Raw genomic sequence first — 56,765 nt, 5'->3', positions numbered from 1 at the left:
TGGATCACGCCGGGAGCCGTGGTTGCCTGTGTCCTCTGGCTGGTCGCCTCCATCGGATTTTCGGTCTATGTGGCGAATTTCGGCAGCTACAATCAGACCTTCGGGAGCCTCGCCGGCGTCATCATCCTTCTCATGTGGCTCTGGCTGTCGGCCTATATCGTCCTGCTCGGTGCGGAACTAAACGGTGAGATGGAAGCGCAGACACGCAAGGACAGCACGACCGGGCCCGAACAGCCGATGGGCCTGCGCGGGGCGGTCAAGGCCGACGTTCTCGGAAAATCCGTTGCCGCGTCAGACTAGGGTGTGGACCCATAAATGAGGATGAAATGGTTTGAGGCGGATTGCGCGTCCTCAAGAAGCGGAAGCGCAGGAAATGTGGTTCATTTTCAAGCCTTCCGCGACGTAGAGGAGGCGCAATCCGGTCAAATCCGAAGGACATGAAAATGGCTTCACCGCTTCGTCAGCGCGCTTGACCGGGCACACAGCCCGCTCTGCGCACCCTTCCTAACGGCGTTTCGCCATTTCTCATGCCATTTCGTCCTCATTTAGGGATCCGCACCCTAGGCCGAAAAAACCGCAGGTTCGCCTTCAGGCCGAAACCGCATCGGCTCCCTTGGGCCTGCCGATCGACTCCGGCAGTTCCTGCTTCAGCCAGTCGCTGAATGCCTGTTTGGCCCTTGTCCGGGGCGCATTCCGGCCGCCGATCAGCCAGTAGGCCATCCCCGTTGCGGGCCGTTGCGGGAAGGGAGCGACGACCTGGCCGGAATTGACCGCATAGACGGCAAGCGTTTCCCAGGCGAGGAAGACACCCTGACCGGCGATCGCCGCATCAAGGCAGAGCGAGCCGTCGGAAAAGGTCGGGCCGTCCTGCAGGATGGTTTCGTCGAGCCCGAAAAGATCCAGCCAGGTCTTCCAGGAAAACATCTGACCGGGATCGCGGATGATAGGCAGCTTGCCGATGTCCTCCGGCTTTATGATCTGCCCGGCCAGCGCCGGGCTGCAGACCGGAAACACCCGCTGGCGGAGCAGCATTTCCGCATTGACCCCCGGATAGGGGCCGCGTCCGACGCGGATGCACAGATCCACATCGCTGGTGTCCGGATCGACCAGCTCGACGGTCGCCTCGACCCGCACCCGGATGCCGGGATGGGCCTTGTTGAAGTGCTTCAGGTGCCAGACCAGCCACTTGCCGGCGAAGACGGGCGCGACCGAGATCGTCAGGGAATCCTCCCGGCCGCGCTGCGTGGTGGCAATTGCCGTTGACAGCGAGGACATGGCCGACGTCAGGTGCGGCTGCATGGCCAGCACATGCGCCGTCGGCAGCAGCATCCGGTTCCGCCGCTCGAACAGCTGAACGCCGAGTTGGGCTTCGGTTTTCTGCACCTGCTGACTGACGGCGCCGACCGTTACGCCGAGCTCTTCGGCAGCCGCCTTGATCGACCCGAGCCGGGCGACGGATTCAACGGCCCTCAGGCCGGACAGATGAATGCGGTTCAGATTTTTCATTATAGGAAAGCTAAATCGAATAGCAGAAGAAGTCGATTTTTATATTGAGAACGGCCGGTTATATGTGAAGCCAAGCTAAATTCAAAAGAGGGATTTGGCCATGGATAAAGCAATAAAAAGGAAAATGAAAATCATGTTGAAACTGTTTGTACGCCGCCAACTCAGAGCAAGGCCGGCCCCCGGCTCCGACCGGACCGACCCGCTGTCCCACCCGGCCATCATGCGCATGAGCCAAAGGGAACTGGCCGATCTGCCGTTCAACCGGCGCTGATCGGACCCGGCGGTTGAAGGACCGGTCCCGAGACCTGCTGATCGATCGTCCGAAGCGATCCGGCCGATCGGACCCAAGACACAATCAGAAAACGGCGCCAGGGCGGCAAGCCCGGCGCCGTTTCTGTTTGGCTCGCGTTTCCGTCGTTGGGGCGTGTGCCGTCGTCAGACCGCCGCCGGTTGCCTTTCGGCATATTGCGCAATGCCGTTGCCGAATGACCAGTTCTCCGCCTTGGTCTCGACCAGGTTGATGAAGACATCCTCCGGTCGGACACCGGCTTTCTGCACCAGCTTCTCCGCTATCCGCGCAAACAGAGCCTTTTTCTTCTCTGTCGTTCGCGTATCGCTGACGGTCAGCTGAATGATGATGAGATCGTCGGACCGCCTGATTCCCATGTAGTGGCGGCCAAAAACCAGGTCTTCCGGAGCGTGTTCCGTGATCCTCATGAATTTGTCGTCTTCAGGCACGTCGAATGTCTCCCGCATGGCACGATAGATCTCGTCCAGAATGACGGACTTCTGCGCTGCGGTTTTGGAGCCCTTGATGAGCGATACGTGTGTCAACGGCATGTCTTCCTCCCGATTGAAAGCGATGGTGGTGAAAGCACGGTAGCCGGCAAGCGAAGATTAGAAAAACAAATCTTTGATATTTCAAAAATTTGAAATCATAATAGATAAATGAGTAACCTCGACATGGATCTCCTGCGTGCCTTCGTCCACGTTGCCGAGACCAGCAGCTTCACCAGGGCCGGACAGATGCTCGGCGCGAGCCAGTCGGCCATCAGCCTGAAGATCAGGAAACTGGAAGACCGGCTCGGCGGAGCCTTGCTGAGCCGTTCGCCGCGCTCCGTGCGACTGACAAATCTGGGCGCGCGCTTTCTGACCGATGCCCGCAATCTGATCGACCTTCACGACCGGGTGGCAATGAGGGCCACCGGGGCGGACGCCCGCCAGCGCCTGCATCTGGGCATCAGCGATCATGCCGCCGGCATCAAGCTTCCCGAGATCATCGCCGAGCTTACACGAAGGCTCCCGGAGCACCGGCTGCATGTGTCTGTCGGTCTTTCCGACGAACTTTACCGCGATTTCAAGGCCGGTCTCTTCGGGGCCGTTATGGTTCGCGGGGAAGATGTCGACGTGCCCGGGCAGACCGCATTCGAGGATACGCTTGTCTGGGCGGCTTCCAGAAGCTTTGCCTGGGCGACAGGCAGATCGCTTCCCCTGGTCGCACTGGCCCACAGTTGCGCTTTGAGACGACTTGCGACCGGCGCGCTGAAGGACGCCGGGATCGAATACGAGGACGCGTTCACCGGTACGGGCGTCAGCGCCGTCCAGGCCGCTGTGTCCGCCGGGCTCGGGATCGCCTGCCTTGACAGGCGCAACATGCCGCAGGACTGTCGGGATGTCGGCAGTCTCTACCAGCTGCCCGGCCTGCCCAAGACCCGAATGGTGTTATTTACCCGGGAAAGGAGCGCTGTCGGATCGGCGATACTGGAAGCGTTCCAGCGGAATTGCTGACACGCTGCACCGCGATCATCTCAAGCTTGATCCAATGAAACGCGGATGAGTGCCGTAGCCGTGTCACGCTTGTCTCGATAGGCGTCCTGCCAACGCGGCCAACGGCTCGGCTACCCCGTCCGACCGGTCAGGACTTCTTGACGAACTCCGTCAGGATCACGATCCGCTGGTCGTTCACGCGGCCCTCGATCTGCGCCGGGTTGTCGGCGACAAGGCTGATATTGCGCACGGCCGTTCCGCGCTTGGCGGTGAAACTGGCCCCTTTGACCTTCAGGTCCTTGATCAGCGTAACCGTGTCGCCGGACTTGAGAATTGCGCCATGGGTGTCCTTGTGGAGCGCACTGGCATCCTCGCCCGTTTCGGAATTGTCGACACCCGCCTTCGCCCAGGCGAGAACCTCGTCTTCCAGATAGAGCATGTCCAGAAGTTCGCGCGCCCAGCTTTCGTCCGGCATCCTTGCCAGCAGGCGGTAGGCGGTGACCTGAACGGCCGGGACCTGGCTCCAGGCGGCGTCGTTGAGGCAGTGCCAGTGGTTCGGATCCATCTCCGCCGCGCCGGTAATCTGGTCCGCGCATACGGAGCAGGCGAGGATTTTCGCGTCGGCCGTGCCGTCTGCCGCCGGGCCGACATCGAGCACGGCAAGCGACTGGGTGGAACCGCAGCATTCGCAAGCATTTCCCGCGCGGCCGCGCACGTCCTGTTCAACGCTCATATACGTTACCTTCCTTGCAGGCGCCCCGAAGCGCTGGAGAATCAACGAAAGTTGCTGCCTGCCCCTTCGACGGTGCTTTGCACCTTACTCTCATGGGCGTTCGCTCCTTCAATTGATCCACCGGATCAATTGATCACGCCGAGTGTGACCGCCGGGGCGGGGCCCGCTGCTGAAGCAGCTCCCGCCCGTTCGAAACCTGCCAAAGATCTCGCCGGATCTTTGGCTTGGCGCTCTGCGCCAACCGGTTTCTCACTCATCCATTTTCAGGGCCTGAATGAAGGCTTCCTGCGGGATTTCGACCTTGCCGAACTGGCGCATCTTCTTCTTGCCGGCCTTCTGCTTTTCCAGAAGCTTGCGCTTGCGGGTGGCGTCGCCGCCGTAGCATTTCGCGGTCACGTCCTTGCGCAGCGCCGAGATGGTCTCGCGGGCGATCACCCGGGCGCCGATGGCCGCCTGGATCGGGATCTTGAACATGTGCCGCGGGATCAGCTCTTTCAGCTTCTCGCACATGGCGCGGCCGCGCCGTTCCGCCTGGCTGCGGTGAACCAGGACCGAGAGGGCATCCACCGGCTCTTCGTTCACCAGGATCGACATCTTGACGAGGTCGCCCGCCCGGTAGTCGGACAGCTGGTAGTCGAAGGAGGCATAGCCCCTGGAGATGGATTTCAGCCGGTCGTAGAAGTCGAAGACCACTTCGTTGAGCGGCAGGTCATAGGCAAGCATGGCGCGCGAGCCGACATAGGAAAGATCGACCTGAATGCCGCGCCGTTCCTGGCACAGCTTCAGGATACCGCCGAGATACTCGTCCGGCGTCATGATGGTTGCCCGGATCCACGGCTCGCGGATTTCGGAGATCTTGACCACGTCCGGCAGGTCGGCCGGATTGTGGAGCTCCGCTTCCGACCCGTCGGTCAGGCTCAACTGGTAGACCACGGACGGCGCGGTTGCGATCAGGTCCAGATCGAATTCGCGCGACAGGCGCTCCTGGACGATTTCCAGGTGCAGGAGCCCCAGGAAACCGCAGCGGAAGCCGAAACCGAGCGCCGCGGAAGTCTCCATCTCGTAGGAGAAGCTGGCGTCGTTCAGGCGCAGCTTGCCCATGGCCGTGCGCAGGTCTTCAAAATCATTGGCATCGACGGGGAACAGGCCGCAGAACACCACCGGCTGGGCGGGCTTGAAGCCCGGCAGCGCCTTGGCACAGGGCTTTTTCTCCAGCGTGATGGTATCGCCGACGCGTGTGTCGGCAACCTCCTTGATCGAGCCGGTGAACACGCCGATTTCGCCGGCCTTCAGTTCGTCCACCAGAAGGAACTTCGGGGTCATGACGCCGACCCTGTCGACATCGTAGACCGCGCCGGTACCCATCATCTTGATCCGCTGGCCCTTCTTCAGCGAGCCGTCGATGATGCGCACCAGAACCATGACGCCGAGATAGGTGTCGTACCAGCTGTCGACGAGCATCGCCTTCAGCGTGGCATCCGGGTCGCCTTCAGGGGCAGGCAGCTTGCGGACGATCGCTTCCAGCACGTCTTCGATGCCGAGGCCGGTCTTTGCCGAAATCAGGCAGGCGTCGGAGGCGTCGATGCCGATGACGTCTTCGATCTGTTCCCTGATGCGGTCCGGTTCAGCCGCGGGCAGGTCGATCTTGTTGAGGACCGTGACGATCTCATGGTCGTTGTCGATGGCCTGATAGACATTGGCAAGCGTCTGGGCTTCCACCCCTTGCGAGGCATCGACCACCAGCAGCGAGCCTTCACAGGCCGCCAGCGAGCGGGAGACCTCATAGGCAAAGTCGACATGGCCCGGCGTGTCGATCAGGTTCAGCCTGTACTGGTTGCCATCCTTGGCATTGTAGATCAGCCGCACGGTCTGCGCCTTGATCGTGATGCCCCGCTCGCGCTCGATATCCATGCTATCGAGAACCTGCTCGGTCATCTCACGATCGGTCAGCGTGCCGGTCATCTGGATCAGCCGGTCAGCCAGGGTCGACTTGCCGTGATCGATATGGGCAACAATGGAAAAATTTCGGATGTTGGAAAGCGTCTTCGTCGTCATGGCGCCCGTTTACCACCGCATTTCGATTTCGCCTAGACCATTGCGCGCGCACGCGGCGGAATTCAGGTGGTTTTTTCGCGTGGAAGTGACGCCGGACCGGAAAAAGCCGGTTGGTTGAAACGGCTTAAAACTCTCGAAGCGTGCCGGCGCCTGTGCTAGCGATAGGTCGCACCACACCGACACGCCGCTGCCAAGAGACGAGTTATGAAGATCCGCGACGCAGAACCCCGCGACATTCCGGCCATACTGGCGCTTTATAACCTGGCCGTGCGCGAGACGACCGCCGCCTGGACGACCAGGGAAGAAACCCTTGATGACCGGCTCACCTGGTTCGAGAGCCGGAAGAAGCAGGGGCTGCCGGTCCTGGTTGCGTGCGATGGCGAAGACGAGGTTGTCGGCTTTGCAAGTTATGGCCCGTTCCGTGCAAAGGAAGGTTACCGGCTGACCGCCGAGCACTCGGTCTATGTCGATCCGAACATGCAGCGGCAGGGCATCGGCAACGGACTGCTGAAGCGGCTGGTGGAAGCCGCCGCCGCCAACGGCGTCCACGTTCTTGTCAGCGTCATCGACGGCGAAAATGCCGCTTCGATTGCCCTGCATGAAAAGCACGGCTTCGAGGTGATCGGCCGGATGCCGGAAATAGGCACGAAATTCGGCCGTTGGCTGGATCTGGTCCTGATGACGAAGGTCCTCCAGTCCGCGCCGGCACCCGAGCGGTAGGGCCCGTCAGGTCTTCTGCCGGACGTCGGCAAAAGACCTGAAGGGATCGCGGCAACGGGCGCCGTCAGGCGGCAGCTTCGTGACCGCAGCAGGCGGTGGAGATCGCCGAAATGTGCCTGTGATCCGTGCCGCAGCAGCCGCCCACGACGCGAACCCAGGGCATATGGTCGAGGATTGCGCTGTAGCGCCTCGCCAGGTCCTGCGGATCGCCGATGTCCAGTTCCTCGGCCGCATCCAGTTCCGCGTGGCTCAATTGCGAAGCGTTCGCGCGGATGCCGCAGATACGCTTGACCCATTCTCCGCCCTGCTCGAGGACTTCGGCAAAATGGGCCGGGTGGGCGCAATTGATCATGTAATAGGCGACGGAGCCTGCGCTTGCGCCATCCACGGCCTTGATCGCGTCACCAAGTGTGTCGCCGGACGGAAGACGGCCGTCGGTCTCGACCGTGAAGGAAATGACGCACGGTATCCCGATTGCTTTCGCAGCACGTGCAATGCCCGCCGCTTCGGGAATGTTGGTCATCGTGATTGCCGAAACGCAATCGGCGCCGCTTTCGGAAAAGACCTCGATCTGGCGCCGATGATAGTCGCAGGCGTCTTCGGTGCTCATGAGGTCGCTGACGGCATAACCGTCACCGCACGGACCGATGCAGCCGCTGATGACAAACGGACTTGCCGGCGTCTGATAGTCGCGGGCCAGTTCCTGCAGAATCTCGATCGCAGTCCTGTTGGCGGCGTCCAGCGCGATGGCGGAATAGCCGAGCCTTTCGGCCCAATCCGGGTTGGCCCGCCATGTCGGGCTTTCGAGAATGAAACCCGATCTGCTTGCAACCGCGGTCTCGGCGTAGGGCCGGTAGTAGTCCTTGATCCGGTCCCGGCCGTACTGCGAACGCAAAAGCGTGAAGGAGGCAAAATGCGGCAGGTCGAGGCCCTCCAGGAAAATCAGGCTGGTTTCCATGCCGCCATCGGTCAGGAACATTCGGTCCGACTGGTGGGGGAGTGTTTTTCGTGACGTGGTCATCGGTGTATCCAGTTCGCTCAATTGAATGGGAGCCCCCACGAACCGCCGTGAGGGGCCTGGACATCCTGATCGTCGCCCCCCGGCTCGATCCAATCAGGAAGTCCGGAGCGGAATTTGAGCGAAATGACACGATTGCAGAAGTGATCACAGTCACAGCGAAAACGCCGGCCACGCAGGGACGCCATGCCGCGTCCAGTCAGTTGGCGGTCAGAACCGTCCTGCAGTCTTGCGGTAGAGCTGCCAACGCCATCGGGCGTTTCTTGACGACCTTGGGCTTTTCGCCCGGCTTGCGCGGCTCCTTGGGCACCCAGGGTTCGTCGGAAAGCCAATAGGTTAGGTGCGCCCCGCAGCCGTCCCCCGGCGGGGGCGGGTTCTGGTCCTTGCAGCCGGTGCTGCCGGGCGGACAGGAAAGCCGGACATGGAAATGGTAGTGGTGGCCCCACCAGGGACGGACCTTGCGCAGCCACTCCCTGTCCCGGCCGGTTTCGAATTCGCACAGGGCCTTCTTGATCGTCGGACTGACGAAGATCCGCGCAACGCGGTTGTCCGACGCCGCATGGCGGATCAGCCGTGCGTGGGTGTCCGTCCACTTGGCCGGATCGACCCGCCGGTCGGCACCTTTCACGTCCAGGGGGCCCTTCAGCATGGAGATCGCCGAAATCTCCTCGCGCTCTTCTGGTGTCAGCCGCCGGTTGGGCATTTCGGTCAGCCAGATATCGGCATCGAGACCGATCTGGTGACTGGCATGTCCGGAGGTCATCGGGCCGCCGCGCGGTTGCGCCAGGTCGCCGACAAGCAGCCCGTTCCAGCCCGCCTTTGGGGCGTCGGCGGCAAGATCCTTCAGATAGTCGATCAGGGCCGGGTGGCCCCAGTTGCGATTCCGGGAAAGACGCATTGCCTGCCAGGTCGGCCCGTCCGGCGGCAGGACCGACCCCCCGGCGAGGCATCCCTTGGCATAGGAGCCGATCGCGCGGGCCTTGAGCGGCGCGGGGCCGTCTGCGGCGCCGAAATAATCCTTGGCAGGACGGTCCGAGCGAAGCACCAGATTGGCCTGGGGGGCGTCATAGCCTTCCGGGACGGCACGTTTTTTCACCGGAACGGGAATGCCGGCCGCCAATTCGGCGCCCGGTCGGGCACCATCGCTGGAAGTCGCCTCCACCGTTTCCGGCTTGGTGTCGGGAATGGGGGTGACCGCTCCGGCGTCCACGGTCATCACGATGGCCGCGAACAGTCCGGCCAGTCCGGCAAAGGCGTGTTTCCGGTCTCTCGGCGCGGCGGCATGCACCGCTTGTCTGCGCTTGGTCACCTTGGAACCTCGTGCGTCGCTAGGGCCGGGGCGGTGTGAGCGTATCCTGGCTCTCAACACACCCCGATGCTAGGCAGCATGCACCAGATTCGGCTCCGGCGCATCCGTTTCCCGCGTTTCCACATTGGCTTTCAACATGTCGGCAAGCGCGTCCAGCAGCGTGGTGTTGTCGCGGATCACCCGGTCGGCGGCACCGTTGAGAGCGATGATGTTGCCGGGCCGGGCATTGTCGATGGCCTCGGCTTCCGGCGGGAGTTCCGCCTGAAGGCGGTGGAAGGTAACGCCGGGCAGCTCGTCGAACAGGTGCCGGGCCTGGTAGGACGCGGTCTGGGATTGCCCGTCGGAGAAGATCGACAGGATGGGCACGTCCTTGGAAGGCTGCATCCAGCCCAGAGCGCCCCAGCCGGCAGCTTCCTTGTAGGGGAAGGCCCGCCCCGGTGCTTGACCGGTGCCGAGCGACAGGATGACGATTTCGTCCTCGCCCCAGCCAAGCTTGCCGGCCTCCAGATAGGCCGCGATTGCCGGATCGTTCATGAAGACACCGCCGTCGACCAGCGCTTCTTCACGCTTGCGGCTGAGGTTTTCCACCCGGGCTGGCTCGAAATAGGACGGCGCGGCCGTGGTCGCGCGAACCGCCTGCCAGAAATAATAATCGTCCGGCCGGCTGCCGTTTCCCTCAAGGCCGTTGGTCATGAAGACCGCGCGCCGCTGCTCGATGTCGTAAGCGGTGAGCACAAGCTTGCTCAGGCCGCTCGCCATGGAGGTCCAGCCGAAACGTTCCTTGAGCAGCTTTTCCAGCGGGCGGGCGTCATAGGTCTCGTCAAAGAGCCCGAGCGGGTTGGTCAGCGTGCGGCCGATCCGCGCGCTCAGCGAGTGGCTGAAGATGTTGCGGGCCTCGCGCTCATAGAAGGCACGCAGCTCGGAAATCGTCGCCGCGGCCTCGCCGGAAGAGCCGCCGGGGCGCGGTGCGCACAGGCCCGCGGCAATCAGTCCGCCGGTGGAGGTGCCGGCCATCAGGTCAAAGATCCGGTGCATCGGCGCGTCCACGCCCCGATGGATCAGCCGGCTCTCCAGAGCTTCGAGAATGCGTAAAGGAATGAGGCCGCGGACACCGCCGCCATCTATGGAAAGTATAAATCGTTTTTTGGTCATCATTCGTCCCCGGAAAACACAGGAAGGGAGTGTGTCGACTTGCAGGTTGCGTCGGACACTTATTGCTTTTCTGTTCCTAAATGTTTGTCACTAAATGCGTCACCGCAATGGCAAAGCGAAAAAAGCGCGCCCGTATTGCAAAAATAGCGACCAAGCGGTTAATTCCGGTTGTAAAGGCGCGCCGTTTCATGTGCCTTTACCGGCACACTCCATCTGCGGCTGCCCGCGTTCCTGATCGCCAGACGGTATTCAGGACAGGATCGGCCCGACTTTCATACCCTCTACAGGATGCTCCATGAACATCGATCTCCTCCGCCGACTTTGCGAAACCCCCGGCGTGCCGGGTCACGAACACCGGGTGCGCGACTTGATCCAGGCCGAAATCAAGGACCTGTTCGACGAGATCACGGTCGACGCGATGGGGTCGCTCCTGTGCCGCCGGGACAGCCGCAAGGCAGCGAAAAAGGGTTCGCCGAAAAAGGTCATGCTGCTCTGCCACATGGATGAAATCGGCTTTCTGGTTTCGCACATCACCGACAAGGGCTTCATTCACGTGCAGCCGGTGGGTGGGTTCGATCCGCGCAACCTGTTTTCCCGCCGGGTGCTGGTCTCCACCGACGAGGGCGATTTCAAGGGCGTGATGAATCCCGGCGGCAAGCCCATCCATATCTCCTCCGCGGAAGAGCGCAAGAAAGTGCCGGAGCCGAAGGACTTCGTGATCGATCTGGGAATGGGGGAGAATACCCGGGATGTGGTCAAGGTCGGCGACATGGTCACCATGGACGAACCGCTGATCGAGATCGGCGACAAGATCGTTTCCAAGGCGCTCGACAACCGCATCGCCTGCTGGCTGGGGATCGAGGCCATCAGGGGCCTGGGCAAGACGAAACACGCATGTGAAATCCACGTCGTCTTCACCTGCCAGGAGGAAGTCGGCATGCGCGGCGCGCGCACGGCCGCCTTTGCCGTCAATCCGGATGTCGGCCTTGGCATCGACACGACCCTGTCCTGCGACACGCCGGGCGTTCCGGAACAGGACCGCACCACGGTTCAGGGCGAGGGTTTCGGCCTGCATGTCAAGGATTCCAGCTTCATCGCCGACCGGGACCTGGTCAAGGAATTCGAAGCGTTGGCCGAAAAGGCAAAGATCCCGTTCCAGCGCACCATGCTGGCCGCCGGCGGCCAGGACGGCGCCGCCGCGCAGCAGGCCGCGGCCGGGGCAAAGGCGGTCGGGATCGTCGTCGGCACCAGGTACATTCACACGGTCACCGAGATGATCCACAAGACCGACCTTCAGGCGGCCCAGGATATCCTGGTGGCCTATCTGAAACAGGCCTGAGGCTCAGAACGCAGCCTTTGACGGTGCGGTCATTCTGCGTTCGCAGGATCGGGGAGGGCCCTTGGCCCTCCTCGGCATGAGGGAACTGAAGAGCGCAGAATGCTCTAGGCGGTCAGCCCGAAGAGATTGGAGACCTGCTCTTTGCTGCCGGCATAAAGCTCGCTCACGGCAGCGCTCTGGTAGCTGAAGGAGCCACCGTCGAAATTGCCTTCGATCGTCGACGCGTTGGCGGTGCGGACGGAGAGGCCGGTTTCGTCGTTGAAGGAAACCCGCTCGAAAGAAACGAACTGGGCGGAAAGCGTCTCACCGTCGATTTCGGCTTCGATGGTGGTGGTGGAAATCGACGCGCTTTCATAGGCGACGGAGGAGGTCGCGCCGCTCTCTTCTTCCTCGCCGAGCGCCGCCTTCAGCTGGCTGGCGGTTTTCTGGTAGTCCTCGACGGTCGCCAGGCCACCGTCTTTTTCCTTCTTGCCGTTCTTTTCGGACTTGCCCTTGTCAACCGCATCCTGAAGCTGGGCGATTATCACCGCGTCTTCTTCGGCTTTCTTGCTGGCCGATTCCAGAAGGCTGACCGCGGGCGCCTTGTTGTGCCCGTTGCGCTGGCCGATCTCGTGCCCGTAGGCGTTCCCCCTGGGGTCGTTCTTGGGACCCTGGGAACCTCCGCTCGAAAAGGATGCCGAAAAGAGGCTTGAGCTTTGAGTGGTGGTTTCGATCGAAATCTGCATGGCGCTTGCTTCCTGGCGGCCGCGGACCCTCCTGGTCCGGCTCCCTCTCAGGATTGCGCAAAACACTTAACAGGCTATTAACCAAGCCCAGGCTGTAACTGCCGTGTATGCTACCGGCAGGCGCCGGGCCTGTCGGTGCTCAGTCTGTCTCCGGCGAAAACGCTCTTTCCAGAAAGCGCCCGCCAAGCACCATGCCGCGTTCATCGATCGTGTGACCCAGACCGGTGAGTTGATGGACCGTGACAGCCACACCGACCCGCTGCAGCGCCGTTGCGGCAGCGTCTGAGTGATAGCAGGGCACCACGTCATCCTCGTTGCCGTGAACAATCAGGACCGGGGCCTGCGTGGAGATGCCCTCCAGTCGGTCGGGGCCGGGCAGAAGCCCGCTGTAGCCGATAAGAGCCGCCGGCGGGGTCCTGCGCCGCAGGCCGCACTGGAACGCCATCATCGCGCCCTGGCTGAATCCGACAAGCGCCAGCGACCGCCCGTCCAGGGACAGCCTCTCCAATTCGGCATCCAGAAACCGGTCCAGGACCGGCTGCGCGGCTTCCGCGCCGTACCGGTATTCCATGGGCGAGCGTTCATCGAGGGCGAACCACTGGCAGCCGCCAACCGCTTCAAACGGCAATTTCTCCGGCGCATCGGGGGCGACGAAGGCGGCATCCGGCAGTCGTCCCTGCCAGGCCCGGCCGAGATCAATCAGGTCTTCACCGTCCGCACCATAGCCGTGCAGGATCGCGACAAGCTGCCTCGCCGGCCTGCCGGAAGCCGGCGCCAGACGCGGACCGGCAAGCTGCGAATGAGAGGAGGTCTGCATCAAGTCACTCTGCCGGGGTTTTCCGTTCCTGCGGTCCGGAAGCCGGATCCGGTGTCTCCCGGAGGCGGATGAAGGGAAGCGCAATCAGCATGGAAGCCAGGATCAGCAGGCCCGCCAACGCAAACGGCGCGCCGGGAAAGACGATCGCCGCATCCGGCCCCGAGAAATAGGCGAAGGTCTGCGTCATCACGAAAGGGCTGACTACCATGGAAAGCCCCGCAGCGCTGGAAATCAGGCCTTGGAGCTCGCCTTGCGCATTGTCCGGGATGCGGTTGGACATCAGCCCGGTAAAGGCCGGTGTCGCCAGGGCGCCAATCGCCGCAAAGGAAATCAGCGCATAGGCCATCCAGCCGGCATCTGCCAACGCCAGGCCGGCAAAGGCCACAAGGTTCGCACCAAGGCCGATGACAAGCGTGCGGCCGGAGCCGACTTTTGGCTCAAGCACCCGGATCAGATAACCCTGAACAAAAACGAAGCCGAGACCGACGAAGGCGAGTGACAGGCCGATATCACCCGGGCTCCAGGCAAAAACCTCTTCCGCGTAGTAGCTCCACACGGCTGGGTAGACATAGTGGGCAATGTCGAACAGGAAGACGGCGAGGAGGAGAGTGCGAACCTCCGGATAGGCGCCGATCTGCTTCAGAGCGCCGAACGGATTGGCCCTCTTCCACGCAAAGCCGCGCCTGTTTTCATCCTTGAGTGTTTCCGGAAGCATGAAATAGCCGAACAGGAAATTGATGAAGGAGAGAGCGGCCGCGGCACAGAAAGGGGCTCGTGGGCCGAACTCGCCCAGAAAGCCGCCGATCATCGGGCCGAGTACGAAGCCGAAGCCGAAGCCCGCACCCACCAGCCCGAAATTCTTGGCACGATCCGCCTTGGAGGAGACGTCGGCGATATAGGCAGAGGCGGCTGAAAAGGTTGCCCCGGCCACGCCCGACAGGATCCGCCCGACAAACAGCACCGCAAGATGCCAGGACAGGGCCATGATCAGATAGTCCACCGCCAGCGTGAACATGGAAACCAACAGCACGGGACGGCGGCCGAACCGGTCGGAGAGATTGCCGAGCGTCGGACCGAAGGCGAATTGCATAAGGGCATAGACGACGCTCAAGGCACCACCCCAGCGGGCGGCATCGCTCACGGGCAGGGACGTCAGTTCTGTCAGGAGCGACGGCATGACCGGCATCATCAGCCCGATGCCCATGGAATTGATGATGAGCGTGACAAGGATGAATCCGAGCGCGCTGCGTTTGGACAGACCGGACTGCAAGATTGCTCTACTTCCCGCAGAAATGAAATGTCAGAGACGGGTTCTCTCAAGTCTTTAAACGAACTATCCGGCCGCAGCCAGTCGCGGTCGGTATTATTCCCGCGGCTTGTGCAGGTGGAAGATGAGGCCGTGAACTTCCGTGCCGAGTTCCTTACGCAGCACCACCTGTTTTTCCCGGGCATAGGCAAGGCCCGCGGCCTCCGCGCTTCGTCTCAGATAGGCCGGCATGTGGGCGTAGCGGCCCGTCGGGTCGACCCGGTAGTCCGGGCCTGAGGGGTCGGAGAGATGTTCGACGCTGGCGATCAGCAGGCCGCCCGGTTTGAGGGCTGAGAAAAGGGCGTCCATGAAGGGCTGCAGATCGCCGAGATAGCACAGCGTGTCGACGCAGACCGCCAGATCGAACCGTATGGGCAGGTCGGAATTCAGAAAGCCGACCAGTTCCCCTTCCACCAGGAAATCATAGACCTCGAGCGCTGCCGCCTTGCGCAGCATTCCCGGGGAGAGGTCGATCCCCGTCAGCTTGCCGCAGTGGCGGCGGATCAGCGGTCCGCAAAGGCCCGTTCCGCAGCCAAGGTCCACCACGTCCGCAAAGGGGGCGGATCTTTCGCCGGCAAGAGCATCGACTTCGGCGGCCACCAGTTCGGGGGCCCGGTATCCGAGATTTTTCAGAACATTGTCGAAACTGTCGGAAAAACTGTCGAAATGCGCTTTGACATAGTCTTTCGGCGCCTGGTCCAGCTTGTCGCCGCGCACGGCCGCCAGCTGGTAACGGGCCACCGTGCTGTCCGGATCGGCGGCAACAACCGCTTCCAGATGCCTGATCGCGCGCTCCTGGCGCCCCAGTGAGCACAGCACCCTTGCGTGCCAGACGGGGTCGTTCCACACGTCTGCTCCGAATTCCAGGCATCTCTCCAGTGCATCGGCTGCCTCGTCCCTTCGTCCGGCGAGCATCAGCGACAGGCCGTAATTGTGCCAGGCATTGGGATTGTCCGGATCGAGGCGCACGACCTCCGTCAGGATCGGCAGAAGGTCGTCGACATTCGTCGCCCCTTCCATCATCACGGTGATGTTGGACCATGCCTCGCCATGGCGCGGCTCGATCTCGACCGCCCGCACATAGGCCTCGAGCGCCTCATCGGACCGATCGGACAGTTTCAGGATGTTGCCGAGATTGTTATAGGCCGCGGCGTTGGCAGGGTTCTGCTCAAGCGACTTGCGGATCAGGATGATCGCATTGTCCGGCTTGCCGGCGTCGAAATGCAGCAGTCCGAGAAAATGCAGCCCGTCCGCATGGTCCGGATCTGCCGTCAGAACGTCCTTGTAGGCCGCCAGTGCGGCTTCCAGATCGCCGCTTCTGTGTGCGGTGATCCCTTCCTGCAACCTCGCATCGGCCTGCATCGCGCACTCCAAAATAAAAAAGGGCGGTCGAACCGCCCTCGTTACCGGAAAGACCTGCAGATAAGCTTACAGGACTTTCAGATCTTCAGCCACCATCCGGCCGCGGCGCCACTCCAGATCATAGGCCACAAGCTGGCCTTCTCTCAGAGTGTTGATGCCTGACCGGCGCAGGGCTGCAAGGTCGACGAGGATATCGTCGCCATCCACGGGCTCGATGGAGCCGATCCCTCGGCCGTTGTCGAACCATTTAACGTTTCCATGGTGCATGGAGGTTACTTTCCAAATAATCGCATCAAGGCATACAAGCGGCATGTCTAGCCGTCTTTTCCAACGTCTTGATGACAGTGTTGCTGATAATACTAAAAAACTTGCCTGACCCCGTCGGGAACGATTTCCGGCTGCGCAGTCTAATCTGACCGCGCCAAGTCGAAATTCAGCTCCGAGTGAATTGGGATCTGACAGCCCGGAATTCAAGTCCGGGATTTTCTATAGCTTGCTTTAGTATGGTGACTAAAAAGTTAATGTCAAGAAAGGCTCAGCGTACCAGCTTTCCGGAAATAACATATTTGAGGATATCGACCACTTGCTCCGATGTCTGAGCGACTGCAAGTGCAGCTGCGTCAACTTCCTTGAGCGGATGCGTCAGCGACGGATCATGGATCACGATCAGGGATTTGCCGAGGGCGGAGGCATAGCCGGCGTCGAACGCCGCGTTCCACTGCTTGTATTTGTCGCCGAAGCGGACAACGACGATATCGGCCGTCTCGATCAACGTCCGGGTGCGGATCGCGTTCACCTTTGCGCCTTTGTGGTCGTACCAGAACTTGCTGCTTTCATCGCCGAGAATAACGGCACCGCAATCGTCGCTTGCCTCATGATCCGTCACCGGAGCGGAAAACGTCACCGGCAGGTTCAGCTCTTCTGTCCGGCTGATGATCGTCTCGCGCCAGTCGGTGTGAATTTCGCCGGATAGATAAACGTGCCAGTTATGCATCTGCTCACTTTCGCTCGTCTGAACTCTTGCCTGTGAAGCTGGTGCCGGAAACGTGTGCCGTCAACCCCTGCGTCTCGATCGCGCACTGGACAAACCGCGGCAAAAGCGGAAGTCTGTGTCGCTTTTCAGTGCCCGGACCGGGCAAGCATATCGAAGGAGGCATCCATGTCCGCATTGTTGATCGGCGACCAGGTACCTGATTTTGAAGCCGAAAGCACCGAAGGCCCTATCCGCTTCCACGAAGCGATCGAAGGCTCCTGGGCCGTGCTTTTCTCACACCCAAAGGACTTTACACCCGTCTGCACGACGGAACTCGGCGTCACGGCAAGATTGAAGGACAGGTTCGAAGCGCGCGGCGTCAAGGTTTTCGGCGTCTCGGTCGACCCGATCGAAGATCACCGGGCCTGGGTCGGAGATATCAAGGATACCCAGGGCACGGCGTTGAATTTCCCGCTGATTGCCGATCCGGACCGCAAGATCGCGACCGCCTACGGCATGATCCATCCGAATGCCGACGATACCTTGACCGTCCGTTCGCTGTTCGTGATCGGCCCGGACAAGAAGGTGAAGCTGAAGATCGAATACCCGGCTTCCACCGGCCGCAATTTCGATGAAGTTATCCGCGTGATCGATTCATTGCAGCTGACCGCAAAGCACCAGGTGGCAACGCCGGCCAACTGGACGTCCGGCAAAGACGTGATCATTGTGCCGTCCGTGAGCGATGAGGACGCGAAGAAGAAGTTTCCCGAAGGCTGGAAAACGCTCAAGCCCTATCTGCGCATCGTTCCGCAGCCCAAGTAGCGCTTCGCGGGGAGCGTCCCTTTGGAGCGGGGCGGGCCGTCCTCACCCGGTCGCCGCCGGGAACGGCCATCTTCGCTCTAAAGCGTGGCCAGCAGGTCCCGCAACGCGGTCCGGTAGTTCGGATAGCGGAACGTGTAGCCGAGCTCGTCCTTGATCCGTTGATTGGAGACCCGCTTGTTCTCGCCGTAGAACGAGCGGGCCATCGGCGTCAGCTCCGCCGTTTCGAACGGCGTTTCGGGCGGCGGCTCCATGCCCAGAAGCTCGGCCGCATAGGCGACCACATCCTGGGGCGGAGACGGCTCGTCATCGGTGACGTTGAAGATGCGTGTCGAGGGTTTTTCGAGCGCCGTCTTCAGCGCGCCGGCTATATCGGCAACGTGAATGCGGTTGAACACCTGGCCGGGCTTGACCAGCCGTCGGGCTGTGCCTTTCTTTAGATTTTCCAAGGCGTTGCGGCCTGGGCCGTAAATGCCCGACAGACGGAAGATCTGCACGGGCAGTTCATGATCGCCGGCAAGGCCGAGCCAGGCCTGTTCCGCGGCCACCCGTTGGACCGAGCGCTTGGAGACCGGCTTGCAGGGCGTGTCCTCGTCCACCCAGGCGCCGTCGTGGTTTCCGTAGACCCCGACCGTCGACAGATAGCCGGTCCAGACGGGCCGGCCTGTGGCAATGTCTTCCCCGTGGTGCACCAGGACCGGATCGCCAGTCTCGTCCGGCGCAATCGAAATCAGCACATGCGTTGCGGTCCGAAGGGCGTCCGCAATGCCGTCGCCCTTGCTCTTGCCGTCAAAGAGGAATGGTTCGATGCCTGCGTCCCGCAGCTCTTCGGCTTTCTCCGGTGATCGCGTCGTGCCGCCGATCCAGTCGAACCGGCCTCGGACTTCCTCGATGAAGGCGCGAGAAGAGAAGCCGACGCCAAAGACGAACAAACGCATGTCTCAAAGCTCCAGATGCTTGCGGCGGATTTCGTAAAGCGCGACGCCGGTGGCAACGGCAAGATTGAGGCTGTCGGCCTGCCCGGCCTGGGGAATGCGGATCAGCGTGGAGCAGGCCTCAGCCATGTCGTCCTCCAGCCCCTTTTGTTCGTTGCCCATGACCAGCAGCACCGGTTCTTGGTAGTCCGGTGCGCGATAGTCGACCGAGCCTTTCAGATGCGTGGCGGTCACGGTGCCGGGCCATCTGCGGGCAAGTGCCTTGAATTCGTCCTTGCTCATCCTGGCCAGCGGCACATGAAAGAGCGATCCCATGGTGGCGCGCACGGCCTCGACCGCAAACGGATCGGTACAGTCGCCGACCAACATGACGCCCGTGCCGCCGACCGCATCCACGGTGCGGATGATCGTGCCGAGATTGCCCGGATCGCGCACCCGGTCGAGCGCCACCCACAATGTTGCAATCTCGGGATCGATATCCTGCGCGCCAAGCAGGTTCTGCTCATAGACGCCCACCACCGTTTGCGGATTGTCCTTGCGCGTCATCGCGGACATGACGGCGGTGGAGGCCTCCAGGATCAGCGCGCCCCTGGCCTTTGCCGTTGCCGCAGCCTTCTGCGCGGCCGGATTGTCCCGCGCCTCCGGGCCAAGCGCCAGATAGCGCACGCCCCACCCGGCGGCGAGCGCATCGTTCGCCAGCTTCAGGCCTTCGGCGACGAACAGGCCCGACTGGCTGCGGTGCTTTCGCTGGGCGACGAGCCCCTTGATTTCCTTGACGATCGGATTGGAATGGCTGGTGATCTGCTTCACCGCACCGATGCGTTGAGGTCGGCCGGACTGGGTCATGTCTTGTTCCGGATGCTCGGCTGGGGAGCGAGAGGTTGTTATCGCGTAGGCTGGCTTATGCGCTGGCTGTTGCCGGGTCAAGGTTTTTGAAGCTGCTCCGTCGCCGGCAGAAGGCGTTCGGCAACGGTCCGTATCGTCTCGTCGATGTCGATCGGAAAATCCGATGATTCCAGCTTGCTGTCGATGACGAGAAAGGACAGGCCGAGAACGTGCGGCCACAGAAGGAAGGTGGCCCGGACCACCTTCTCGTTGACTTCCTTTTCACCCAGATAGAGAGCGATTTCGCGCAAGTGGACACCATAGGATTCCTTGCCGATCTTCTGCAATTCCCGGAACCGGCCGGAATGCGTCATCGTGCTGTACATGAGCCGGAATATGTGGGGCTCGCTGCCGGCAAAATCGACAAAGGCCCGCATGACGGCCGCAATCGAGCTCAAGGTTCCGCGTGGATGGTTGGACGCCTGCTTTTCCAATGCTTCTCCGAGCCGCTGCAGCCCGTTCTCCGCCACCGCGGCCAGAAGATCCTGCCTTGACGAGAAATGGCGGTAGGGCGCTGCGGTGCTTACGCCGGCAAGACGGGCGGCATCGGCCATGGAAAAGCCGTCCGGCCCATGCTCGCCGATAAGCCCCCTGGCGGCGGCCAGCAGCTGACCGCGCAGGTCGCCGTGATGATAGGCGGTCTTCTTCCTGATTTCTGTCTTGGCCATCCGGCACGTTTCCAAGCTTGCCTGTGCATGAACAGCCGCAAGGCTAGTCTCCCCGGCATTCGCAGGCAATCATTGCGAGGCGGGATGTGGCGGACGGTTGGGGAGGCAAGGCGTGTCCGCGGTGTCCTACCGGCCGCTCCAGCGTGAAAAAAGTGACGTGGAGAGCGCCCTTGTGCCGTCTTCCTCGCGAATGACAAGCTCGCCGGATTCCAGCAAACCGCCCTGGGTGGCGAGGGTTTCGGCCATCAGCTCGTGAATGGCGACGAAGCTGGAGCGGATCGCGTAGGCGGTCAGGATCATGAACAGCGCATCGTCGGCCAGCAGTTGCCGCAGGTCTGCAAGCATGCCCGGCAGGCTGGTGTAGAGATCCCAGACCTCACCCTTGGGACCGCGGCCGTATTTCGGCGGGTCGAGGATGATGCCGTCATACCTGTTGCCGCGGCGGACTTCCCGGGCGACGAATTTGGAGGCATCCTCGCAGATCCAGCGGATCGGCAGGTCTTCCAGGCCGGAAAGCGCCTGGTTCTCGCGCGCATATCCGATGGCTTTCTTGGAGGCGTCCACATGGGTCACCTGAGCGCCTTCGGTGGCCGGCAGCAGAGAGGCGAGGCCGGTGTAGCCGAACAGGTTCAGGATCTTCAGCGGCTTGTCGGGCGCGCGCGTGCGCTCGGCGCGGATCTTGCCGTTGACCCAGTCCCAGTGGGCGGCCTGTTCGGGGAAGACGCCGACATGGCGGAAGGACATGAAGCGGCCGTTGTAGCGTACCGGACCGTAGGACATCGGCCAGGTCTCCGGCACGTTGCCGGAGAACTTCCAGCGGCCGGGCCCTTCCTCCTCGGTATCGCCGGAAAAGCCGCATCCGCGCGGCTCCAGGCGCTTTCCTGCAGCCGGCGGGATCCCATGGCCTGCGGCTCGGGCCGGATGATCGTGAACCGGCCGTAGCGCTCCAGCTTCTCGCCGTCGCCCATGTCCAGGAGCCGGTAATCCTTCCAGCCTCTGGTTTCCAGAATAACCGGCCAGGACTGAATGGGGGTATTGCCGGAAGGGGCGAAGGAGGAGGCTTGGTCCGCCACGATGGTCTCTCGCGTTTCTTGAAGTCATGAGCGTTGCCACGCCTTAGGGTGCGGACCCCTAAAATTGAACGCACTGGCGTCAAAACGGCAAGGAGCGGGGAGGAAAAGTCCACAGGTCGATGCTTGTGCATCGGCCAAGGGTTTTGACGCTGCCGCTCGCAGCCGTTTTGGCGTCCTTCGGATCGTTCTGAAGCGGACCGTCTCCTGCGTTGCAAAGACTTGAAAACCGGCCGGGTTTCCTGCGCCTTCGCGCCTTGGAGACGGTCCGCTTCAGAACGACCAGTGCATTCAATTTTAGGGGTCCGCACCCTAGTCCTCTCGTGCGGTCAGGTCAATGTCCCGGAAGCAGCGGGCCGGTTTTCCGCTTCTCACAGGTCCGTGCCGTCCGCGCATGGCCGGCGCATACAAGAAAGGCGGGAGTGCCGGACACTCCCGCCTTTCGGTTTTCCCTGAAAGTCCGATCAGGCTGCGGCGACCTGTGCCAGGAATTCCTCGACCTCGTGCTTCAACTCGTCGGTCTTCTTGGTCAGTTCGCCGGAAGCCGAAAGCACCATGTCGGCAGAGGAGGAGGTCTGGTCGACCGCCTGGGACAGCTGGGTCATGGAGGAGGAGACCGCACCGGTGCCTTCCGCCGCGCGCTGCACGTTCTGCGAAATCTCCGCGGTGGCGGCGCCCTGCTGTTCGACCGCCGACGCAATCGCGGCGGTGTAGGAATTCACCTCGTTCATCGTCTCGGCGATTTCGCCGATAGCGACGACGGACTCCTTGGTCGCGTTCTGGATCTCGGTGATCTGCGAGCTGATTTCCTCGGTCGCCTTGGACGTCTGGGTGGCCAGTTCTTTCACTTCCGCGGCAACCACCGCGAAGCCCTTGCCGGCTTCCCCGGCGCGGGCGGCTTCGATGGTCGCGTTGAGAGCCAGGAGGTTGGTCTGTTCGGCAATCGCCTGGATGAGCGTGACCACTTCGCCGATCTTGGTTGCGGCTGCCGCAAGGCCCTCGACCTTCTGGTTGGTCATGCGCGTGCCGGTGGTCGCCCGGTCGACGATCTCGGTGGTCTGGGCAACCTGGCGCGAGATCTCTCCGATCGAGGCCGACAGTTCCTCCGCGGCGCTTGCCACGGTCTGGACGTTGTTGGTGGTTTCGTTGGAGGACTCCTGCGTTTCGCTGGCATAACCGGCGCTGTCGCGGGCAATCTCGGTAAGCGCCCGTGCCGTGTTGTCGAGGCCGTCCGCGGTCAGTTCGACCGATCCGAGAGCTTCTTCCGCTTTCGCACGGAAGGACTGGATGAGGTTGTCGATGCGCTGCTGACGCTCCTGCCTTGCGGCTTCCTCGTGGGCATTCTGCGCCTGCAGCTCCGCCCGTTCGATGGCGTTGTCGCGGAACACCTGCACGGTGCGGCTCATCTCGCCGATTTCGTCGCCCCGCTCGATGCCGGGAATGTCGACTTCGTTGTCACCATTGGCCAGCCGGTCCATGACGTTGGTAATGGTCCGGATCGGGCGGGTGATCGCCAGGTTGAGCACGAACGCCAGTCCCACGCCGCCCAGAATGGCGAGCAGAATGGTGATGATGATCTGTACTTCAGCCGAATTGGCCGCAGTGGAGGCTGCCTTCGACTGGGCCTCGGAGATCGCGGCAATATCCGCACTGACCTTGCGTGTAAGGCTGTCGAGCTGCTGCTGTTTGGCCTTCAGCTCTGCCTTTGCGGTCAGCATCTCCTGGTAGGACTTGTCCAGCGTGGCAATGGACGGCGGGATGGCGTTGATGGAGTCGGCAACCGTCGGCAGGAAACTCCCGAACTTGACGATCTCGTGTTCCAGATCCGCCAGCCTGACGATCTCCTTTTCAACCTCGGACTGGTCGCTGGAGCCGAAAGCGCCGAACAGGTAAAGCGTTTCCGCCCGTACCGACAGAGCCAGTTCATTGAGCTGGGTGGCCTTGTCCGCGATCGTGCGCACGGTTGCCAGCCGGGTCGAGGCCGTAAGGGCGTCGGTTTTCGCCGCCGTGACGACCGGATCAACCTGACCCAGGATCTCGTGGTTCAGCTTGGTCATGTCTTCGATGGCCTTGCCGACGGCGATACGGGCCTCATAGGCCTCAGAGAAGCCGAGGTCCTTGGTGAGGTTTTGCAGGGCTTCGTTCAGGTTCTTGGCAAGCGACCCCAGTTCCACGATCGTCTCGGACTTGATGCCCTCGATCTTCTTGTACTGCATCTGCTTGGTTTCCGAGACGAGCTTGCGCCCGATATCGATTGCGGCCTCCAAATCCTTGCCCTGGAGATTGCCGCTGCCCTTCAGGTAAAGGAAATGGACCTTGACGACGTCGTCCTTGAGTTCATAGACGCTGCGTTGCAGCTGATTGGTATCGTCCAGCCGGCTGTTCGCGGACATGGCTTCCGAGCTGTTGCGTCTTTCTTCCGCGAGGACCGCATCGCTGATGGTGCCCGCAACCGCTTCCAGGTCGGCGGTGCTTTTCTGAAGCGTGCCGAGCCGGTCGGCCTGCTGACTGGTCTGCCCGACCACTTCATTGAAGGTTGCCGCGAATTGAGCAACCGCATCCTGGGCTCCGGCCACCTGCTGTTCGGAGGCCGGATTGCCGGCGACTTCATTTGCCAGTGTCTCGAGGGAGGCGTCGAGATCGGCAATTGCCTGGCGCACCGCTTCGCTCTGCTCCGGCGTCGGATTGTTCAGGTAGTCCTCGCGCATCAGGGACGCGGCCTGAACCTGACCGGCGATCTTCGCGGCCTGATCGGCAACGATGAAGCTCGATGAGAGATTGTGAATTGCAAGGAAGCCGACCCCGCCGACCACTGCAGTCAGCAGCAATACCGCGAGGAACCCTCCTCCGACCTTGAAGCCGAACTTGAGGTCGACGAGTATCTTCAGAAAACGTTTCATATTGCCCCACACAGCCGGAAGAACCTGATTGTCTTCTCGCCAGTATCGTGGTGAGCGATAAATTTTGGGTAAACTACCTAGAGATCCTAAATATTATCTAGCATTCTTGGGTATTTCCAAGTGTGCGGCGCACAATTACGTGCCCGGGACTGTTGCGGAGAACGGCTGATCGGATTCGGGCGGCACAATCGAGACGAAATCACTTCTGCCAGCCCTGACCGGAATCTCAGCGAAGATCTGAAATAGATGTAAGTTGTTGAATTCAATGTAATATTCATGAACTAGCAACGTATGGGCGCTCGACCTCTGTCCGGTCGCCGACGCATCGCAGCAGCCTGGAAAGCCGGGCGGCGCCCTGGCGTGTTGTCGAGGCCAAGGGCGACCGTCCTCAGTATATTATACAATTCAAACTGCATTCCAGCGTTAAATCCTGCCGCGGGGAAGTTGTATCGTCGACTTATACATGTTGCCCGCCATTGATGTGAATTTCCGCGCCGCTGACATATGACGACTGTGCCGAACACAGATAGAAGATCGTCTCGGCAACCTCCGACGTCTGTCCCAGACGGCGCAGGGGAATGTCGTCGATCATTTTCTCCGTCCCCGGAGACAGGATCGATGTATCGATTTCGCCGGGAGCAATGGCGTTGACCCGGATGCCGTGCGGACCGAAGTCGGCGGCCATTTCCCGCGTCAGGGAGGCAAGCGCGGCCTTGGACGTGGCGTAGGCCGTGCCGGCAAAGGGGTGGACGCGCATGCCTGCGATCGACGTCACGTTGACGACAGATCCGGCTGCGTTCTTCAACTCCTTGAAGAGGCCTCGGGCCAGCAGGATGGGGGCGAAGAAATTGACCTGGAAAACGGTCCGCCATTCATGCATGGGGGTGGTGAGCGAATTCAGCCGCTCCCCCTCGGGGCCTTTCGGACTGATGCCCGCATTGTTGACCAGGGCATTCAGCCTGGACCCGTTCGCCTCCAGCCGCTTGCGGATTTCCTGAGTGGCAAAGCCGAGATTCTCCGGGTCCGACAAGTCCACCTGAATGTGGTCCTCCGGCCCCATGGGCCAGGGGCACTTGTCGGAAAACGCATGCCGTGAACAGGTTATCACCCGCCAGCCCTCGGCGGAGAAGCGCTTGACGGTTGCGTGGCCGATGCCGCGGCTGGCGCCTGTCAGCACCAGGGTGGGACGGTCATCCGAGGGTGCGTCGCTCATTTCGGGTCCTTAGCAGGGTACTGGGGTGATGGAAAAAGTTGACTCATATAGTTGGGTTTCGTTATTGCGCACAAATCCGTCAGTGCCAATATGTCCGTATAAAGAGACGCGGTCCGGAACCTGTAATGATCATATGCTCCTGTAATGTCCTGTCTGACAAGCAGCTTCGCGAAGCCGCGTCGGAGATGCGTGCGGATCCGAATGGCAAGGTGCCGACGCCCGGAGCAGTCTTCCGCCATTTGGGATGCCGGCCGAGATGCGGCGGTTGTTTTGCTTCGGTGATTGACATAATCCACCAAAAAGGCTCTGAAGAGGCGATCGAAGAACAGCCGTTGCCGGCGCCGGTCAAACGGGCGGCCGGCGGCTAAAACTGGAGGCCCCATGAAAGGCGAACCGCGCGTCATAGAGTATCTCAACAAGGCTCTGCGTCATGAGCTGACCGCCGTCAACCAGTACTGGCTGCATGCCCGTCTGCTGGCCGATTGGGGGTTCGGAAAACTGGCGGCCAAGGAACTGGAAGAGGCCGACGAAGAGCGGCAGCATGCCCAGGACCTGATGGACCGGATCATCTTCCTGGAAGGACTCCCGAACCTTCAGACCCTCGATCCGCTGCGCATCGGTCAGTCGGTGAAGGAGTGCCTGGAAGGGGATCTGGCGGCCGAATATGTCGCCCGGGCTCTCTATCATGAAGCGCGCGAAGTCTGCCGTGAGCTTGGCGACTATATTTCCATGAAACTGTTCGAGCAGCTCCTTGCCGACGAGGAAAGCCACATCGATTTCCTGGAAACCGAGCTCGGCCTGATCGAGCGGATCGGCATCGACAACTATTGCCTTCTTCAGGCCAAATCGGCCGACATGGCCGAATAGGCCCCTCTGCCGACACAAGTCAGCATGTCCCGTTTTCCAGCCGGTGGATCATCTCGCCGGCTGCCTCGGCGTCCTCCTCGTCATGGGTGACGAGCAGGACGGGCAGTTGCTTCTGCCTGGCAAGATCGAACACCAGGCTGCGCACATCCGCCCGGCGGCTGCGGTCGAGGCTGGAAAACGGCTCGTCCAGCAGCAGGGCCCTCGGTTCGGCAAGCAGCGTACGCATCAGCGCCACCCGCGTCTGCTGCCCGCCCGAGAGCGTTGCAGGATCCCGGGGGCCGAAACCGCCGAGGCCGACATCCTCCAGCGCCTGCTCGGCCATTTCTCTCCGCCGCTGCCGGTCTTTCACGCTGGCGGGGATGGCAAACATCAGGTTCTGCAGCACGGACATATGCGGAAACAGGAGTGGGGCCTGGAACATCAGCCCGATATGCCGCTCCTGCGCCGGCAGGGACGTCAGGTTCCGGCCGTCCAGCACCACGCGGCCGGTCGCGTCAAAAGCGGGATTCAGGAACCCGGCAACATAGTCCAGCAGACTGGATTTGCCGCTGCCGCTCTCCCCCATGATCGTCAGCACCGATCCCGGCCGGATCCCGCAATCGATTTCCAGAAGCAGCCTGCCATCAAGCCGGATGGCGACCTCTTCAAGGACAAGGCCGGATGCGGGATCGGTAGAGTGCATGTCGAAGTTTTTCCGGTTTGTCGAACAATCTGAGTTCATCTGAAGGCAGCCTGCTCCAGGCGCATCGCGGCCCGGTTGCGGAAGACGAGCGCGGGAACGAGAACGGCCAGGGTGAATCCGATGAACGGGATGACAAGCTGCAGGAGGGCGTAAAGCGCGGCGGCCGGCCGGCTGCCGCCGCTCGCCAGGGCAACGCTCTCCGTCGTGACGGTGACGACCCGGCCCGCGCCGATCATCAGCGTCGGCAGGTACTGGCCGACGGAGACCGCGATTGAAACCGCAAACGTGACCAGGACCGGACGCAGGAGCAGCGGCAGCCGGATGTGCCAGAAGACCCGTGCCCTGGAGGCGCCCGCGGAATAGGCCGCCTTTGCATAGCGCGGGTCGAGCCGCTTCCACGGGTCGCTCAGGGCAAGAAAGGCATAGGGAAAGACGAAGATCAGGTGGGCAAGCAGCACACCCGCCAGCGTTCCGCTCAAACCGGCCAGCAGGAACAGCATCTGCAGCCCGAAGAGGAAACCGATCTGGGGAATGAGCAGGGGCAGGAAGACGAGCACTTTCAACCGTCCCGTCTCGTGTCTTTTCCGGAAGTCGCGCGCCTCCAGCAGCCAGAGTGTCAGGGCGGTGACGATCAGGGCGGAGCCGGCGGCGATGACGAGCGTCGCAGCCAGGCTGGAACTGCCCATATGCAAGGTCTCCAGCGCGCGGGACAGGCTGAATTTCTGCGGGAGAGCCGCGGGAAACCACCAGGATTTCGCGCTTGCCCACAGAGCGAGCAGAACCAGGGAAAGGGCCATGGCGGAAATAATGACCAGCATCGGCAGAAGAGCGAACCGCCTGCGCCAGAACTCGCGCGGGCGCCGCCGTCCGCTTGCAATCTGCCGGCGCATCGCCGCGGTGAAGAGGCTTTCCAGAGCCAGGTAGACGAGCAACGCCGCCGCGCTGACGGCCAGTTGCAGCAACGCGCCGGCGGAGGCCGTCAGGCGCATGCTCAGATCCGGATCGTTCATCCAGTCGACCAGGCGGGGTGCCAGGGGCTGGGGCAGGGTCGGACCCAGGATCTCCGCGACGTCCACGACCGATGTTGCAAAGGCGATGACCGCCAGCACCGGCAGCCTGATCAAGGGATAGATCTGCGGCAGGATTATCTTGAAGAACGTCGCCATGCGGCCATAGCCAAGACCGGCACCGGCTTTGAAATAGTCCTGGATGTGAGGCCTGCTCAGCGCGGCGAGCGTCATCAGGAACAGAAACGGCACTTCCTTCGCCACCAGCCCGAACGTCATGGCAATGCCGTAGGGGTCGTTCAGAATCAGGACATCCGGCGGCCGGGTCCAGCCGGTGGCCCAGGGCGAAACCAGCCGGACCAGAAATCCGGACGGGGCGATCAGGAAGGCAAGCCCGATTGCGGCCGCCGCGTGAGGCACCGACAGGAGCGGCGACAGCAGCCGTGTCAGGCGCCGGAACGTCCGCGTCCCGGACCACCCGGCCACGAAGGCCAGGACGATCGCCAGCGACAGGATCGAGGCGGAAAGACCCGTGCCGATGCTCAGGAGAACGGAATCGGCCAGTCCCGGCATGGCGACAAGCTGCCGGAAGGGGGCGAGGGAAAGGGTGTCGTAGCCGAGGGCCGGGAAATAACCAAAAGCCGGCGCGGCGGTGCCGGCAAGGCCGGCCAGAACCGGGCCCGCCAGCAGGACCGTGACCAGCACGGTGGGAATGTCCGGAATGCCGCCGGTTGTCTTCAAGGGCGGCCTCACTGTGCGCCGTAGCGCTCCGCCCAGGCTTTTTCGAGCGCGTTCACCCAGCTCGGGTGCGGTTCGGGCAGCACCGGTCCCAGCTCTTCGGGAGTGAGCGTTGCCGGGCCGAGATCAAGCGCGTCGAACAGGGCCTTTTCGTTTTCCGGCAGGGCATCCACCTTCAGGACCGTCGGGTCCCCCCAGAATTCGGGCGACTGCTTGCGGGACTGGGCCAGCGGAGACAGCAGGAAGTCGGCAAGGACCTTTGCGCCTTCCTGGTTGGAACTGTTGAAGGGGATGGCGACGAAATGCGTGTTGCCGATCGTCCCGCCGTCGAGGACGAAGCTGCGCACGCTCGGGGGCAGTTCGCCATTGGCGATGGCCGCCGAGGCGTCACCCGGGTTGAAGGTAAAGGCGATGTCCAGTTCCCCGTCCGCCAGCAGCTGGCGCATGTGGGCGGCATCCTTCGGGAAGGCCTTGCCCTGGCGCCAGAGAAGGGGTGCAATGCGTCGAGATAGGTGAAGAGCGGTGCGGTGACCGTTTCGAAGGCAGCTGGATCTACCGGCCTGGAAAGGAGGTCCGCGTTCTCCACGACGGTTGCCAGGATTTGTTTCAGAAATGTCGTGCCGTGGAAATTCGGCGGCTGCGGATAGGTGAAACGGCCGGGGGTTTTTCTGGCGACGGCAAGCATGTCTGCCAGGGTCGCGGGCGGCGTCTCCAGGTGAGCGCTGTCATACATGAAAACGAGCTTGGCCATGCCCCACGGGCTTTCCTGGCCATCCGTCGGCACCGTGAAATCCACGGTGACCGTCGGCTTGTTCTCCACGTCCACATACTGCCAGTTCGGAAGGGTTTCGGCCCAGCCCGGCGCGGCAAGAAGACCGTTTTCCTTCATGGAGGCAAAGTTCTCGCCGTTGATCCAGATGAGATCGACGCTGCCGCCGGAGGTCTTGCCGACGGATTTTTCCGTCAGCACCTGCGACACCACCATCGCAGTGTCGCTGACCTTCACATGCACGACCCGGACGCCGTGCTCCTGCTCCACTTCGCGGGCGGCCCACTGGATATAGGCATTGATGCGCGGCTCGCCGCCCCAGGCATGGAAATAGACCGTCTGGCCCCTGGCCTCATCAAGGACGTTTTGCCAGTCGCTGTCCTGCGCCGATGCGCCCAACGGCCCCAGAACCGTTGCTAAGAGGCTGAATCCGGCAGCAAGCAGTCTGATCATGTCGTCTCCCCCTAATTCCTGTCCCTTGTCCCTCGCCCGGGCGGCACGACACGGTCAATACAACGGTTTGTGATCATCCTCATCCTTCCACACGCGAGCAAGCTCGCTTCTCGGGATGAGATTTTCAGAGATCTACACCGGGAGAATATGCGTGTCCTTGATCTCTTCCATCACCGCATAGGTGTGGGTTTCCCGGACCCCCGGCAGGGCAAGAACCACATCCGACAGGAAAGCACGGTAGGCTTCCATGTCCTTGACGCGGCTCTTCATCAGATAGTCGAACCCGCCGGCGACCATGTGGCACTCCAGGATATCGGTCGAGCGTTCGACCGCGACCTTGAAGGCGTCGAAGATTTCCGGCGACGTTCTGTCCAGCCGGATCTCGACGAAGACCAGCAGGCCGCGATCGACCTTCTTCGGATTGAGGCTGGCAGAGAAGTGTTCGATGTAGCCTTCCCGGACTAGCCGCTTCATGCGTTCGGCCGTTGCCGTCGCGGAAAGGCTCACCCGTTCGGACAGGTCCGTGTTGGTTATCCGGCCATCCTCCTGCAGGACCTTCAGAATTCGCCGATCAATCGCGTCAAGCATAGTGCTTTTCTCTAAAAATCCGAGTTTGACAAGATAATAGCCCAGCAAAGCGGCAAAAAATAGGGAAAAGCGGCCATGAAACTGCGCTATCCTAGCGAAATCTAATGGTCCGGCCCGCTGTGGCCTTTTGGGAGGTGTTCATGACTGCAACCGTTGCCGCCATGACAAAGGTCGAAAATGTGGTTCTCGAGCCGTTCCGCGCTGCCTATGCGCCGGATGACAGGACGGTCGTCGAGGCACTGCTGAGGGAAATGAAGACCGACCCCGTGGTCGAAAAGCTGATCGACAAGCGGGCACGCGGTTATATCGGCGATATGCGCTCGGTTCAGGTCGGCCTGGGCGGCGTGGAAGACTTCATGCGCGAATTCGGCCTCACGACCCGGGAAGGTCTGGCGATGATGGTCCTCGCCGAAGCCCTCCTGCGCGTGCCTGATGCCAAGACGGCGGACAAGCTGATCGAGGACAAGCTCGCCGCCGCCCGTTTCGACGATCCTTCCGGCCACAAGTCGGACACCTGGCTCGTGTCCGCATCTTCCTGGGCCCTGGGCGTGACCTCGCGGTTGCTGCATCCGGGCGACACGCCGCAAAGCGTTCTGTCCAGCCTCGTCAAGCGGATGGGCATGCCCACCGTGCGCATGGCCACCCGCAAAGCAATGCGGCTGCTCGGCCACCAGTTCGTGCTCGGCGAGACCATTCACAAGGCGCTGGAGCGGGCGAAGAACCAGGAAGCCAAAGGCTACCGCTATTCCTACGACATGCTGGGCGAGGGCGCGCGCACGGCCCGGGATGCGGAACGCTACTTCCAGTCCTATGCCAATGCGATCGACGCGATCGGCAAGTCGGCGGGCAGCAAGCCGCTGCCGGACCGGCCGGGCATTTCCGTCAAACTGTCCGCGCTTCACCCGCGCTACCAGGCGGTCAACGGCGAGCGGGTGCGCACCGAACTGCTGCCCAAGCTGCGCGAACTGGCGCAGATGGCCAAGGACCGCAATCTCAATTTCACCATCGATGCCGAAGAAGCCGATCGCCTGGAAATCTCGCTGGATGTCGTTGCCGCTCTCCTGGACGATCCGGTGACGGACGGCTGGGACGGCTTCGGCCTGGCCGTGCAGGCCTACCAGAAGCGCGGCATTCACGTGATCGACTGGCTGGTGAACGCGGCGCGCAAGACCGGCCGCAAGATGATGGTGCGTCTCGTGAAGGGCGCCTATTGGGACACGGAAATCAAGCACGCCCAGGAGAACGGCGCCGAAGGCTACCCGGTCTTCACCCGCAAGGCGGCGACGGACCTTTCCTACATCTGCTGCGCCAAGCGCATGCTGGCGGCGCGCGACGTGCTTTATCCGCAATTTGCCACCCACAACGCCCTGACGGTTGCGCAGATCATCGAAATGGCCGGCGGCAAGGCGGAAGGCTACGAGTTCCAGCGCCTGCATGGCATGGGCGAGAGCCTCTATAAAGCCATCTGCGAGCGGGACGGCTTTCCCTGCCGCATCTATGCCCCGGTCGGCGGGCACAAGGACCTTCTGGCCTATCTCGTCCGCCGCCTGCTCGAAAACGGTGCCAACTCGTCCTTCGTGACCATTGTCGGCGATGCGTCCGTGTCGGCCGAGCAGATGCTCAAGCGGCCGGCCGAGATCCTCGACAACGGCCATCATTCGGTCAACCGCTCCATTCCGCTGCCGAAGGATCTTTACGGTGAAAGCCGGCAGAACTCGGCCGGGCTCGAATTCGGCTGTGCGGCCGAACGCAATGCATTGGTCGAAGGAATGAACAAGGTGGAAGCTTTTGTCGAGGCCCATCCCCTCGGTGCCGGCCTGTCCCGTGGCGGAGACGCCAATCCGGTGTTTTCGCCGATGGACGGCAGCACGAAGGTCGGCACTGTCCGGTTTGCGGACAAGGACACCGCCCGCAAGGCGATCGAAACCGCGCAGAAGGGCTTTGAAAGCTGGTCCCGCATTCCCGTCCACGAGCGGGCCGCCGTCATGGACAGGGTCGCCGATCTTCTGGAAGAGAACAGCGACCGGCTCATGACGATCATGTCGCTGGAAGGGGGCAAGTGCCTGACCGACGGCATTGCCGAAATCCGCGAAGCGGTCGACTTCTGCCGGTACTACGCCCATGAGGCCCGCACCCTCTTCGGCGAAGGCCGTCTTATGCCCGGCCCGACCGGCGAGGAAAACCGCTACCGCTATCGCGGCCGCGGCGTCTTCGTGTGCATCTCTCCGTGGAACTTCCCGCTGGCGATCTTTCTGGGCCAGATCAGCGCCGCGCTGCTTGCGGGCAACGCCGTTGTCGCCAAGCCGGCGGAGCAGACACCGCTGATTGCCCATGAGACGGCGAAACTGATGTATCAGGCCGGCGTTCCGGAAAACGCCTTCTTCCTCCTTCCCGGGGAAGGCGATATCGGCGCGGCCCTGACGTCGCATCCCGCCGTCGCGGGTGTTGCCTTCACCGGCTCCACGGAAACGGCCTGGGCCATCAACGGCACGCTAGCCGCAAAACGCGGCCCGATCGTTCCGCTGATCGCGGAAACCGGCGGCATCAACGCCATGCTGGTCGATGCGACGGCGCTGCCGGAACAGGTCTGCGACGACGTCATGATGTCGGCCTTTCGCTCCGCCGGCCAGCGCTGCTCGGCCCTGCGCCTGCTTTACGTGCAGGAAGACGTTGCGGACGGTCTGCTCCAGATGCTGGAAGGCGCGGCGAAGGAACTGAAGCTGGGCGACCCGCGTCTGCCGTCCACGGATATCGGCCCGGTGATCGACGAGGAAGCGCGTGACGGCATCCTCTCCCATGTCGACGACATGAAGGAGAGCCAGACCCTGCGCTATGCCGGCCCGGCACCGTCCGGCCCGCTTCGAAACGGCTCCTGGGTCGCGCCGCATATCATCGAACTGGACAAGGCGGAGGCGCTGACGCGCGAAGTCTTCGGCCCGGTCCTGCATGTGGTGCGCTACAAGGCCAAGGACATCGACGCCGTCCTCAACCAGATCGCGGCGACCGGATACGGATTGACGCTCGGCGTTCACAGCCGGATCGATGCGACGGTCAAGAAGGTCGTCGACCGGCTTTCGGTCGGCAACGTCTATGTCAACCGCAACACCATCGGCGCGGTGGTCGGCACCCAGCCGTTCGGCGGCTCCGGGCTTTCCGGAACCGGCCCGAAGGCCGGCGGCCCGGCCTATCTCACCCGCTTCGCGCTGGAGCAGGTGGTCTCGATCAACACCGCCGCCGCCGGCGGCAATGCCAGCCTCGTGGCGGCGTCGGACGATTGATCCACTGAACCAGAAGGCCGGGACCAGACCCGAACCGGCCTCAGTCCCTTCCCCCTTGCGGGGAAGGCCCTGGGATGAGAGTGAGCGGCGCAAGCCGCGCAATGGGGCAACAAGATCCCGGCGCTCTCATCCCGTTTTTTTGCTTTGCTGCATTCTCGATAGAATAAACGAAGTACCTGAGAATTCGCCCGGTCCTCGGCGTAGTCCCCTTCCCCCTTGTGGGGAAGGGTTAGGGATGGGGGTAGACGGCGAAACCGTGATTCATGCGGGCGCTGCATACCCCCACCCCCGGCCCCTCCCCACAAGGGGGAGGGGAGTTCACGGCAGCACCGCTTTGCCCGCCGCCTGTGCTTTTGTATTGCGGCAAGGTTGTGTCGCTTTGCTATTTCCCCCGCGGCTTCGCCCGCCTCGTCGCCTCCGCAGCGGTGGGATCGTCCGGCCAGGGGTGTTTTGGATAACGGCCCTTCATGTCCGCCTTGACGTCCGCCCAGGAGCCGGCCCAGAAGCCGGGCAGGTCCCTGGTGATCTGGATCGGCCGCTGCGCCGGTGACAGCAGTTCCAGGATGAGCGGCAGTCTGCCGCCACAGACGCTCGGATGTTCCTTCAGCCCGAAAAGCTCCTGGACGCGGATCGACAGGGTCGGTCCGGCGGTGGCGCCATAGTCGATCGGCACCCTGCTTCCCGTCGGCGCGGTGAAATGCGAGGGGGCAAGCTCGTCGAGCCGGGCATTGGCGTCATAGGGCAGGAGAGCTGCCAGCGCATTGCCGAGCACGCCCGCGTCGATCGCCGCGAGGCTGCTGCAGCCGGCCAGAAACGGCTGCAGCCAGGCTTCAAGGCTTTCGCTCAGCGCGGCATCGGAAAGGTCCGGCAAGTCTTCGGAGCCGTTTTCGCGCGCGTAGGCCACGCGTCTGCGCAAGCGCTGCTGGTCCTTGCTCCAGGCAAGGCGCGCGACGCCGCGCCGGCGGATTTCGGCGATCAGGGCTCTCTCGACAGCTTCAGGGTCAGCCGAGCGGATCGGCACCGATTGCAGTTCCACCGCCTTGTACCGCGTCACCCGGCGGGCTTTCAGAGCGCCCTCGCCGGTGAGCTGGACCTCGTCTTCCTCGACGATATCGGCTGCAAACAGGTCCTCGATCTCAGCCCTTAAGATCGGCGCGCAGAGCTGGATGCGCCCCGTGGCGGCCTTGCCCTGGATGTCGGCAACCGTCAGGAACGGGTCCCGCGCCAGCGCGTGTTCGGGCTCCAGCTCCGCTCCCCTGCCGTTGGCAAGACGGAAGCGCCCGGTCTGCCCGCGCGCCTGCGCCACCCGGTCCGGATAGGCGAGGGCAAGCAGCAGGCCGGCGCTTTCGGTATCGATTTTCGATCCCGAGCCTCCGGCCTGTTTCAGCCAGCGCTCCGCAAGGGCGCGGCCGTCCCTGGCGCGCTGGCTTCTGTCGTTTCGCAGGGCCTGCAGCCGGACGCGAAGATCCGGATCGCGGCCGCCCAGTCCGGGCTCGGAGAGAACAAGGGCGATCAGGGCGGCGGTGGGGCCGAGATCCCGTTCCGTCCCCTCCAGGACCATGTGCGCCAGACGGGGATGAAGCGGCAGCCTGGCGAGGGCCTTGCCCTGCCCGGTCAGGCGGCCGGCCGCATCGAGGGCATGGAGATCCTGCAGGAGCGACCTGGCCTCCGTCCAGGCGGCCCGGGGAGGCGGGTTGGGGAAGGAAAGCGCGTCCGGATCCAGCGTGCCCCATGCGGCAAGGTCGAGAACCAGGCCGGTGAGATCGGCCTCAAGGATTTCCGGTGCTTCCGCCCGGGGCAGGGCCGCGGTCTGCGCTTCGTCCCAGAGACGGTAACAGATGCCGGGCTCCGTCCGGCCCGCGCGGCCGCGGCGCTGATCGGCGGAGGCCCTGGACACCCGGACGGTTTCCAGCCGGGTCAGCCCCGTTTGCGGCTCGTATCTTGGCACCCGTGCCAGGCCGCTGTCGATGACCACCCTGACGCCCTCGATCGTCAGCGAGGTCTGCGCGATCGCACTCGCCAGAACGATCTTCCGCGTGCCTTCGGGGGCAGGCCGGATCGCTTCGTCCTGGGCCCTGGCATCAAGGCCGCCATAAAGCGGCGCGATCTGGCAGTCGGCGGGCAGCTTGCCGGACAGGAGGTCGGCGGTGCGCCTGATCTCGCCCTGGCCCGGCAGGAAGACCAGCAGGGATCCGGTCTCCTCGTCAACCGCCTGGCGCACCGCACGGACGATCTGCGGCTCGATCCGCTCATTCGGCGCCCGGCCGAGATAGCGGGTCTCGACCGGAAAGCTCCGGCCCTTGCTTTCGATCACCGGCGCGTCGCCGAGCAGCCTGGAGATGCCGGCCGCGTCCAGTGTCGCGGACATGGGCAGAAGGCGAAGGTCCTCGCGCAGAGCCGACTGCACATCGAGCGCAAGCGCCAGGCCGAGGTCGCCGTCGAGAGAGCGTTCGTGGAACTCGTCGAAGAGCACGGCGGCAGTGCCGGTCAGTTCCGGATCGTCCAGAATGAGCCGGGTGAACACCCCTTCGGTGATGACTTCGATGCGGGTTGCCGCGCTGACCCTGGTCTCCATGCGCACCCGGTAGCCGACGGTTTCGCCCACCTTCTCGCCGAGCTGGCTCGCCATGCGCCGGGCGGCCGCGCGGGCCGCGAGCCGCCGGGGCTCCAGGACCAGGATCTTGCCGTCCTGCCGCCAGTCCGCGCCGAGCAGAGCAAGGGGAACACGCGTGGTCTTGCCCGCGCCCGGCTCGGCGACCAGCACCGCGTTGGCATGGGTCTCCAGCGTCCGGAGCAGCTCCGGCAGGACGCCGTCGATGGGAAGCGGCGACCCGAAGTCCGGGGCAGCCGTCATCAGGCGACCGACGCCGCACCCACCCATTGGCGGCCCTGCATGTCGACGGCAAAGGCATCGGGTGCCCGGGCAAAGGAGGCAAGGCCCTCAAGCGCGGGGTCCGGATGGCGGACGATGAATGTCGGGATCTTGGCCATCAGGGCCTCGTGCGGCGCCTTGGCCTCGAAGGCGGCTCTGAAGCCGCCGTCGGTCAGGAAACGGGTAATGCGCGGCGTGATGCCACCGGTAAGGTAGACCCCACCGCGGGCAAGGACCGTGAGCGCGAAGTCGCCCGCGACGCGGCCGAGGCCGCGGGCAAAGACTTCCAGGATCTTGACCGCGACCGGGTCGTTGTCGTCGGCGGCCATGGTGATGCTGGCCGGCGTGTCGAACTGGCGCTCCGCCTTCATGTAGCTGGTGACGGCGCGGGCAAGGCGGGGCAGGCCCGTTCCGCTGAGGAGCTGCTCGGCGCCGACGCGGCCGTGATATCTCTCGATATGCGGCCAGAGTTCGAAATCCTCCGGAGTGACGGGACCGAGTTCGACATGTCCGCCTTCGCCGGGAACGGGAACCCAGGTCTCGGACGCGTAGATCATCGCGGCCGCGCCCAGGCCGGTGCCGGGGCCGAGAACGAACTTGGCGCTGGCCTGCCGGGCGGTGCCGGTCCCCACCTGCTCGATATCGCCGCCGCCATAGCCGGGAAGGGCAAGGGCCTGTGCCTCGAAATCGTTGAGGACGATGACTTCTTCCAGGCCCAGGCCGGCGATCATCTTCAACGGCTCGATCACCCACGCGGCATTGGTGAGCGGAATGATGTCACCGGTCACCGGACCGGCGACCGCGATGATGGCGGTGCGGGGCTTGATATCCGTTTCCGGGAAAACCGCGGTGCGGATGGCGGACGAAATGTCGGGGTGGTCGGCGGTTGCGGTCTTGCCGCACATCCGCGTCGGCGCATCGGTGTTGTCGACCAGGGCGAAGCGGGCATTGGTGCCGCCGATATCGGCAACCAGAACAGGATAGGCGAAGGACTTGGGATTTGCGGATAAACTCATGACGAATAATTGCCCACTTCCGGGGTCGTGGAGGTTGTCTTCAGGCCGGCGAGCCGGGCGGAGCGCAGTAGAATGTCGGCGGTGGCGGGATTGAGCGCCATCGGCATGTCGTAAACGACCGCCAGGCGCATCAGCGCTTTCACGTCGACGTCATGCGGCATCGGCGACAGCGGATCGACGAAGAAGAACAATCCCTGCAGCTTGCCGTCGGCGATCATCGCGCCGATCTGCTGGTCGCCGCCAAGCGGGCCGCTTTTCAGCCGGGTGATATTGAGATCGGGGCAGGCATCCTGAATGCGTCCGCCCGTTGTGCCCGTTGCAACGAGATCGAAGGCCGACAGCTTGTCCTTGTGGCGCCTGGCGAACTCCACCATGGCGTCCTTTTTGGCATCGTGAGCAACGAGTGCGAGAATGGGCGTGGCTGACATTGATGGTGTGGTCCAACGGATGGATCGGAATCGACGATAACTGGTATTAGCCTCAAAGACCGGACGGCGCAAAGGCCGTTGAGCCTCTTTAGCGACACATGGCCGGAAAATGATGCCGTTTGCGGACAAGAAAAGAGCCGCGTTCCGGGAGAACGCGGCTCAAGTCGGGAGAGGAGAACGTGACAGCTCAGTCGAAGAGGTTGCAGCGGATCGGTTCGCGCCCGGCGACTTTCCGGATGAGCGGATCGGACTCGGGCATCCGCAGGCCGGCAATTTCCATCACCAGCTTCATGCGGATCGCGTCGGCAAAGCCTTCCTTGGACCGCACGGGGATGGCGAAGGAACCCGGACCGCCGATCACGCAGTCTTCGTAGTAGTGATCGAGCTCGAGCATTGCCTGCCAGGTATTCTTGTTCGACTTCATCATCAGCGGCAGACCGTTTATGGTCACACCCGCATCGACCATGCGGTCGCGCATTTCCGTGACGGAACCGCCCTGGTTGTTCGGTCCGTCGCCTGAGATGTCGATGACCTGGCGCAGGCCTTCGTACTGGTTGTTCTGAACCAGATCGACGGACTTTTTCAGGGCCGATGCGATCGACGTGCGCTGCACCTGCCGGAGCGGGGCTTCCGCGATCTTGGAGGCAAAATGGGCCGCGGAGGTCTCGTCCTGGATCACTGTCCAGTCGGCAACGATGAAATGCTCGTCGACACCGCCCCATTCCATATAGGCAACCGCAACCCGTCCGATCGGACCGACTTCGATGGCGTCAAGGAAATCCCGGGAGGTCAGGGCGGCGATGTAGCCGGCGCGCTGAACTTCCTGTTCGTCCGTATCCATGGATTGGGAGATGTCGACGGCCAGGACGAGTTCGACGTCCACTTCGTTGGCCGGATTGTAGGTGTATTGCATTGTCGCGAGCAGAGCCGGGCGGAAGTCCCGGGCCGCGGAGGGTGCGGCAAGTAGGAAGGCCGCAGCGATGAGAGACAGCATTCTTACGGCTGTCGGTGCACAGAGGTTGCTTATGTCGAGACGCATTTTTTTCTCCTAACGTCAGCCTTGCGGCTGGGTTGTCACGTCTCCCCTTTTTAGTTTGCTACTTACTTTCTTATCTTTTCGTTTCCTTGTCATTCTTAACTAGGAACTGGCGAATGCCTTGGGTGAACTTGTGAATTTACTTAGCAATCCACATGCCAAAGATACCTTAAACAGCAATGCCAGGCAAAGCTGCACGCGCACGCAGTGCATTTTCTCCACAGATAGGCATTATTTGCCGGGTTACCAGGCAATTTTTTCCGGGGTTCCATCACTATTACGGGATTGGCGGCAAAAAGTTCCTAGTGACGTGCGGATGAGTTAAAATTTCTTTCTGCCCGAAAATGCGCCGGCGAGTCTGAAAGCCGGCAGCTTTTTTGGTTGACGCCAGGCATCTGGCTCGTCATGATCTGAAGAAATTCTCACTGGATGAAGAATTTTTCGCGCGCGCCGATTGGAGCGCTTGCGCAAGAATATAAGCTTCGGGACGGAGCAAGGCGCACATGGCGGTATCGTGCAACACGGACCGGCCATCGGAGGGGAAGGTTTCGACGCGGGATGCAGACACGCGACGACGACTGGACATCATATATGGCCATCCGGGCGGCCTGGCTGTCGTTCGTGGGCGGCCGCACGCAAGGGGAGATCGCCTCTCAGCTCGGCGTGTCGCCGGCAAAGGTGCACCGCCTGATCGCCCATGCGCAGAAGGCCGGCTACGTCAAGTTCCAGGTCGATGGCCGGCCGATGGAATGCCTGCAGCTGGAAAAGGAACTCAGCCAGCATTTTCACCTGAGCAACTGCATCATCGCGCCGGACCTCGGCGGCGGAGACGATGACAGCGCGTTGCGGGCCGTCGCCGCTTCCGCATCGCAGTTCCTGACGGGCCTCCTGAGCGGGTCGAATGTCACCCGCCTTGGTGTCGGCATGGGGCGCACGCTCACCGCAGCGGTTGAAGCGCTGCCGAAAATCAGCCGTCCCGATCTTGAAATCATGTCCATCTGCGGCTCGCTGACCCGGACCCTGGCCGCCAACCCCTATGACATCGTCCAGAAGATGCAGGAGCGCACAGGGGGGATCGGCTACTACCTGCCCGTACCTTATTTTGCCGAAAACCAGGACGAAAAGTCGATGTTCCTGACCCAGCGGAGCGTGCAGGATCTCATGGCCCGCGCGCGCTGGTCGGACTCGTTCCTGATCGGTATTGGATCGGTGGAGAACGAAGGGCATCTGGTCCAGCGCGGCATGATTTCGAAACAGGAGCAGGAGGGGTTGCTGTCCCGCGGCGCCGTCTGTGACCTGATGGGCCGCTTTTTGACGATTGAAGGAAAACTCGCTCCGGACCCGCTCGGCGATTGCGCCGTCGGGCTGCACTTCGATGAAGTGCGCGGGGCCAGAGTGATTGCGCTGGTGGGTGGGGAAAGCAAGGTGGACGCCACGCTTGCTGCACTGCGCACCGGTGTCATTACCGACCTGGTGACCGATGAGACCCTTGCGAGGGCTTTGAGCACCCGGGCCGGATTGCAGCTGGCGCAGACCGCTTGAAGCGGCTGGGCCACGAGGGGAAACGGGCCGGCCATAGGGCTGGCCTCGCATGTCGGAGGACATAAACGTGAAAAAGCTTCTAACCATCGGCACCGCGCTTGCCGGACTGGCTTTCTCTATCGTGGGTGCGGCGGCGGCTGAAATTCAGCCGGCAGTGCTTTACGATCTCGGCGGCCGCTTCGACAAGTCGTTCAACGAGGCCGCCTATAACGGCGCGGAAAAGTTCAAGGAAGACACCGGTATCGAATACCGGGATTTCGAAATCCAGAACGACAGCCAGCGCGAGCAGGCGCTGCGCAATTTTGCCAAACGCGGCATGAACCCGATCGTCGCCATCGGCTTCTCCCAGGCCAACGCGGTGGAAAAGGTGGCCAAGGAATTCCCGGACACCCAGTTTGCGATCGTCGACATGGTCGTGAACCTGCCGAACGTGCGCTCCATCCTGTTCAAGGAGCATGAAGGCTCCTACATCGTCGGCATGCTGGCCGCGATGGCTTCCGAGACCGGCAAGGTCGGCTTTGTCGGCGGCATGGACATTCCGCTGATCAGCAAGTTCGCCTGCGGCTACAAGCAGGGGGTTGCAGCGGTCGACGAGAACGCTGAAGTGTTTGAGAACATGACCGGCACCACCGGCGCGGCCTGGAACGACCCGGTCAAGGGCGGCGAACTGGCCAAGTCCCAGTTCGACCGCGGCGCCGATGTCGTCTATCACGCGGCGGGCGGCACCGGCATCGGTGTCCTGCAGGCTGCCGCCGATGCCGGCAAGCTCGGCATCGGCGTCGACAGCAACCAGAACGGCCTGCATCCGGGCTCGGTTCTGACCTCCATGCTCAAGCGCGTCGACATTGCCGTTTACTCGGCCTTCGAAGACGCCAAGAACGATAACTGGTCCTCCGGTTTCGAAGTGCTTGGCCTGAAGGAAGGCGGCGTCGACTGGGCGTTGGACGACCACAACGCGGAACTTGTCACCGATGAAATGAAGGCGGCCGTCGAAGACGCCACCCAGAAAATCATCTCCGGCGAGATCGTCGTTCACGACTACATGTCCGACCAGTCCTGCCCGAAGTAAGGCAGCCGGTTTTGACATCCGCGCGCCGGAGCATCCCGCTTCGGCGTGCGGACATCTCTTTTCCGGAATGCTCTGAACGAACTCCATATCCAGACGACCAGCGTTGAGAGGGACCGCATGACCCGTTTCAAGTCAGGTGTGCTTGCCGCGGCATTTGCAGCCGGTGTCGGCGCGACCGCAGCCCTTGCCGAACCGGCGATCGTTTACTCGGTCGGCGGCAAGTTCGACGGTTCCTTCAATGAAAGCGCCTATGCCGGCGTGAAGCGGGTCCAGGAGGAAACCGGCGTCAGCGTTCGCGAATTCGAGCTGGAACGGGATGCCCAGAGCCTGCAGGCACTGCGCAACTTCGCCGGCCGGGGCTACACGCCGGTTGTTGCAATCGGGTTCAACCAGGCGAACGCCCTCGATCAGGTGGCGCCGGAGTTCCCGAACACCGATTTTGCCATTGTCGACATGGTCGTCGACCAGCCCAATGTCCGCTCTTACGTCTTCAAGGAACAGGAAGGCGCCTATATCGGCGGCCTGCTCGGAGCCATGGCCTCGGAAAGCGGGACCATCGGTTTTGTCGGCGGCATGGATATCCCGATCATTCACCGGTTCCTGTGCGGCTACAAGCAGGGCGCCCTGGCGGCCGATCCGGGCATCAAGGTTCTCTACAACATGGCCGGCGACACTCCGGCGGCCTTTACGGATCCGGCGCGCGGGGCCGAACTGGCCACCAGCCAGATCCAGCAGGGTGCGGACGTCGTCATCCAGGCGGCGGGCGGCACCGGCCTTGGCGTGCTCCAGGCAGCAAGCGATGCCGGCGTGCTCGGCATCGGCACGGACAGCAACCAGAACGGCATCCATCCCGGCAAAGTCCTGACCTCGATCCGCAAGCGCGTCGACAATGCCGTCTATGACAGCTTCCAGTCCGCCCGGAACGGATCGTTCGAACCGGGCGTCCAGGTGCTGGGCCTTGCCGAAGGCGGCATGGACTGGGTTCTGGATGACAACAACAGGGATCTCATCACGCCGGAAATGAAGGCGGCGGCGGATGCGGCCGTCAAGGGCATCTCGGACGGAACGATCTCGGTTCACGATGTCGTCGCCGATGGTCCCTGTCCTTTCTGAGCAAAGGCGCCAGTGGGACCCAGCGGGGCGAGGAGAAACACGATGAAGAACAAAGACCGTCAGGCCCGGGGGAAGGCATGAGCGAAACGCCGGCAATCGAGCTGCGCAGGATCAACAAGAGCTTCGGCCCGGTTCACGCCAACAAGGACATCGACCTTGTGGTGAAGAAGGGGTCGATTCACGGGATCATCGGCGAGAACGGAGCGGGTAAATCGACGCTCATGTCCATTCTCTACGGTTTCTACCACGCCGATAACGGCGACATCCTCGTAGACGGCAAAACGGTCACCATTGCCGATTCCAAGGCCGCCATCGGCCTGGGCATCGGCATGGTTCACCAGCACTTCATGCTGGTCGACAATTTCACGGTTCTGGAAAATGTCGTTCTGGGCGCCGAAGACAGCGCGCTGCTGGCAGGCGGGCTCAACCGGGCCCGGGCCGAACTGAAGCGCCTGGAAGAGGAATACGAGCTGCGCGTCGACCCCGATGCCCTGATCCAGGACCTTCCCGTCGGTCTGCAGCAGCGGGTGGAAATCCTCAAGGCGCTTTACCGCAGCGCCGAGGTTCTGATCCTGGACGAGCCGACCGGCGTGCTGACCCCGCCGGAAGCCGATCACCTGTTCAAGATCCTCGAGGTCCTCAAGAACGAGGGCAAGACGGTGCTGCTGATCACCCACAAGCTGCGCGAGATCATGGCGGTGACCGACACCGTCTCCGTGATGCGCCGCGGCGAGATGGTCGCAACCCGCGAGACCAAGAGCACCTCCAGGGAAGAACTGGCCGAGCTGATGGTCGGCCGCAGCGTTCTTCTGCGCGTCGACAAGAAGCCTGCGCAGCCCAAGGCGCCCGTGCTGGAAGTGGAAAACCTGAACATCACCGACAGCCGCGGCGTCAAGGTGGTCAAGGATGTGAGCTTCACCGTCCGGGCCGGCGAGATCGTCGGCATTGCCGGCGTTTCCGGCAACGGCCAGTCGGAGCTCCTGGAAACGCTGTCCGGCATTCGCCGGGCAACCGGCGGCACGTTGAAGATCAACGGCGAGACCATCGATCTCGGCACGGCAACGCTGGATGCGGCGGACATGCGTGCCAAGAGCCTGGGCCATGTTCCCGAAGACAGGCACCGGATGGGCCTGATCAACAGTTTCGCCGAATACGAGAATTCCATTCTCGGCCATCACCGCGATCCGGCCTATTCGAAGGGCCTCTTGATGGATCTCGGCGCGATCCGCAAAAGCGCAGCCGCGCAAATCGGGAAATACGACATCCGTCCTCCCAACGAGATGCTCAAGACCGCCAATTTCTCGGGCGGCAACCAGCAGAAGATCGTTCTGGCGCGCGAGATCGAGCGTGACCCGGACGTGCTGCTGGTCGGCCAGCCGACCCGCGGCGTCGACATCGGCGCCATCGAATTCATCCACCGCCGGCTCGTCGAGCTGCGCGACGCGGGCAAGGGGATCCTGCTCGTCTCCGTGGAACTCGATGAAATCCGCGCCCTTTCCGACCGGGTGCTCGTGATGTTCGACGGCAGGATCGTCGGCGAACGGGGCGCCGACGCGGATGAAGGGGAGCTCGGCCTGCTCATGGCCGGCATCGAAGACGAAAAGCGCGTCGCGCAAGCTCAAGGAGTTGCCATATGAGTGCCGGCCAGCTCCCGCGATGGGTCGATTACGGCCTGATCCCGCTCCTGAACCTGGCCGCGGCTTTCCTGGTCTCCGGGCTGGTCGTAGTCCTGATCGGCGAGAACCCGCTCAAGGCCGTCGAAGTCCTGGTCTGGGGATCGCTCGGCTATGGCGAAGGCATCGGTTTCACGCTGTTCTACGCCACCAACTTCATCTTCACCGGCCTTGCCGTCGCCGTGGCTTTCCACGCCGGCCTGTTCAACATCGGCGGCGAGGGCCAGGCCTACCTGGGCGGTCTGGGCGTTGCCTTCGCCTGTCTGGCGCTGGACCGGTTCGTGCCGTGGTACGTCACGCTGCCGTTCGCGATCCTCGGCTCGGCGCTGATGGGCGCGGCCTGGGCGCTCATTCCGGCCTGGCTGCAGGCGACCCGCGGCAGCCACGTGGTGATCACCACGATCATGTTCAACTTCATCGCCTCGTCGCTGATGGTCTATCTGCTCAACAACGTGCTGAAGAAGCCGGGGTCCATGCAGTCGGAAACACGGACCTTCGAGGAGGGCGGCCGGCTGCCTTTCCTGAACGACATCTTCCCGTCCTTCGGCTTCGGATATGCGCCGGTCAACCTGTCGCTGTTCGTCGCGCTTGCGGCCTGCGTTCTCGTCTGGCTGCTGATCTGGCGCACGAAGCTCGGCTTCGAGATCCGCTCATACGGCGCCAACGCGAGCGCTGCCGTCTATGCCGGCATTTCGCCGGTGCGAACCATCGTCCTCACCATGCTGATTTCCGGCGGCCTGGCGGGCATGATGGCGATCAACGAGATCATGGGGTCCCAGCACCGGCTCCTGATCGATTTCGTGACCGGCTACGGCTTCGTCGGCATCGCGGTCGCCCTGATGGGCCGCGCGCATCCGGTCGGCATCGTCCTGGCGGCCGTCCTGTTCGGCATGCTCTACCAGGGCGGGGCGGAGCTGTCCTTCGAGATGCCCAATATCACCCGTGACATGATCATCGTCATCCAGGGCCTCGTCATCCTGTTTGCCGGCGCACTGGAACATATGTTCCGGCCGGCGATAGGCCGGTTCTTTACGCCCTCGCGGGCATTGATGGCCAAGGAGGCGTGATCATGTTCGAGACGCTGATCCTGATCCTCGACTCCACCGTCCGCCTGTCGACGCCGCTGCTGCTGGCCTGTCTTGCCGGGCTTTATTCGGAACGTTCGGGCGTCGTCGACATCGGCCTGGAAGGCAAGATGCTCGGGGCCGCCTTCGGGGCCGGAACCGTTGCCTATCTCACCGCAAATGCCTGGCTCGGCCTTCTGGCTGGCATTGGCGTATCCGTCGGTCTCGGACTGGTGCACGGCTTTGCCTCGATCACCAACCGCGGCAACCAGATCGTCTCCGGTGTCGCGATCAACTTCCTGGCGGCCGGCCTGACGGCGCTGCTTGGCCAGACCTGGTTCCGCCAGGGCGGGCGCACGCCGGCCTTGCCGGAAGGCGGGCGGTTCCGGGACATCGTCTGGCCCTTTGCAGAGGAGATGCGCGGGATCCCGGTGATCGGGCCGATCTACAGCGAGCTTCTGTCCGGCCACAACATCCTGGTCTATGCGGCCTTCCTTGCGGTCCCGCTCACCTGGTGGGTGCTGTTCCGCACCCGCTTCGGCCTGCGCCTGCGGGCCGTGGGTGAAAGCCCGGCGGCGGTGGATACGGCCGGGATCTCGGTTACGTGGCTGCGCTACCGGGCAGTGGTCGGCTGCGGAGCCCTTTGCGGCTTCGCCGGGGCCTATCTGTCCATCGCCCAGGGCGCGGGCTTCGGCGTGAACATGACCGCGGGCAAAGGCTTCATCGCCCTTGCCGCCCTGATCTTCGCCAAGTGGCGCCCCGCCAGCGCAATGCTGACCTGCCTGCTGTTCGGCTTCCTCGACGCGATCGCCATCCGCATGCAGGGCCAGGAAATCCCGGGCATCGGCGAAGTGCCGGTGCAGTTTTTCCAGGCACTGCCCTATATTCTCACCGTCATCCTGCTTGCCGGCTTCATCGGCAAGGCGACACCGCCGAAGGCAGCGGGCATCCCTTATGTGAAGGAGCGTTCATGAGCGACCTGAATGCCTTGTTCGAGGCTGCCAGGGCGGTGCGCGAACACGCCTATGCGCCCTATTCGAACTTCCTGGTCGGCGCGGCCCTGCGCACGCCGGACGGCACGGTCTTCACCGGCTGCAACGTGGAAAACGCCTCCTATCCGGTGAGCGTGTGCGCCGAGGGCGGGGCCGTCAGTGCCATGATCGCGGCCGGATACCGGGAAATCGCCGAGGGGGTGGTTGTCGGCGACGCCGCGCTGTGCACACCCTGCGGCATGTGCCGCCAGCGGCTCAAGGAATTCGGCACGGACGATCTCGTCGTCCATGTCGCGGATCTGAAAGGTATCCGGCGCAGCTTCACGATGGACGAACTGCTGCCCGCGGCCTTTGAACTCGAATACAAGAAGGACTGACCCACGATGAGTGGTTACGGCCGTGAATGCGCGGATATCGTCCGTGCTGCCCGGGAGGGCACGTACAAGATTGGCATGATCCTCGGCTCCGGTCTCGGTGCACTGGCCGAGGAAATCGAGGATGCGGTGCGCATTCCCTATGCGCATCTGACAGAATTCCCCGTCTCGACAGTGACCTCACACTCCAGCGAGCTGGTCGCCGGAACACTGGCGGGCGTTCCGGTGGTGATCCTGTCCGGCCGCGCCCACTACTACGAAAGCGGTGACCCGAGCGTCATGCGCACACCGGTCGAGACCCTGAAGGAACTCGGCTGCGAGATCCTGCTGGCGACAAATGCGGCCGGTTCGTTGCGTCAGGAAGTGGCGCCGGGCTCGCCGATGCTGATCTCCGATCACATCAACTGGTCGGGCAAGAACCCGCTGATCGGCGAAGAGGACGAAAGGCGCTTCCTCGACATGAGCACCGCCTATGATCCCGAACTGCGGGACATCATGCACAAGGTGGCCGCGGAAACCGGCGACCCGATCGCCGATGGCGTCTACATGTGGTTCTCCGGCCCGTCCTTCGAGACGCCGGCGGAAATCCGCATGGCCAAGCTCCTCGGCGCCGATGCGGTCGGCATGTCCACCGTGCCGGAAGTTGTCATGGCCCGTTTCATGGGACTGAGGGTTGCCGCCCTGTCGATTATCACCAATTACGGTGCAGGCATGCAGACCCACGCGTTGTCTCACGACGAAACGAAATCGGTGGCCCTCCAGGGCATGGAGCGCATGAAAGAGCTGGTAAGGGCATTTGTGAAGGAGATCGGCCAATGAGCGACTTGATCGAAAACGCAAGACGCGCCCTCGGGCTCGTTGACCTTACCAATCTGAACGATGACTGCACGGCCGAAGACATTACCGCTCTGACCGGCCGGTCCGTGACGGATCACGGCTCGGTAGCCGCGGTCTGTGTCTGGCCCCGCTTCGTCGCCCAGGCGGTGAAGGAGCTGAAAGGCACCGGTGTAAAGGTCGCAACCGTGGTGAATTTCCCAGATGGCGGCGAAGATACGGACGCGGTCGTCGCCGAAACCCGGCAGGCGATCGCCGACGGCGCCGACGAGATCGACATGGTGATGGCCTACAGGGCCCTCGTCTCCGGCAGGAAGGGCTTTGCGGAGGAGCAGATCATCCGCGTCAAGGAAGCCATCCCGGATCCGGCCATCTTGAAGGTCATTCTGGAGACGGGCGAGATCAAGGATGCGCTGCTGATCCACGCCGCCTCCAATGTGGCGATCACCGCCGGAGCCGACTTCCTCAAGACCTCCACGGGCAAGGTCCCGGTCAACGCGACGCTGGAAGCGGCGGAAATCATGCTGACGGCCATTGAGGAGGCGCGCCGGGAAAATCCGGAACGTGTCATCGGGTTCAAGGCGGCTGGCGGTATCAGAACGACCGAAGAGGCGATTTCCTATCTGATGTCGGCGGACAAGATCATGGGCCGCAATTGGGTCGCCGCCTCGACGTTCCGCTTTGGTGCCAGCGGTCTTCTGGACGCGCTGATCGGCACGATCGAAGGCAAGCAGCCGACGGCGAACCAGGGATACTGAAGAATGCTGCCGCAAGAACTTATCCGCAAGAAACGCGACGGCGGAACGCTCGACGCACGGGAAATCGCCTTCTTCGTCAACGGCCTTGCCGACGGTTCGGTCACCGAGGGCCAGGTCTCCGCGCTGGCCATGGCGATCTTCTTCAGGGGCTTGAGCGTTGACGAACGGGTTGCCCTGACGCTGGCCATGCGCGACAGCGGCGATGTCATGGACTGGTCCGGCATCGACGCACCGGTGCTGGACAAGCATTCCACCGGCGGCGTCGGGGACAACGTGTCCCTGATGCTGGCACCGGCGCTTGCCGCCTGCGGGGCGGCCGTGCCGATGATTTCCGGGCGCGGCCTTGGCCATACCGGCGGCACGCTCGACAAGTTCGACAGCATTCCGGGCTATCAGACCCAGCCGGACAACGTGCTGTTCAAGAAGGTCGTCAAGGACATCGGCTGCGCGGTGATCGGGCAGACCGGCAACCTGGCCCCGGCCGACAAGCGCTTTTATGCCATCCGCGACGTGACCGGCACCGTGGAAAGCATCGACCTGATCACCGCCTCGATCCTGTCGAAGAAGCTGGCGGCGGGGCTCCAGGGCCTTGTGCTGGACGTCAAATGGGGCACGGGCGCCTTCATGGCGACACTCGAGGAAGCGCGCGCTCTGGCCGAAAGCCTCGTGCTGGTTGCCAACGGGGCCGGGCTCAGGACGACGGCGCTGCTGACAGACATGAACGAGCCGCTGGCTTCCGCGGCCGGCAACGCGCTTGAAGTGCAGAACGCAGTCGATTTCCTGAAAGGCCGTGCCATCGACAATCGCCTTTGGGACGTGACGGTGGCGCAGGGTGGCGAGTTGCTCGCCACCGGCGGCATTGCAGCAACCGCCGAGGCGGGCGCGGAGATGATGCGCCAGGCCTTCCAGAGCGGCAAGGCGGCCGAGAAGTTCGCCCGGATGGTTCATGCGCTGGGCGGTCCGGCCGACTTCATGGAAAAGAGCGAACTCTACCTTGCCAAGGCCCCTGTCGAAGCACCGGTCTATGCCGAGCACGACGGCATGGTCACCGCCGTTGACGCCCGCGCCGTCGGCGTTGCCGTGGTGGAACTCGGGGGCGGCCGGAAAGCGGCTGCCGACGTCATCGATCCCGCCGTCGGCCTCTCCAGCCTGGCAGGCGTCGGCAACACGGTGGATGCGGACGCTCCTCTGGCGATCGTGCATGCCAGGAGCGAGGAAGACGCGGAGCGGGCGGCGGTTGCCGTTCGCAAGGCCTACACGATCGGCCGTGCGGCGGACGTCATCGACCGTCCCAGTGTTGTCGAGCGGATCGCGCCGTGACCGATCTATTGCACCCGAAGGAGGATGTTCGGGTGCGCCTCCGGTTCAGGTAACCGGCAAATAGAAAATTTGAGGAGAAGCCCATGCCTCGTGCAATTCTGTGCGTGCTGGACAGTTTCGGTATTGGCGGCGCCGCGGATGCGGACGTGTTTGGCGATGCCGGGTCCGATACCTTGGGCCATATCGCGGAGCACTGCGCGGCGGGACAGGGCGACCGGGACGGGCTGCGCAGCGGCCCCTTGAGCGTTCCCAACATGGACCGGCTGGGCCTTGGCGCGGCCGGGCGCCTGTCGACCGGCAAGGCCGTTCCCGGCCTGGATTTTGCCGGTGATCCGGAAGGCCTCTGGGGCTATGCCGCCGAGGTTTCCAACGGCAAGGACACGCCGTCCGGTCACTGGGAAATCGCGGGCGTGCCCGTCCGTTTCGATTGGGGCTATTTCCCCCAGACGATTCCCGCCTTTCCGGAAGAGCTGATTGCCGGGATCAGCGAAAAGGCCGGTCTGACCGGTGTTCTGGGCAACAAGCATGCCTCCGGCACGGAGATCATCGCCGAGCTTGGCGAGGAACACATCAGGACCGGTAAGCCGATCTTCTATACCTCGGCGGATTCCGTCATACAGATCGCGGCTCACGAAGAGCATTTCGGCCTCGAGCGGCTGTATGAGCTTTGCGAGATCTCCCGCGAGTTCGCCGATCCCTACAATATCGGCCGCGTGATCGCCCGTCCCTTCACCGGAGAGACACCCGAAACTTTCGTCCGGACCGCCAACCGGCGCGACTACTCCGTTCTGCCCCCCGAGCCGACCCTTCTGGACCGGCTCACCGCCGCCGGCCGCACCGTCTACGGTATCGGCAAGATTTCCGACATCTTCGCCCATCAGGGCGTTGGCAGGGTCCTGAAAGGCGCGGGCAACGATCAGCTGTTCGACAAGACGCTGGAGGCCATGGAGGTGGCCGGGGACGGCGACCTGATCTTCACGAATTTCATCGATTTCGATTCTGCTTTACGGTCATCGCCGCGATGTTCCGGGCTATGCCGCCGCGCTGGAGCGCTTCGACCGCCGCCTGCCGGACATGATTGAAAAGATGCGGGACGGCGACCTTCTGATCCTCACCGCCGACCACGGGTGCGACCCGACCTGGAAGGGAACCGATCATACCCGCGAGCACGTGCCCGTCCTGGCGACAGGGCCGGGGATCGCGGGCAAGAGCGTTGGCGGCCGGAAGACCTATGCCGATATCGGCGAGAGCATCGCGGATCACCTGGGCATCGCCCAGGGCCCCGACGGCACGAGTTTTCTTTAGCCCCGGGACCTGATAGGAATTTTGCGGTTGAGGATCCGTCACACATGAGCGAGCCCATCACGGTTCCAAAAGCTGAGCTGCATTGCCACATCGAAGGTGCTGCGCCGCCTTCGCTCGTGAAGCGTCTGGCCGAAAAATACCGCGTGGATGTCTCGGGTGTGGTGGACGGCAACGGCAAATATATCTGGTCGGACTTCACCACCTTCCTGAAAGCCTATGACACGGCAAGCAACGTGTTTCGGACGCCCGCGGACTACGCCCTGCTTGCGGAGACCTATTTTCGCATGCTGGCGGCTGAGGGTGCCATCTATGGCGAGATCTTCATCTCGCCGGATCATGCCCGGGAAGCCGGCCTGTCATACCGATCCTATGTCGAGGGGCTTGCCACGGGAATTGAACGGGCGAAGAACGGCACGGCCATCGAGGGCCGCATGATCGCCATCGGCGTGCGCCATTTCGGCTCGGCCGCGGTCGAGCGCGTGGTCAAGGAAGTCACCGCCGAACCGCATCCGCTGGTGACCGGTTTTGGCCTCGCCGGAGACGAGCGGGCCGGCCATCCGGCCAATTTCTCGAAAGCCTTCCGCATGGCCTCCGAAGCCGGTCTCGGCACGACGGCCCATGCGGGCGAATTCGGCGGGCCGGACAGCATCATCGCCGCACTGGATTTCCTGCGCGTCAAGCGTATCGGTCACGGCGTGCGCGCGATCGAGGACAAGGACCTGGTCAGGCGGCTGGCCGACGATGGCATCGTGCTGGAGGTCTGCCCGTGGTCGAATATCGCGCTCGGCGTTTACACGGTCCTGCGCTTTCATCCGGTCAACATGCTGCGCAAGGCGGGCGTGAAGATCACGCTCAATTCGGACGATCCACCCTTCTTCGGCACCACGCTCGGCAAGGAATACGCTTCTGTCGCCGAGACCTTCAACTGGTCGCGCGAAGACCAGATGGAAATCACCCGCACGGCAATCGAGGCGGCCTTTTGCGACGAGGCGACCAGGAACAGACTGCTCGTGCGTCTGGACAGCGCAGCACAGAAGCCGGCAGGGGCCTGAGCGGGAAAGGAACCGGGGCGAGCGGAAGTGTCCGCTGCGCTCACGCCTGAACGCCAATGCTGCTCACGCCGGTTCTGTCCTTAAAGCCGCGTCATGGGTATCTTCGCCGCGGTCTTCGCCCGACATCTCTTCCGGTTCCGTCCGCGGGTCCATGCTGACCGTTTCCGGCGTGGTGATCTGGCCGCTGGAGACCGGCACGAAATCCGATTTCTCTTGCGGCGTGAGCGCCGTGCGCTGGCGCATGCGCCAGAGGGCGAAGAGCATCATGGAAAGATGCGCCGCGGCCGTCACCTGGAAGAGGGCGCCCGGATAGGTGAAGGTCATCAGCCCCGACGCCAGGAGTGGCCCGACCATCGTGCCCGTCCCGAAAATCAGCAAGAGGCCGCCGCTGATGCGCAGGAAGTCGCCGGGGTCGGCGTGGTCGCTCGCGTGGGCGACGATCACCGGGTACATGGAATAGACAATCCCGCCGAATGCGGCGACCAGAAGGATCGTGGCGGTTGCATCGGCGCCGCCGAAGATGGACAGGCTTGAGCCGAATGTCATTGCCATGAGGGCGAGGCCGACCAGCACCAGACGGCGGTCGAGCCGGTCGGACAGCATGCCGACCGGTATCTGCACCACCGCACCTGTAAGCAGCGCGAGGCTCATCATGATGGCGATCTCGGGCACATCGAGGCCGATGCGCCGGCCGTAGACCGCGCCAAGCGCGCTGAAAGTGCCGTTGGACACGCCGACCATGAAGACGGCCACCACGGCGATCGGCGAGTTGCGCCACAGTTTCTTCGGATCGAGCCGGGCCTGCGTCAGGGGCTGGGGCGAGGCGGCGGTGGAAAGAGCGGTCGGCAGCAGCGAGAGCGAATAGATGATGGAGCCGAGCACGAAGAAGAAATAGCCGCTCGGAGAGCCGAGCGTCAGGAGCATCTGCCCGGCAGTGGTCGCCAGCAGGTTGATCATGGTGTAGATGCCGAAAATCCGGCCGCGGGTTGTGCTGGTCGAGCGCTCGTTGAGCCAGCTTTCCACGATCATGGCCGTGCCGGCAAAACAGAAACCGGTTACGGCTCTCAATACGATCCAGAAGGTCGGTTCAACATAGAGCAGGTTGAGAAGAACAGTGATCGCGGCCAGCGAGGCCAGTGCGCCGAAGGACCTGACGTGGCCGACCCGTTTCACGATGACCGGCACGCTGAGGCAGCCGGCCATATATCCGAACGCCCAGCCGGCCCCGAGCAGGCCAAGGGAGGCATCGGAAAACCCCGCGGCAAGACCGGCGAGCGGCAGAAGCAGGCCATGAAGGCCGCCAGCCAGCACAAGCAGAGCTGATCCGGCGAGAAGGGCGGCAATCGAAACGACGGCGGACATCTGAATTCCAGAACGTGCGGTTGTGAGGAGGGGATCTCATATATCTCATGATGGACAATGACGATCCGGTTTGACAAGTTTATGGTGGACAGATACGCGGATCCTGCGGTGTCGAATTCCCTGGCACCCGGTGGGTTCCCAAAAAACGTCCGGATCTTGTCCTGATGAGCAAATCGAATTCAGCTCTTTCACTGTTTCTGCCGCAGGAGGTGCGCGCGAGATCTCACCGGCTCCTGGAACGGGCGGAGGCAGGCAAATCGGCGCATCTGGAGGTCGATCTTGCCAGGTTGGGCGATGCGCTCGCCCTGGTGCTGGAGACGGCCAGGGAAACCTATCCCGATTTTCTCATCCCGCCATACGGCATCTGGCGGGATCTTGAGGCCGGCGGCCTCGACCGCTGGGGGCGCTGGCAAGCGCCCGCGGCTTTGAGACAGCAAATGAGATGTTGGCCGCCGCTGCGGATCTTGCCGTGCTCGCCGCATTCATGAAAACGCGGCATCCGGAAGACTGGACATTCGAAGATCCTATGACCGGAACCCGGGTGGCGGGCAGGACGGCATCTGCGCTTTCGGCCTTTCACATGTTCGCGGCGGGCTCCTTCTCCGGCGACATGGCCGATCCCTACCGTGCGGATGCGGAGACCCTGATCCGGCTCGACGAGCAGGAACTTGCCAGCGGTCTGCAATGGGACCTGCAAGACGATGCAGAGTTGCTGCAGGCCATGAAGCGTCACTTGAAACGTCTGGGTGAGGCGCTTGCGCTGCGCCCGGATCTTTTCGCCGAAGGCAAGGCCACCCGGCCCGGACAGCTCGCGGTCCGGCTGGCGAAGGACGGCGATGGCACCGTGAAAGCCGGCACCCTGCTCGACCGCCTCCTGGAAGCTCTTGCCCCGGTCTGGGAGGGCGGCGCGGCACTGGGCGATGTCACCCTCGGCGATAGTTTCGAGCATTCGGAACTGCGCGGGGAGGAGGGCAACGCCATTGTTCCTTTCCATCTGGCGGCGCAGGAGATGGTCTATTCCCTGGTGGAACCCCTGGCTTGGGCCGGGCTGGAAGTCAGCGGCCTCGAAGACCTGACGGCGCCTGCCGACCACGCCCATGCCGCGCTCTTCGTCCGTTCGGGAGTGCTGACGCTGCGGAATGGCGATGCGGATCTGCCCGGGGAAGCGGAGCGGGATCGCATGATCGAGCTGAGGGCCGTGAGCGCTGCCCTGACCGACAGGCTTGCGGAGATGCTTCGCCGGGAGCTGGAGGTGCCGGACGCGCAATTGCCGCTCACCTGCATTCTGGAAGGCGGCACCAGCCGCGCGGGCAGCCGGATTCTGCAGCAGGGCGGCGGGGACGTGAAAAAACTCGGGAAATTTCTCAACCCGGGGTCTGTTTTTTGGCTGCCGTTCGGGGCATAGATCAACCAGCATTCAGGTCGTCTCACCTGAGCGCAGAAAAGTTGATCGCGTTCAAGGTGCTAGAGCATGCCGCGTTCGCCGGGACACGGATGCTCCGGCTGCCGAACATGAGGTTTTGCAGGAGCGGTCCGGGCAGGCGCGGACCCATTTCAACAGAGAGGCAGATATGTCCGGAGCCAATGTCATCAGTCACCCGCTGGTACAGCACAAGCTGACCATCATGCGCGACAAGGGAACGTCCACACAGGGATTCCGGCGCCTCCTGCGCGAAATCTCCACGCTGCTTTGCTACGAGGTAACCCGCGACCTGCCGCTCGTTCGGCAAACCATCGAAACGCCGCTGGCGGAAATGCAGGCTCCGATGCTGGCCGGCAAGAAGCTGGTATTCGCCTCCGTCCTCAGGGCGGGCAACGGCCTGCTGGAAGGCATGCTCGAGCTGGTCCCCTCCGCCCGCGTCGCCCATATCGGTCTTTACCGCGACCCGGAAACCCTCCAGCCGGTCGAATATTATTTCAAGGCGCCTGAAGACCTGCACGAGCGCCTGGTGATCGTGGTGGATCCGATGCTGGCAACCGCGAACTCGGCCATCGCGGCAGTCCAGAAAGTGAAGGATCGCGGCGCGAACAACGTCCGTTTCCTTTGCCTTCTGGCCGCGCCGGAAGGGGTCGCCAAATTCAACCAGGCGCATCCGGATGTGCCGATCTTTACGGCAGCAATCGACGAGAAGCTGAACGAAAAGGGCTACATCGTACCGGGACTCGGCGATGCGGGCGACAGGATGTACGGCACGAAGTAACAGGCGCCGTGCATCCCTAGCGCCATCGAAAAACCGGAGGCGGCATGATCACAGTATTCGGCTCAATCAACCTGGACCTCGTGGTAGCTGTTCCGCGGTTGCCGAAGGCAGGAGAAACGATCAGCGGCCCGGATCATCAGACCTTCGCCGGCGGCAAGGGCGCCAACCAGGCTGTTGCGGCACGGCGGGCAGGGGCCACGGTCCGCATGATCGGCGCGGTCGGCCGGGACGCCTTTGCCGAACTGGCGCTGGTGAACATGCGCGACGCGGGTGTCGACCTTTCGGGGGTCAAGGCCCTGGACGGCACCACCGGACTGGCGTTTATCGGCATCGACCCGGCCGGGGAAAACCAGATCATCGTGGCAAGTGGCACCAATGCGCGCGTGGAGGCCGACTGGCTGGCGGGCGGGCTCGGCCCGCAAGACCTGCTGATGCTTCAGGGAGAAACCCCCTTCGCCGAGGTGGAGCGGGCGATGGATCTGGCACGGCAATGCGGTGCGTCCGTCTTCTGGAACCCGGCGCCCGTTCCTCGTGAGGACGCGGCCGCCTGCCTTGAGGCCGTCGGCACGCTGGTGGTGAACGAGAGCGAGGCCGCGGAACTTGCCGGCCGCATCGGCATGCCCGGTGAACCGGAAGCCTTCCTGGACCACATGGCCACATCCTTCAGGGCGGTGGTGGTCACGCTTGGCGCGTCCGGCGTCGTCGCCGGAAAAGGGGAGGACCGGTTCCGGTTCGGCTCGCCGAAAATCGAGGCGGTCGACACGACCGGAGCCGGTGATGCGTTTTGCGGTGCGCTGGCCGCAGCCCTCGACCTGCGCCTGCCATTCGAGCGCGCCGTCCGGGAAGGCGTCGCGGCCGGCGCCTTGGCCTGCACGGTGACCGGCGCCCAGTCCAGTGCCCCTCTCAAGGCGGACATCCGGCGCCTGGCCGATCAAATCGTCTGATCCGGTTTTACAGGCTGCTAAGGAAACCATGCTATGCCGGAAGCTCCTTTTTCCTTGAAGGCCCGGCATGACACGCTTCATCGTCATTTTCCTGTTGTGTATGGGGATTGCCCCGTTTCTGCCCGGTTTGCTGGAAAGCCGGATGGAAACGCTGGG

The 56,765-nt window shown here is 62.9% G+C and carries 51 protein-coding genes and 3 pseudogenes (2 of these 54 cut by a window edge); 26 read left to right on the top strand and 28 right to left on the bottom strand.

Features of this window, described 5'->3' with window-relative positions; translation table 11 throughout:
- On the top strand, positions 1-300 hold the final stretch of the coding sequence (locus ON753_RS17790; RefSeq protein ID WP_265964035.1) for a YihY/virulence factor BrkB family protein. The gene continues 654 nt to the left of window position 1, outside the view; only the last 300 of its 954 coding nucleotides appear in the window; the start codon falls outside the window, past its left edge; the stop codon is at positions 298-300.
- 288 nt (positions 301-588) lie between these two features.
- On the opposite strand, the gene ON753_RS17785 is transcribed toward ON753_RS17790, so the two are convergent.
- Positions 589-1,506 carry a LysR substrate-binding domain-containing protein gene (locus ON753_RS17785; RefSeq protein WP_265964033.1) on the bottom strand — a complete coding sequence of 306 codons (918 nt, stop codon included), beginning with the start codon at positions 1,504-1,506 and terminating at the stop codon, positions 589-591.
- Positions 1,507-1,639: 133 nt separating this feature from the next.
- Here ON753_RS17785 and ON753_RS17780 point away from each other — a divergent pair, with 133 nt between their 5' ends.
- The gene (locus ON753_RS17780; RefSeq protein ID WP_265964032.1) at positions 1,640-1,777 is read left to right on the top strand and encodes a hypothetical protein; all 138 of its coding nucleotides are present in this window, start codon (positions 1,640-1,642) and stop codon (positions 1,775-1,777) included.
- A 164-nt stretch (positions 1,778-1,941) separates the two neighbouring features.
- On the opposite strand, the gene ON753_RS17775 is transcribed toward ON753_RS17780, so the two are convergent.
- Positions 1,942-2,346, bottom strand: a complete 405-nt coding sequence (locus ON753_RS17775) for a tautomerase family protein (protein ID WP_265964031.1) — start codon at positions 2,344-2,346, stop codon at positions 1,942-1,944.
- 108 nt (positions 2,347-2,454) lie between these two features.
- Here ON753_RS17775 and ON753_RS17770 point away from each other — a divergent pair, with 108 nt between their 5' ends.
- Positions 2,455-3,294, top strand: coding sequence for a LysR family transcriptional regulator (locus ON753_RS17770; protein ID WP_265964030.1), 840 nt, complete (start codon positions 2,455-2,457; stop codon positions 3,292-3,294).
- Positions 3,295-3,421: 127 nt separating this feature from the next.
- Here ON753_RS17770 and ON753_RS17765 read toward each other — a convergent pair whose 3' ends face one another.
- The gene (locus ON753_RS17765; RefSeq protein WP_265964028.1) at positions 3,422-4,006 is read right to left on the bottom strand and encodes a PhnA domain-containing protein; all 585 of its coding nucleotides are present in this window, start codon (positions 4,004-4,006) and stop codon (positions 3,422-3,424) included.
- A gap of 249 nt (positions 4,007-4,255) precedes the next feature.
- Positions 4,256-6,061: a translation elongation factor 4 gene (gene lepA, locus ON753_RS17760; RefSeq protein WP_265964026.1), complete on the bottom strand. Its 1,806-nt coding sequence runs from the start codon at positions 6,059-6,061 to the stop codon at positions 4,256-4,258.
- Positions 6,062-6,265: 204 nt separating this feature from the next.
- On the opposite strand from lepA, the gene ON753_RS17755 reads away from it, so the two are divergent.
- Positions 6,266-6,781: a GNAT family N-acetyltransferase gene (locus tag ON753_RS17755; protein ID WP_265964024.1), complete on the top strand. Its 516-nt coding sequence runs from the start codon at positions 6,266-6,268 to the stop codon at positions 6,779-6,781.
- A 64-nt stretch (positions 6,782-6,845) separates the two neighbouring features.
- Here the strand turns inward: ON753_RS17755 and ON753_RS17750 are convergent, their stop codons facing one another.
- The 3 genes from ON753_RS17750 to ON753_RS17740 form a co-directional block, all read right to left on the bottom strand.
- The gene (locus ON753_RS17750; RefSeq protein ID WP_265964022.1) at positions 6,846-7,802 is read right to left on the bottom strand and encodes a homocysteine S-methyltransferase family protein; all 957 of its coding nucleotides are present in this window, start codon (positions 7,800-7,802) and stop codon (positions 6,846-6,848) included.
- A gap of 196 nt (positions 7,803-7,998) precedes the next feature.
- On the bottom strand, positions 7,999-9,015 hold the full coding sequence (mepA, locus tag ON753_RS17745) for a penicillin-insensitive murein endopeptidase (RefSeq protein WP_265967194.1): 1,017 nt from the start codon (positions 9,013-9,015) through the stop codon (positions 7,999-8,001).
- 162 nt (positions 9,016-9,177) lie between these two features.
- Positions 9,178-10,260, bottom strand: a complete 1,083-nt coding sequence (locus ON753_RS17740) for a patatin-like phospholipase family protein (protein ID WP_265964020.1) — start codon at positions 10,258-10,260, stop codon at positions 9,178-9,180.
- A 295-nt stretch (positions 10,261-10,555) separates the two neighbouring features.
- Between ON753_RS17740 and ON753_RS17735 the strand changes: the two genes are divergently transcribed.
- Entirely contained in the window at positions 10,556-11,599 is a 1,044-nt protein-coding gene (locus ON753_RS17735) for a M42 family metallopeptidase (protein WP_265964018.1), read from the top strand.
- A gap of 104 nt (positions 11,600-11,703) precedes the next feature.
- On the opposite strand, the gene ON753_RS17730 is transcribed toward ON753_RS17735, so the two are convergent.
- The 6 genes from ON753_RS17730 to ON753_RS17705 form a co-directional block, all read right to left on the bottom strand.
- On the bottom strand, positions 11,704-12,324 hold the full coding sequence (locus ON753_RS17730) for a hypothetical protein (protein ID WP_265964016.1): 621 nt from the start codon (positions 12,322-12,324) through the stop codon (positions 11,704-11,706).
- A gap of 139 nt (positions 12,325-12,463) precedes the next feature.
- On the bottom strand, positions 12,464-13,141 hold the full coding sequence (locus tag ON753_RS17725) for an alpha/beta hydrolase (RefSeq protein ID WP_265964014.1): 678 nt from the start codon (positions 13,139-13,141) through the stop codon (positions 12,464-12,466).
- A 4-nt stretch (positions 13,142-13,145) separates the two neighbouring features.
- A complete protein-coding gene (locus ON753_RS17720; RefSeq protein ID WP_265964013.1) occupies positions 13,146-14,411 on the bottom strand; it encodes a TCR/Tet family MFS transporter in 1,266 nt (421 codons plus the stop codon).
- A gap of 93 nt (positions 14,412-14,504) precedes the next feature.
- The gene (locus ON753_RS17715) at positions 14,505-15,809 is read right to left on the bottom strand and encodes a tetratricopeptide repeat protein (protein WP_265964011.1); all 1,305 of its coding nucleotides are present in this window, start codon (positions 15,807-15,809) and stop codon (positions 14,505-14,507) included.
- A gap of 66 nt (positions 15,810-15,875) precedes the next feature.
- Entirely contained in the window at positions 15,876-16,076 is a 201-nt protein-coding gene (locus ON753_RS17710; protein WP_265964009.1) for a cold-shock protein, read from the bottom strand.
- A gap of 268 nt (positions 16,077-16,344) precedes the next feature.
- Positions 16,345-16,803: a YtoQ family protein gene (locus ON753_RS17705; RefSeq protein ID WP_265964007.1), complete on the bottom strand. Its 459-nt coding sequence runs from the start codon at positions 16,801-16,803 to the stop codon at positions 16,345-16,347.
- Positions 16,804-16,968: 165 nt separating this feature from the next.
- Between ON753_RS17705 and ON753_RS17700 the strand changes: the two genes are divergently transcribed.
- Positions 16,969-17,604, top strand: coding sequence for a peroxiredoxin (locus ON753_RS17700; protein WP_265964005.1), 636 nt, complete (start codon positions 16,969-16,971; stop codon positions 17,602-17,604).
- A 77-nt stretch (positions 17,605-17,681) separates the two neighbouring features.
- Here ON753_RS17700 and ON753_RS17695 read toward each other — a convergent pair whose 3' ends face one another.
- The 6 genes and pseudogenes from ON753_RS17695 to ON753_RS17670 all read right to left on the bottom strand — a co-directional run bounded on the left by ON753_RS17695 (position 17,682) and on the right by ON753_RS17670 (position 25,272).
- The gene (locus ON753_RS17695) at positions 17,682-18,539 is read right to left on the bottom strand and encodes an SDR family oxidoreductase (RefSeq protein WP_265964003.1); all 858 of its coding nucleotides are present in this window, start codon (positions 18,537-18,539) and stop codon (positions 17,682-17,684) included.
- A gap of 3 nt (positions 18,540-18,542) precedes the next feature.
- The gene (locus ON753_RS17690) at positions 18,543-19,382 is read right to left on the bottom strand and encodes a TrmH family RNA methyltransferase (RefSeq protein ID WP_265964001.1); all 840 of its coding nucleotides are present in this window, start codon (positions 19,380-19,382) and stop codon (positions 18,543-18,545) included.
- A 77-nt stretch (positions 19,383-19,459) separates the two neighbouring features.
- Positions 19,460-20,089: a TetR/AcrR family transcriptional regulator gene (locus ON753_RS17685; protein WP_265963999.1), complete on the bottom strand. Its 630-nt coding sequence runs from the start codon at positions 20,087-20,089 to the stop codon at positions 19,460-19,462.
- Between the two features lie 126 nt (positions 20,090-20,215).
- Positions 20,216-21,162, bottom strand: a pseudogene (locus tag ON753_RS17680) (class I SAM-dependent rRNA methyltransferase).
- Between the two features lie 461 nt (positions 21,163-21,623).
- Positions 21,624-24,059 carry a HAMP domain-containing methyl-accepting chemotaxis protein gene (locus tag ON753_RS17675; RefSeq protein ID WP_265963997.1) on the bottom strand — a complete coding sequence of 812 codons (2,436 nt, stop codon included), beginning with the start codon at positions 24,057-24,059 and terminating at the stop codon, positions 21,624-21,626.
- A gap of 457 nt (positions 24,060-24,516) precedes the next feature.
- Complete coding sequence (locus ON753_RS17670) at positions 24,517-25,272, bottom strand: SDR family NAD(P)-dependent oxidoreductase (protein WP_265963995.1); 756 nt, start codon at positions 25,270-25,272, stop codon at positions 24,517-24,519.
- Between the two features lie 125 nt (positions 25,273-25,397).
- Here ON753_RS17670 and ON753_RS17665 point away from each other — a divergent pair, with 125 nt between their 5' ends.
- Positions 25,398-25,640: a (2Fe-2S)-binding protein gene (locus ON753_RS17665; protein WP_265967193.1), complete on the top strand. Its 243-nt coding sequence runs from the start codon at positions 25,398-25,400 to the stop codon at positions 25,638-25,640.
- 13 nt (positions 25,641-25,653) lie between these two features.
- Positions 25,654-26,139: a bacterioferritin gene (bfr, locus tag ON753_RS17660; RefSeq protein WP_265963993.1), complete on the top strand. Its 486-nt coding sequence runs from the start codon at positions 25,654-25,656 to the stop codon at positions 26,137-26,139.
- A gap of 19 nt (positions 26,140-26,158) precedes the next feature.
- On the opposite strand, the gene ON753_RS17655 is transcribed toward bfr, so the two are convergent.
- From ON753_RS17655 to ON753_RS17640, 4 genes and pseudogenes are all read right to left on the bottom strand, one after another.
- Positions 26,159-26,821 (bottom strand): ATP-binding cassette domain-containing protein, encoded by a 663-nt coding sequence (locus ON753_RS17655; protein WP_265963991.1) that lies wholly within the window; start codon positions 26,819-26,821, stop codon positions 26,159-26,161.
- A 35-nt stretch (positions 26,822-26,856) separates the two neighbouring features.
- A complete protein-coding gene (locus ON753_RS17650; RefSeq protein WP_265963989.1) occupies positions 26,857-28,569 on the bottom strand; it encodes an ABC transporter permease in 1,713 nt (570 codons plus the stop codon).
- 8 nt (positions 28,570-28,577) lie between these two features.
- Positions 28,578-29,788, bottom strand: a pseudogene (locus ON753_RS17645) (ABC transporter substrate-binding protein).
- A 132-nt stretch (positions 29,789-29,920) separates the two neighbouring features.
- Positions 29,921-30,376 (bottom strand): winged helix-turn-helix transcriptional regulator, encoded by a 456-nt coding sequence (locus ON753_RS17640; protein ID WP_265963987.1) that lies wholly within the window; start codon positions 30,374-30,376, stop codon positions 29,921-29,923.
- 140 nt (positions 30,377-30,516) lie between these two features.
- Between ON753_RS17640 and putA the strand changes: the two genes are divergently transcribed.
- A complete protein-coding gene (putA, locus tag ON753_RS17635; protein WP_265963985.1) occupies positions 30,517-33,654 on the top strand; it encodes a bifunctional proline dehydrogenase/L-glutamate gamma-semialdehyde dehydrogenase PutA in 3,138 nt (1,045 codons plus the stop codon).
- A gap of 382 nt (positions 33,655-34,036) precedes the next feature.
- Here putA and hrpB read toward each other — a convergent pair whose 3' ends face one another.
- From hrpB to ON753_RS17615, 4 genes are all read right to left on the bottom strand, one after another.
- Complete coding sequence (gene hrpB / locus ON753_RS17630; protein WP_265963983.1) at positions 34,037-36,508, bottom strand: ATP-dependent helicase HrpB; 2,472 nt, start codon at positions 36,506-36,508, stop codon at positions 34,037-34,039.
- Entirely contained in the window at positions 36,508-37,542 is a 1,035-nt protein-coding gene (gene glk / locus ON753_RS17625; RefSeq protein ID WP_265963981.1) for a glucokinase, read from the bottom strand. The genes hrpB and glk overlap by 1 nt, the downstream gene beginning before the upstream one ends.
- A complete protein-coding gene (locus ON753_RS17620; protein ID WP_265963979.1) occupies positions 37,539-37,970 on the bottom strand; it encodes a methylglyoxal synthase in 432 nt (143 codons plus the stop codon). The genes glk and ON753_RS17620 overlap by 4 nt, the downstream gene beginning before the upstream one ends.
- A gap of 187 nt (positions 37,971-38,157) precedes the next feature.
- Positions 38,158-39,009, bottom strand: coding sequence for a DUF1194 domain-containing protein (locus ON753_RS17615; protein WP_265963977.1), 852 nt, complete (start codon positions 39,007-39,009; stop codon positions 38,158-38,160).
- Between the two features lie 555 nt (positions 39,010-39,564).
- Here ON753_RS17615 and ON753_RS17610 point away from each other — a divergent pair.
- From ON753_RS17610 to ON753_RS17555, 12 genes and pseudogenes are all read left to right on the top strand, one after another.
- The gene (locus tag ON753_RS17610; protein ID WP_265963974.1) at positions 39,565-40,548 is read left to right on the top strand and encodes a sugar-binding transcriptional regulator; all 984 of its coding nucleotides are present in this window, start codon (positions 39,565-39,567) and stop codon (positions 40,546-40,548) included.
- Positions 40,549-40,615: 67 nt separating this feature from the next.
- Complete coding sequence (locus ON753_RS17605) at positions 40,616-41,617, top strand: BMP family lipoprotein (RefSeq protein WP_265963972.1); 1,002 nt, start codon at positions 40,616-40,618, stop codon at positions 41,615-41,617.
- 117 nt (positions 41,618-41,734) lie between these two features.
- On the top strand, positions 41,735-42,730 hold the full coding sequence (locus ON753_RS17600) for a BMP family lipoprotein (protein WP_265963970.1): 996 nt from the start codon (positions 41,735-41,737) through the stop codon (positions 42,728-42,730).
- A gap of 77 nt (positions 42,731-42,807) precedes the next feature.
- Entirely contained in the window at positions 42,808-44,367 is a 1,560-nt protein-coding gene (locus ON753_RS17595) for an ABC transporter ATP-binding protein (RefSeq protein ID WP_265963968.1), read from the top strand.
- Complete coding sequence (locus tag ON753_RS17590; protein ID WP_265963966.1) at positions 44,364-45,470, top strand: ABC transporter permease; 1,107 nt, start codon at positions 44,364-44,366, stop codon at positions 45,468-45,470. Before ON753_RS17595 ends, ON753_RS17590 begins: the two co-directional genes overlap by 4 nt.
- A 2-nt stretch (positions 45,471-45,472) precedes the next feature.
- The gene (locus ON753_RS17585; RefSeq protein WP_265963964.1) at positions 45,473-46,441 is read left to right on the top strand and encodes an ABC transporter permease; all 969 of its coding nucleotides are present in this window, start codon (positions 45,473-45,475) and stop codon (positions 46,439-46,441) included.
- On the top strand, positions 46,438-46,836 hold the full coding sequence (locus ON753_RS17580; protein WP_265963962.1) for a cytidine deaminase: 399 nt from the start codon (positions 46,438-46,440) through the stop codon (positions 46,834-46,836). The genes ON753_RS17585 and ON753_RS17580 overlap by 4 nt, the downstream gene beginning before the upstream one ends.
- Positions 46,837-46,842: 6 nt before the next feature.
- A complete protein-coding gene (locus tag ON753_RS17575) occupies positions 46,843-47,652 on the top strand; it encodes a purine-nucleoside phosphorylase (RefSeq protein WP_265963961.1) in 810 nt (269 codons plus the stop codon).
- On the top strand, positions 47,649-48,425 hold the full coding sequence (gene deoC, locus ON753_RS17570) for a deoxyribose-phosphate aldolase (RefSeq protein ID WP_265963959.1): 777 nt from the start codon (positions 47,649-47,651) through the stop codon (positions 48,423-48,425). Before ON753_RS17575 ends, deoC begins: the two co-directional genes overlap by 4 nt.
- Before the next feature lie 3 nt (positions 48,426-48,428).
- Positions 48,429-49,745: a thymidine phosphorylase gene (gene deoA / locus ON753_RS17565; protein ID WP_265963957.1), complete on the top strand. Its 1,317-nt coding sequence runs from the start codon at positions 48,429-48,431 to the stop codon at positions 49,743-49,745.
- Between the two features lie 83 nt (positions 49,746-49,828).
- Positions 49,829-51,050: pseudogene (locus tag ON753_RS17560) on the top strand (phosphopentomutase).
- 44 nt (positions 51,051-51,094) lie between these two features.
- A complete protein-coding gene (locus ON753_RS17555; protein ID WP_265963955.1) occupies positions 51,095-52,102 on the top strand; it encodes an adenosine deaminase in 1,008 nt (335 codons plus the stop codon).
- A gap of 63 nt (positions 52,103-52,165) precedes the next feature.
- Here ON753_RS17555 and ON753_RS17550 read toward each other — a convergent pair whose 3' ends face one another.
- Positions 52,166-53,464: an MFS transporter gene (locus ON753_RS17550; protein WP_265963953.1), complete on the bottom strand. Its 1,299-nt coding sequence runs from the start codon at positions 53,462-53,464 to the stop codon at positions 52,166-52,168.
- Between the two features lie 164 nt (positions 53,465-53,628).
- On the opposite strand from ON753_RS17550, the gene ON753_RS17545 reads away from it, so the two are divergent.
- From ON753_RS17545 to ON753_RS17525, 5 genes are all read left to right on the top strand, one after another.
- On the top strand, positions 53,629-53,952 hold the full coding sequence (locus tag ON753_RS17545) for a DUF1688 family protein (protein ID WP_265963952.1): 324 nt from the start codon (positions 53,629-53,631) through the stop codon (positions 53,950-53,952).
- Complete coding sequence (locus ON753_RS17540; protein WP_265963944.1) at positions 53,907-54,869, top strand: DUF1688 family protein; 963 nt, start codon at positions 53,907-53,909, stop codon at positions 54,867-54,869. Before ON753_RS17545 ends, ON753_RS17540 begins: the two co-directional genes overlap by 46 nt.
- 166 nt (positions 54,870-55,035) lie before the next feature.
- The gene (gene upp / locus ON753_RS17535; RefSeq protein WP_265963943.1) at positions 55,036-55,665 is read left to right on the top strand and encodes a uracil phosphoribosyltransferase; all 630 of its coding nucleotides are present in this window, start codon (positions 55,036-55,038) and stop codon (positions 55,663-55,665) included.
- A gap of 44 nt (positions 55,666-55,709) precedes the next feature.
- Positions 55,710-56,609 (top strand): ribokinase, encoded by a 900-nt coding sequence (locus tag ON753_RS17530; protein WP_265963941.1) that lies wholly within the window; start codon positions 55,710-55,712, stop codon positions 56,607-56,609.
- Positions 56,610-56,676: 67 nt separating this feature from the next.
- Positions 56,677-56,765, top strand: partial view of a retropepsin-like aspartic protease family protein gene (locus ON753_RS17525; RefSeq protein WP_265963939.1) — the 5' portion only. The gene runs 415 nt beyond the window's last position; 89 of the gene's 504 nt are visible here — the first part of the coding sequence; it begins with the start codon at positions 56,677-56,679; its stop codon lies beyond the right edge, outside the window.

Source organism: Roseibium salinum (assembly GCF_026240905.1).
Classification (GTDB): domain Bacteria; phylum Pseudomonadota; class Alphaproteobacteria; order Rhizobiales; family Stappiaceae; genus Roseibium; species Roseibium salinum.
The sequence above is the reverse complement of the archived record's forward strand: the minus strand, read 5'-3'. Positions and strand labels throughout refer to the sequence as shown.

Bases quoted from the DNA above. Each gene is read 5' to 3' on its own strand.
- ON753_RS17785 (WP_265964033.1), bottom strand. From the start codon at position 1,506: ATGAAAAATCTGAACCGCATTCATCTGTCCGGCCTGAGGGCCGTTGAA.
- ON753_RS17780 (WP_265964032.1), top strand. From the start codon at position 1,640: ATGTTGAAACTGTTTGTACGCCGCCAACTCAGAGCAAGGCCGGCCCCC.
- ON753_RS17775 (WP_265964031.1), bottom strand. From the start codon at position 2,346: ATGCCGTTGACACACGTATCGCTCATCAAGGGCTCCAAAACCGCAGCG.
- ON753_RS17770 (WP_265964030.1), top strand. From the start codon at position 2,455: ATGAGTAACCTCGACATGGATCTCCTGCGTGCCTTCGTCCACGTTGCC.
- ON753_RS17765 (WP_265964028.1), bottom strand. From the start codon at position 4,006: ATGAGCGTTGAACAGGACGTGCGCGGCCGCGCGGGAAATGCTTGCGAA.
- lepA (WP_265964026.1), bottom strand. From the start codon at position 6,061: ATGACGACGAAGACGCTTTCCAACATCCGAAATTTTTCCATTGTTGCC.
- ON753_RS17755 (WP_265964024.1), top strand. From the start codon at position 6,266: ATGAAGATCCGCGACGCAGAACCCCGCGACATTCCGGCCATACTGGCG.
- ON753_RS17750 (WP_265964022.1), bottom strand. From the start codon at position 7,802: ATGACCACGTCACGAAAAACACTCCCCCACCAGTCGGACCGAATGTTC.
- mepA (WP_265967194.1), bottom strand. From the start codon at position 9,015: ATGACCGTGGACGCCGGAGCGGTCACCCCCATTCCCGACACCAAGCCG.
- ON753_RS17740 (WP_265964020.1), bottom strand. From the start codon at position 10,260: ATGACCAAAAAACGATTTATACTTTCCATAGATGGCGGCGGTGTCCGC.
- ON753_RS17735 (WP_265964018.1), top strand. From the start codon at position 10,556: ATGAACATCGATCTCCTCCGCCGACTTTGCGAAACCCCCGGCGTGCCG.
- ON753_RS17730 (WP_265964016.1), bottom strand. From the start codon at position 12,324: ATGCAGATTTCGATCGAAACCACCACTCAAAGCTCAAGCCTCTTTTCG.
- ON753_RS17725 (WP_265964014.1), bottom strand. From the start codon at position 13,141: ATGCAGACCTCCTCTCATTCGCAGCTTGCCGGTCCGCGTCTGGCGCCG.
- ON753_RS17715 (WP_265964011.1), bottom strand. From the start codon at position 15,809: ATGCAGGCCGATGCGAGGTTGCAGGAAGGGATCACCGCACACAGAAGC.
- ON753_RS17710 (WP_265964009.1), bottom strand. From the start codon at position 16,076: ATGCACCATGGAAACGTTAAATGGTTCGACAACGGCCGAGGGATCGGC.
- ON753_RS17705 (WP_265964007.1), bottom strand. From the start codon at position 16,803: ATGCATAACTGGCACGTTTATCTATCCGGCGAAATTCACACCGACTGG.
- ON753_RS17700 (WP_265964005.1), top strand. From the start codon at position 16,969: ATGTCCGCATTGTTGATCGGCGACCAGGTACCTGATTTTGAAGCCGAA.
- ON753_RS17695 (WP_265964003.1), bottom strand. From the start codon at position 18,539: ATGCGTTTGTTCGTCTTTGGCGTCGGCTTCTCTTCTCGCGCCTTCATC.
- ON753_RS17690 (WP_265964001.1), bottom strand. From the start codon at position 19,382: ATGACCCAGTCCGGCCGACCTCAACGCATCGGTGCGGTGAAGCAGATC.
- ON753_RS17685 (WP_265963999.1), bottom strand. From the start codon at position 20,089: ATGGCCAAGACAGAAATCAGGAAGAAGACCGCCTATCATCACGGCGAC.
- ON753_RS17675 (WP_265963997.1), bottom strand. From the start codon at position 24,059: ATGAAACGTTTTCTGAAGATACTCGTCGACCTCAAGTTCGGCTTCAAG.
- ON753_RS17670 (WP_265963995.1), bottom strand. From the start codon at position 25,272: ATGAGCGACGCACCCTCGGATGACCGTCCCACCCTGGTGCTGACAGGC.
- ON753_RS17665 (WP_265967193.1), top strand. From the start codon at position 25,398: ATGATCATATGCTCCTGTAATGTCCTGTCTGACAAGCAGCTTCGCGAA.
- bfr (WP_265963993.1), top strand. From the start codon at position 25,654: ATGAAAGGCGAACCGCGCGTCATAGAGTATCTCAACAAGGCTCTGCGT.
- ON753_RS17655 (WP_265963991.1), bottom strand. From the start codon at position 26,821: ATGCACTCTACCGATCCCGCATCCGGCCTTGTCCTTGAAGAGGTCGCC.
- ON753_RS17640 (WP_265963987.1), bottom strand. From the start codon at position 30,376: ATGCTTGACGCGATTGATCGGCGAATTCTGAAGGTCCTGCAGGAGGAT.
- putA (WP_265963985.1), top strand. From the start codon at position 30,517: ATGACTGCAACCGTTGCCGCCATGACAAAGGTCGAAAATGTGGTTCTC.
- hrpB (WP_265963983.1), bottom strand. From the start codon at position 36,508: ATGACGGCTGCCCCGGACTTCGGGTCGCCGCTTCCCATCGACGGCGTC.
- glk (WP_265963981.1), bottom strand. From the start codon at position 37,542: ATGAGTTTATCCGCAAATCCCAAGTCCTTCGCCTATCCTGTTCTGGTT.
- ON753_RS17620 (WP_265963979.1), bottom strand. From the start codon at position 37,970: ATGTCAGCCACGCCCATTCTCGCACTCGTTGCTCACGATGCCAAAAAG.
- ON753_RS17615 (WP_265963977.1), bottom strand. From the start codon at position 39,009: ATGCGTCTCGACATAAGCAACCTCTGTGCACCGACAGCCGTAAGAATG.
- ON753_RS17610 (WP_265963974.1), top strand. From the start codon at position 39,565: ATGCAGACACGCGACGACGACTGGACATCATATATGGCCATCCGGGCG.
- ON753_RS17600 (WP_265963970.1), top strand. From the start codon at position 41,735: ATGACCCGTTTCAAGTCAGGTGTGCTTGCCGCGGCATTTGCAGCCGGT.
- ON753_RS17595 (WP_265963968.1), top strand. From the start codon at position 42,808: ATGAGCGAAACGCCGGCAATCGAGCTGCGCAGGATCAACAAGAGCTTC.
- ON753_RS17590 (WP_265963966.1), top strand. From the start codon at position 44,364: ATGAGTGCCGGCCAGCTCCCGCGATGGGTCGATTACGGCCTGATCCCG.
- ON753_RS17585 (WP_265963964.1), top strand. From the start codon at position 45,473: ATGTTCGAGACGCTGATCCTGATCCTCGACTCCACCGTCCGCCTGTCG.
- ON753_RS17580 (WP_265963962.1), top strand. From the start codon at position 46,438: ATGAGCGACCTGAATGCCTTGTTCGAGGCTGCCAGGGCGGTGCGCGAA.
- ON753_RS17575 (WP_265963961.1), top strand. From the start codon at position 46,843: ATGAGTGGTTACGGCCGTGAATGCGCGGATATCGTCCGTGCTGCCCGG.
- deoC (WP_265963959.1), top strand. From the start codon at position 47,649: ATGAGCGACTTGATCGAAAACGCAAGACGCGCCCTCGGGCTCGTTGAC.
- deoA (WP_265963957.1), top strand. From the start codon at position 48,429: ATGCTGCCGCAAGAACTTATCCGCAAGAAACGCGACGGCGGAACGCTC.
- ON753_RS17555 (WP_265963955.1), top strand. From the start codon at position 51,095: ATGAGCGAGCCCATCACGGTTCCAAAAGCTGAGCTGCATTGCCACATC.
- ON753_RS17550 (WP_265963953.1), bottom strand. From the start codon at position 53,464: ATGTCCGCCGTCGTTTCGATTGCCGCCCTTCTCGCCGGATCAGCTCTG.
- ON753_RS17545 (WP_265963952.1), top strand. From the start codon at position 53,629: ATGAGCAAATCGAATTCAGCTCTTTCACTGTTTCTGCCGCAGGAGGTG.
- ON753_RS17540 (WP_265963944.1), top strand. From the start codon at position 53,907: ATGTTGGCCGCCGCTGCGGATCTTGCCGTGCTCGCCGCATTCATGAAA.
- upp (WP_265963943.1), top strand. From the start codon at position 55,036: ATGTCCGGAGCCAATGTCATCAGTCACCCGCTGGTACAGCACAAGCTG.
- ON753_RS17530 (WP_265963941.1), top strand. From the start codon at position 55,710: ATGATCACAGTATTCGGCTCAATCAACCTGGACCTCGTGGTAGCTGTT.